General features: G+C 72.7%; 45 protein-coding genes and 2 pseudogenes (1 of these 47 running past the window's edge). 25 read left to right on the plus strand and 22 right to left on the minus strand.

The genetic code is table 11. From position 1 onward, the window contains the following. Both AB0L74_RS21595 and AB0L74_RS21600 read right to left on the minus strand, forming a co-directional pair. A pseudogene (locus tag AB0L74_RS21595) lies at positions 1-249 on the minus strand (sugar ABC transporter permease); the annotation flags it as partial. Between the two features lie 101 nt (positions 250-350). After that, a complete protein-coding gene (locus AB0L74_RS21600; protein WP_365654588.1) occupies positions 351-1,670 on the minus strand; it encodes an ABC transporter substrate-binding protein in 1,320 nt (439 codons plus the stop codon). Between the two features lie 269 nt (positions 1,671-1,939). Between AB0L74_RS21600 and AB0L74_RS21605 the strand changes: the two genes are divergently transcribed. Further along, positions 1,940-4,375: a glycoside hydrolase family 2 protein gene (locus tag AB0L74_RS21605; protein WP_365654591.1), complete on the plus strand. Its 2,436-nt coding sequence runs from the start codon at positions 1,940-1,942 to the stop codon at positions 4,373-4,375. Then, entirely contained in the window at positions 4,372-5,412 is a 1,041-nt protein-coding gene (locus AB0L74_RS21610; protein WP_365654594.1) for a LacI family DNA-binding transcriptional regulator, read from the plus strand. Before AB0L74_RS21605 ends, AB0L74_RS21610 begins: the two co-directional genes overlap by 4 nt. 62 nt (positions 5,413-5,474) lie before the next feature. On the opposite strand, the gene AB0L74_RS21615 is transcribed toward AB0L74_RS21610, so the two are convergent. From AB0L74_RS21615 to AB0L74_RS21625, 3 genes are all read right to left on the minus strand, one after another. Next, positions 5,475-6,815, minus strand: a complete 1,341-nt coding sequence (locus tag AB0L74_RS21615; protein WP_365654597.1) for a cellulase family glycosylhydrolase — start codon at positions 6,813-6,815, stop codon at positions 5,475-5,477. Positions 6,816-7,158: 343 nt separating this feature from the next. Next, complete coding sequence (manA, locus tag AB0L74_RS21620; RefSeq protein ID WP_365654600.1) at positions 7,159-8,397, minus strand: mannose-6-phosphate isomerase, class I; 1,239 nt, start codon at positions 8,395-8,397, stop codon at positions 7,159-7,161. Positions 8,398-8,546: 149 nt separating this feature from the next. Continuing rightward, positions 8,547-9,620: an ROK family protein gene (locus AB0L74_RS21625; RefSeq protein ID WP_365654602.1), complete on the minus strand. Its 1,074-nt coding sequence runs from the start codon at positions 9,618-9,620 to the stop codon at positions 8,547-8,549. A gap of 206 nt (positions 9,621-9,826) precedes the next feature. On the opposite strand from AB0L74_RS21625, the gene AB0L74_RS21630 reads away from it, so the two are divergent. From AB0L74_RS21630 to AB0L74_RS21640, 3 genes are all read left to right on the plus strand, one after another. Beyond that, positions 9,827-11,260 (plus strand): GH1 family beta-glucosidase, encoded by a 1,434-nt coding sequence (locus AB0L74_RS21630; protein WP_365654605.1) that lies wholly within the window; start codon positions 9,827-9,829, stop codon positions 11,258-11,260. Positions 11,261-11,485: 225 nt separating this feature from the next. After that, positions 11,486-11,647, plus strand: coding sequence for a hypothetical protein (locus AB0L74_RS21635; protein ID WP_365654608.1), 162 nt, complete (start codon positions 11,486-11,488; stop codon positions 11,645-11,647). Between the two features lie 200 nt (positions 11,648-11,847). After that, positions 11,848-13,170, plus strand: a complete 1,323-nt coding sequence (locus AB0L74_RS21640) for a glycosyltransferase family 2 protein (RefSeq protein WP_365654611.1) — start codon at positions 11,848-11,850, stop codon at positions 13,168-13,170. Positions 13,171-13,505: 335 nt separating this feature from the next. On the opposite strand, the gene AB0L74_RS21645 is transcribed toward AB0L74_RS21640, so the two are convergent. Further along, positions 13,506-13,811 (minus strand): hypothetical protein, encoded by a 306-nt coding sequence (locus tag AB0L74_RS21645; protein WP_365654613.1) that lies wholly within the window; start codon positions 13,809-13,811, stop codon positions 13,506-13,508. A 482-nt stretch (positions 13,812-14,293) separates the two neighbouring features. Beyond that, entirely contained in the window at positions 14,294-15,202 is a 909-nt protein-coding gene (locus AB0L74_RS21650) for a LysR family transcriptional regulator (RefSeq protein ID WP_365654616.1), read from the minus strand. Between the two features lie 84 nt (positions 15,203-15,286). On the opposite strand from AB0L74_RS21650, the gene AB0L74_RS21655 reads away from it, so the two are divergent. Beyond that, complete coding sequence (locus tag AB0L74_RS21655; RefSeq protein WP_365654619.1) at positions 15,287-15,676, plus strand: RidA family protein; 390 nt, start codon at positions 15,287-15,289, stop codon at positions 15,674-15,676. Between the two features lie 159 nt (positions 15,677-15,835). On the opposite strand, the gene AB0L74_RS21660 is transcribed toward AB0L74_RS21655, so the two are convergent. After that, positions 15,836-17,359, minus strand: a complete 1,524-nt coding sequence (locus AB0L74_RS21660; RefSeq protein WP_365654622.1) for an MFS transporter — start codon at positions 17,357-17,359, stop codon at positions 15,836-15,838. Positions 17,360-17,463: 104 nt separating this feature from the next. Between AB0L74_RS21660 and AB0L74_RS21665 the strand changes: the two genes are divergently transcribed. Next, positions 17,464-18,363: a helix-turn-helix transcriptional regulator gene (locus AB0L74_RS21665; protein WP_365654625.1), complete on the plus strand. Its 900-nt coding sequence runs from the start codon at positions 17,464-17,466 to the stop codon at positions 18,361-18,363. Positions 18,364-18,449: 86 nt separating this feature from the next. On the opposite strand, the gene AB0L74_RS21670 is transcribed toward AB0L74_RS21665, so the two are convergent. After that, complete coding sequence (locus AB0L74_RS21670) at positions 18,450-18,980, minus strand: DUF1648 domain-containing protein (RefSeq protein ID WP_365654628.1); 531 nt, start codon at positions 18,978-18,980, stop codon at positions 18,450-18,452. Between the two features lie 60 nt (positions 18,981-19,040). Continuing rightward, a complete protein-coding gene (locus AB0L74_RS21675; protein WP_365654631.1) occupies positions 19,041-21,647 on the minus strand; it encodes a CHAT domain-containing protein in 2,607 nt (868 codons plus the stop codon). Positions 21,648-21,755: 108 nt separating this feature from the next. Between AB0L74_RS21675 and AB0L74_RS21680 the strand changes: the two genes are divergently transcribed. The 3 genes from AB0L74_RS21680 to AB0L74_RS21690 are packed head-to-tail and all read left to right on the plus strand — an operon-like array spanning position 21,756 to position 24,339. Then, positions 21,756-23,192, plus strand: coding sequence for a S8/S53 family peptidase (locus tag AB0L74_RS21680; RefSeq protein WP_365654634.1), 1,437 nt, complete (start codon positions 21,756-21,758; stop codon positions 23,190-23,192). Next, on the plus strand, positions 23,189-23,821 hold the full coding sequence (locus tag AB0L74_RS21685) for a sigma-70 family RNA polymerase sigma factor (RefSeq protein WP_365654637.1): 633 nt from the start codon (positions 23,189-23,191) through the stop codon (positions 23,819-23,821). Before AB0L74_RS21680 ends, AB0L74_RS21685 begins: the two co-directional genes overlap by 4 nt. Positions 23,822-23,823: 2 nt before the next feature. Continuing rightward, positions 23,824-24,339, plus strand: coding sequence for a hypothetical protein (locus tag AB0L74_RS21690; RefSeq protein ID WP_365654640.1), 516 nt, complete (start codon positions 23,824-23,826; stop codon positions 24,337-24,339). Between the two features lie 46 nt (positions 24,340-24,385). Here the strand turns inward: AB0L74_RS21690 and AB0L74_RS21695 are convergent, their stop codons facing one another. The 4 genes from AB0L74_RS21695 to AB0L74_RS21710 all read right to left on the minus strand — a co-directional run bounded on the left by AB0L74_RS21695 (position 24,386) and on the right by AB0L74_RS21710 (position 29,943). Next, on the minus strand, positions 24,386-25,183 hold the full coding sequence (locus tag AB0L74_RS21695; RefSeq protein WP_365654642.1) for an N-formylglutamate amidohydrolase: 798 nt from the start codon (positions 25,181-25,183) through the stop codon (positions 24,386-24,388). 157 nt (positions 25,184-25,340) lie between these two features. Continuing rightward, positions 25,341-27,560 (minus strand): NADP-dependent isocitrate dehydrogenase, encoded by a 2,220-nt coding sequence (locus tag AB0L74_RS21700; RefSeq protein ID WP_365654645.1) that lies wholly within the window; start codon positions 27,558-27,560, stop codon positions 25,341-25,343. Between the two features lie 37 nt (positions 27,561-27,597). After that, positions 27,598-28,740 (minus strand): mechanosensitive ion channel family protein, encoded by a 1,143-nt coding sequence (locus AB0L74_RS21705; RefSeq protein ID WP_365654648.1) that lies wholly within the window; start codon positions 28,738-28,740, stop codon positions 27,598-27,600. A gap of 228 nt (positions 28,741-28,968) precedes the next feature. Further along, positions 28,969-29,943: a lysylphosphatidylglycerol synthase domain-containing protein gene (locus AB0L74_RS21710; RefSeq protein ID WP_365654651.1), complete on the minus strand. Its 975-nt coding sequence runs from the start codon at positions 29,941-29,943 to the stop codon at positions 28,969-28,971. A 231-nt stretch (positions 29,944-30,174) separates the two neighbouring features. On the opposite strand from AB0L74_RS21710, the gene AB0L74_RS21715 reads away from it, so the two are divergent. From AB0L74_RS21715 to AB0L74_RS21740, 6 genes are all read left to right on the plus strand, one after another. Beyond that, on the plus strand, positions 30,175-32,076 hold the full coding sequence (locus tag AB0L74_RS21715) for an ABC transporter ATP-binding protein (RefSeq protein WP_365654819.1): 1,902 nt from the start codon (positions 30,175-30,177) through the stop codon (positions 32,074-32,076). Between the two features lie 228 nt (positions 32,077-32,304). Next, positions 32,305-32,835, plus strand: a complete 531-nt coding sequence (locus tag AB0L74_RS21720; protein ID WP_365654654.1) for a hypothetical protein — start codon at positions 32,305-32,307, stop codon at positions 32,833-32,835. Continuing rightward, positions 32,805-34,223, plus strand: a complete 1,419-nt coding sequence (locus AB0L74_RS21725) for a hypothetical protein (protein ID WP_365654656.1) — start codon at positions 32,805-32,807, stop codon at positions 34,221-34,223. Before AB0L74_RS21720 ends, AB0L74_RS21725 begins: the two co-directional genes overlap by 31 nt. Further along, the gene (locus AB0L74_RS21730; protein ID WP_365654658.1) at positions 34,220-35,818 is read left to right on the plus strand and encodes a VWA domain-containing protein; all 1,599 of its coding nucleotides are present in this window, start codon (positions 34,220-34,222) and stop codon (positions 35,816-35,818) included. Before AB0L74_RS21725 ends, AB0L74_RS21730 begins: the two co-directional genes overlap by 4 nt. Before the next feature lie 257 nt (positions 35,819-36,075). Next, positions 36,076-37,197, plus strand: a complete 1,122-nt coding sequence (locus tag AB0L74_RS21735; RefSeq protein WP_365654660.1) for an AAA family ATPase — start codon at positions 36,076-36,078, stop codon at positions 37,195-37,197. A gap of 5 nt (positions 37,198-37,202) precedes the next feature. After that, positions 37,203-39,989 carry a hypothetical protein gene (locus AB0L74_RS21740; RefSeq protein WP_365654662.1) on the plus strand — a complete coding sequence of 929 codons (2,787 nt, stop codon included), beginning with the start codon at positions 37,203-37,205 and terminating at the stop codon, positions 39,987-39,989. A gap of 161 nt (positions 39,990-40,150) precedes the next feature. On the opposite strand, the gene AB0L74_RS21745 is transcribed toward AB0L74_RS21740, so the two are convergent. Then, positions 40,151-41,731, minus strand: a complete 1,581-nt coding sequence (locus AB0L74_RS21745; RefSeq protein ID WP_365654664.1) for a pectate lyase — start codon at positions 41,729-41,731, stop codon at positions 40,151-40,153. 946 nt (positions 41,732-42,677) lie between these two features. Further along, positions 42,678-43,619 carry a glutaminase gene (locus AB0L74_RS21750; RefSeq protein ID WP_365654822.1) on the minus strand — a complete coding sequence of 314 codons (942 nt, stop codon included), beginning with the start codon at positions 43,617-43,619 and terminating at the stop codon, positions 42,678-42,680. Between the two features lie 899 nt (positions 43,620-44,518). On the opposite strand from AB0L74_RS21750, the gene AB0L74_RS21755 reads away from it, so the two are divergent. Then, positions 44,519-45,163, plus strand: coding sequence for a hypothetical protein (locus AB0L74_RS21755; RefSeq protein ID WP_365654666.1), 645 nt, complete (start codon positions 44,519-44,521; stop codon positions 45,161-45,163). Positions 45,164-45,423: 260 nt separating this feature from the next. Further along, positions 45,424-46,961, plus strand: a pseudogene (locus tag AB0L74_RS21760) (MFS transporter). A gap of 281 nt (positions 46,962-47,242) precedes the next feature. On the opposite strand, the gene AB0L74_RS21765 reads toward AB0L74_RS21760, so the two are convergent. From AB0L74_RS21765 to AB0L74_RS21780, 4 genes are all read right to left on the minus strand, one after another. Next, positions 47,243-47,515, minus strand: a complete 273-nt coding sequence (locus AB0L74_RS21765; RefSeq protein ID WP_365654668.1) for a WGxxGxxG family protein — start codon at positions 47,513-47,515, stop codon at positions 47,243-47,245. 462 nt (positions 47,516-47,977) lie between these two features. Beyond that, positions 47,978-48,697 (minus strand): DUF3618 domain-containing protein, encoded by a 720-nt coding sequence (locus tag AB0L74_RS21770; RefSeq protein ID WP_365654670.1) that lies wholly within the window; start codon positions 48,695-48,697, stop codon positions 47,978-47,980. Next, positions 48,673-49,095 (minus strand): phage holin family protein, encoded by a 423-nt coding sequence (locus AB0L74_RS21775; protein WP_365654673.1) that lies wholly within the window; start codon positions 49,093-49,095, stop codon positions 48,673-48,675. The genes AB0L74_RS21770 and AB0L74_RS21775 overlap by 25 nt, the downstream gene beginning before the upstream one ends. A 1-nt stretch (position 49,096) precedes the next feature. Further along, the gene (locus tag AB0L74_RS21780) at positions 49,097-49,774 is read right to left on the minus strand and encodes a hypothetical protein (protein ID WP_365654676.1); all 678 of its coding nucleotides are present in this window, start codon (positions 49,772-49,774) and stop codon (positions 49,097-49,099) included. 822 nt (positions 49,775-50,596) lie between these two features. On the opposite strand from AB0L74_RS21780, the gene AB0L74_RS21785 reads away from it, so the two are divergent. Beyond that, on the plus strand, positions 50,597-51,247 hold the full coding sequence (locus AB0L74_RS21785) for a LysE family transporter (protein WP_365654677.1): 651 nt from the start codon (positions 50,597-50,599) through the stop codon (positions 51,245-51,247). Positions 51,248-51,310: 63 nt separating this feature from the next. Continuing rightward, positions 51,311-52,273, plus strand: a complete 963-nt coding sequence (locus AB0L74_RS21790; protein ID WP_365654679.1) for a ParB N-terminal domain-containing protein — start codon at positions 51,311-51,313, stop codon at positions 52,271-52,273. 3 nt (positions 52,274-52,276) lie between these two features. Here AB0L74_RS21790 and AB0L74_RS21795 read toward each other — a convergent pair whose 3' ends face one another. Further along, entirely contained in the window at positions 52,277-52,987 is a 711-nt protein-coding gene (locus AB0L74_RS21795; RefSeq protein ID WP_365654682.1) for a type 1 glutamine amidotransferase, read from the minus strand. Between the two features lie 236 nt (positions 52,988-53,223). On the opposite strand from AB0L74_RS21795, the gene fdxA reads away from it, so the two are divergent. The 5 genes from fdxA to AB0L74_RS21820 all read left to right on the plus strand — a co-directional run bounded on the left by fdxA (position 53,224) and on the right by AB0L74_RS21820 (position 57,635). Beyond that, positions 53,224-53,553, plus strand: coding sequence for a ferredoxin (gene fdxA / locus AB0L74_RS21800; protein ID WP_365654685.1), 330 nt, complete (start codon positions 53,224-53,226; stop codon positions 53,551-53,553). A gap of 6 nt (positions 53,554-53,559) precedes the next feature. After that, complete coding sequence (amrS, locus tag AB0L74_RS21805) at positions 53,560-54,993, plus strand: AmmeMemoRadiSam system radical SAM enzyme (RefSeq protein ID WP_365654689.1); 1,434 nt, start codon at positions 53,560-53,562, stop codon at positions 54,991-54,993. A 32-nt stretch (positions 54,994-55,025) separates the two neighbouring features. Further along, positions 55,026-55,403, plus strand: coding sequence for a cupin domain-containing protein (locus AB0L74_RS21810; RefSeq protein WP_365654692.1), 378 nt, complete (start codon positions 55,026-55,028; stop codon positions 55,401-55,403). Positions 55,404-55,518: 115 nt separating this feature from the next. Then, positions 55,519-56,676 carry an aminotransferase class V-fold PLP-dependent enzyme gene (locus AB0L74_RS21815; protein WP_365654695.1) on the plus strand — a complete coding sequence of 386 codons (1,158 nt, stop codon included), beginning with the start codon at positions 55,519-55,521 and terminating at the stop codon, positions 56,674-56,676. Continuing rightward, positions 56,673-57,635 carry a zinc-binding alcohol dehydrogenase family protein gene (locus AB0L74_RS21820; RefSeq protein WP_365654697.1) on the plus strand — a complete coding sequence of 321 codons (963 nt, stop codon included), beginning with the start codon at positions 56,673-56,675 and terminating at the stop codon, positions 57,633-57,635. Before AB0L74_RS21815 ends, AB0L74_RS21820 begins: the two co-directional genes overlap by 4 nt. Here AB0L74_RS21820 and AB0L74_RS21825 read toward each other — a convergent pair. Further along, positions 57,630-57,671: the final stretch of a diiron oxygenase gene (locus tag AB0L74_RS21825; RefSeq protein ID WP_365654700.1), read on the minus strand. 789 nt of this gene lie beyond the right edge of the window; the window shows 42 of its 831 coding nt (coding positions 790-831); the start codon falls outside the window, past its right edge — the gene reads right to left on this strand; its stop codon occupies positions 57,630-57,632. The two genes, AB0L74_RS21820 and AB0L74_RS21825, sit on opposite strands and share 6 nt — an antisense overlap.

Raw genomic sequence — 57,671 nt, forward strand, 5'->3', positions numbered from 1 at the left:
GTTGTCGATCCCGGTGAAGTTCCGGTCCGGGCTGACGCCGTCCCAGTCGGTGAAGCTGTAGTAGACCATGTTCGCCACCGGCACGTAGGTGAACGTGACGAGCAGGACCAGGGGGACGGCGAGGAACAGCCACGGGGTGAGGCGGCGCAGCAGACCACCGCGCGGGGGCGCGGAGCGGCGCGTCGTCCGGGGAGGCGGGGCTTCGGCGCGCGGCACCTTCCCGGGTGCCGCGTGGGTCGTCTGGGTCATGTCGGGCCTTTCATCGTCCGCTGATCTGCGACGGGCGGTCGGCCCCGTCCGCTGGGCCGGGCGGGGCCGGTGACGGCTGGTGGAAGGGGAGCCGGCCGGGATCAGGAGCCGGCCGTCGCGGCCGCCTCGTTCCACCTCTTGTCGAGGTCCGCGAAGAAGTCCTCCAGGCTGCCCTTGCGCGCGCCCCGCGCGAGGTCGACCAGCTGCTGGCGGTAGTCGGGCTTGTTCAGGCCGATCTCCGCGGCGTTGTCGATCGCGTTCACCTGGCCGGTCTGCGCCTCGGAGCGCTCCACGAAGGTGACATCGTTGTCAACGAAGTCCTCGAGGGTGCTGGGCATGGGAGCGGACTTCAGCGCGGGCACGGCCCCCTCCTTCGCCGAGAAGCCGGACTTCTCCGTGAACCAGTCGATCCAGGCCCGTGCGGCCGTCTTGTGCTCGGAGTGGATGTTGACCGCCTGCTGGTAGTCGGAGGCGAGGACGGCGCAGTACGTGCCGTCCTTCTGCACGGGGAAGGGCATGAAACCGATGTCGTCGGGGTCGGCGCCGCTCTGCCGGGCCGCCTCGCGCATCTGGCTGATGGCCCAGGAGCCCAGCTGCATGGTGGCGACCTCGCCCTTGGCGATCATCCCCTTGGACGCCTCCCAGTTGGTGGTGGTGGGGTCCTTCTCGGACAGGCCGCCCTTGACGATGTCGTAGAGCACCGAGTCGATCGTGTTCAGCTCGCCGCCCCGCTTCCACGGGGACACCGGACCGGCGAGCTTGTCGTTGGCCTTGGCGTCGCAGGTGACCGAGCCGATGCTGTTGCTCCACGCGGTCAGCGGCCAGGCGTCCTTGAAGTTGGTGTAGTACGGCAGGGCGTCCGTCTTGTCCTCGATCGCCCGCAGGTCCCCGAGGAACTCCTCCGGCGTCGTGGGCCACTCGGTGATGCCGGCCCTCTTCCAGACCGCCCTGTTGTAGACGAAGCCGTTGGCGGTGCCGAAGGTGCTGATGCCGTAGACCTTGCCCGCGACCTCGGCCTTGTCGCTGAAGCGGTACTCGCCGCCCAGCTCCGCGGCGCTGCCCAGCGGGGCGAAGAACTTGGGGTAGTCGTTCTTGGCGACGGCGGCCGGGATCATCAGGACGTCACCGTAGTCGTCGGTGTTCATCCGGATCTTGACCTCCCCCTCGTAGTCGGTGAGGGCCTCGAACTTCACCTTCACCTTGGGGTAGACCTTGTTGAACTCGGCGGCGTACTCGTCCATCGTCCCGTTCTGGACAAGGTCGGTGCGGTGGGTCAGCACCTTGATGGTGCCCGAGGCGTCGGCCGGGTCGGCGGGTGCCTTCGCCGTCTCACCGGTCGCCGTACCCTGGCCACTGCATCCCGCGACGGTCATGATCGCGGCGGCCAGAAGCGCTCCCGTGAGCGTCTTCTTCTTCCCCATGTGCGCAGCTCCTTCAGGATGGCGGCTCTGTTCTGCGGGTGGGATGACGGCACTATGTCAGTCATGGGTTAACCGGTAAAGCTCAGGTTTCGAGCACGATGCCTAATCGTTATTGGAGGGATGGAGAGTGCCGGTCCCCACGTGCGGAGACCGGAGGGCGCGGAGGAGAGACATTGACTAGACCGGTTTATAGACATGGGCTGGGCGGCAGGTTAGGTTGTCCGCCGTTGTCCGTCCACCTGCCTGAGTCAGGCGATTGGAGCCGCACCATGAAGGACGTCACCCAGCTCACCGAGGGCTGGAGCCTGCGCCATGGGGAGGACCTGCTGCCGGCCGCGGTGCCCGGCTGCGTCCACACCGATCTGCTGGCCGCCGGGGTCATCCCGGACCCGTTCCTGGGCCGTAACGAGACCGACGTCGCCTGGGTGGGGCGCCGCGCCTGGACCTACGTCCGCGACCTCGGCCACGACAGCGCGCACGAGCGCACCGATCTGGTCTTCGACGGCCTGGACACGGCCGCGTACATCACCCTGGGGGGCCGCCCCGTCGGCATGACCCGGAACATGCACCGCGGCTACCGGTTCGACGTCACCGGCCGGACCGGGCGGCTGGAGGTCCGCTTCGCCTCCGCCTACGACGAGGCCGCGGCCGTCCGTGCCCTCACGGGGGACCGGCCCAACGTCTACCCGGAGCCGTCGCAGTACATCCGCAAGATGGCCTGCAACTTCGGCTGGGACTGGGGGCCGACCCTGGTGACCGCCGGCATCTGGCGGCCGGTGCGGCTGGAGCACTGGTCCATCGCCCGCATCGCCCGTGTCCGCCCGCTGGTCACCGTGGACGAGGGCACCGGCCGGGTGGAGGTACGGCTGGAGATCGAACGCACCGCCCAGGGGCGGGGACGCCCCCTGAGCGCCGAGGCCCGCCTGGCCGGAGTCCGCGCCGAGGCCCGGCTCGCCGGCGACGAGGCGGTGCTGCGCCTGGAGGTGCCCGACGCGCGCCTGTGGTGGCCGCGCGGTTACGGCGACCAGCCCCTGTACGACCTGGAAGTGACGCTCGGCGACGAGGACGGCCCCCTCGACACCTGGCACCGCCGGATCGGCTTCCGCACCGTCGAGGTGGACCGCTCGGCCGACGAGCACGGCACCGGCTTCACCCTCGTGGTCAACGGCACCCGCGTCTTCGCCCGCGGCGTCAACTGGATCCCCGACGACGCCTTCCCCTCCCGCATCACCCCGGAGCGCTACCGCGCGCGGCTCACCCAGGCCGCCGAGGCCAACGTCGACCTGGTGCGCGTGTGGGGCGGCGGCATCTACGAGGACGACGCCTTCTACGACGCCTGCGACGAACTCGGGCTGATGGTCTGGCAGGACTTCCTCTTCGCCTGCTCCGCCTACCCGGAGGAACAGCCACTGCGCGGGGAGGTGGAGGCCGAAGCGCGTGACAACGTTGTCCGCCTGATGCCGCATCCCTCGCTCGTGCTGTGGAACGGCAACAACGAAAACCTCTGGGGCTTCCGGGACTGGGACTGGGAGCCGGAACTCGCCGGCGACTCCTGGGGCGAGGGCTACTACCTCGGCCTGCTGCCCCGTATCGTCGCCGAGCTCGACCCCACCCGCCCCTACACCGCGGGCAGCCCCTGGTCGGGCTCCTGGGACCACCACCCCAACGACCCGGCGCACGGCACCCACCACTCGTGGGAGGTGTGGAACCGGCAGGACTACGCCGAGTACCGCGCCGACGTGCCCCGCTTCGTCGCGGAGTTCGGCTGGCAGGCGCCGCCCGCGCTGACCACGCTGCGCCGCGCGCTGCCCGGCGAGGAACTCGCCCCCGACTCCCCCGGCATGCTGCACCACCAGAAGGCCGAGGACGGCAACGGCAAGCTGCGGCGAGGAGTGGAGCGGCACTTCACCGTGCCCGAGGACGACTTCGACCGCTGGCACTATCTGACCCAGCTCGTGCAGGCCCGGGCCGTGGCCGAGGGCATCGAGCACTGGCGCTCGCACTGGCCGGTGTGCGCGGGCACCGTCGTCTGGCAGCTCAACGACTGCTGGCCGGTCACCTCCTGGGCCGCCATCGACGGCGACGGCCGCCTCAAGCCCCTCTACCACGAGCTGCGCCGGGTCTACGCGGACCGGCTGCTGACCCTGCGTCCCGACGCCGGCGGACTGGTGCTCGCCGCCGTCAACCAGTCCGCCGCGGCCTGGCGGACGACGGTGACCCTGCGCCGGGTCCAGGCGGACGGCACCGTGCTGCGGGAGACCGCCCTCGACCTCGCCGTCGACCCGCGCGCCGTCACCCGTCTCGCCCTGCCCGAGGAGCTCGTACCGGCCGCGCGGTCCGCGAAGGAGTTCCTGGTCGCCGATGCGCCGGAGTCTCCCAGCCCCGGCGAGGCGGAGAGCGGGGGAGGGCTGCGCGCCCTGCACTTCCCCGTCCCTGACAAGGACTTCGCCCACCCCCGGCCGCGCTTCGACGTCACGGTGGAGCCCGTGCCCGGGCAGAGGGATAGAGTCGACGTCGTGGTGAGCGCCCATACCCTCGTCAGAGACCTGCTGCTCCAGGCCGACCGGCTGGGCCCGGCCGCGGTGTGCGACCGCGGCCGGCAGACCCTCCTGCCCGGCGAGCGGACCCGTATCCGCGTGCGCGGCTGCGGCACCGTCACCGCCGACGACGCCAGGGCCGCCCTGTTCTGCGTGGACCCGGTGTGAGCGCCTCCACCGACCGCGTCACCATCAAGGACGTCGCGGCCCGGGCCGGGGTGTCCAAGGGGGCGGTGTCGCTCGCCTTCAACCACAAGCCCGGGGTCTCCCAGGCCACCCGTGAGCGGATCTTCGCGGCGGCCCGGGAGCTGGGCTGGGCCCCCAGCGCGACCGCGCGCAGCCTGTCCAGTCAGCGGGTCGACATCATCGGGCTGGCCCTGTGCCGGCCCGCCCGGCTGCTCGGCCTGGAGCCGTTCTACATGGACTTCGTCTCGGGCATCGAGAGCGTCCTCGCGGAGCGGTCCTGTTCGCTGCTGCTGCGGCTGGTGCGCGACCTGGACGAAGAGATCGACGTGTACAAGGAGTGGTGGCGCGGCCGGATGATAGCCGGGGCGATCCTGGTGGACTTCCGCGAGGACGATCCCCGGGTGCCCGCCCTGCGCGGGCTCGGCCTGCCCGCGGTCGCCGTGGGCCACCCCTCCCTCACGGGCCCGTTCCCGGCGGTGTGGACGGACGACGCGTCCGCGGTCGCCGAGGCCGTCCGGTACCTGGCGGCGCTCGGCCACCGCCGGATCGCCCGGGTCGGCGGCCCGGCCGACCTGGGGCACAGCGCCATCCGGGCGCGCGCGTTCACGGCCACGACCCGTGAGCTCGGCCTGGAGGAGGCCCGGCAGATCGCCACCGGGTTCGACGAGAAGGAGGGGGCCCGCGCCACGCGCTCGCTGCTGCTCGCCGCCGACCGGCCCACCGCGATCGTCTACGACAACGACATCATGGCGGTCGCGGGCGCGGGGGTGGCGGCCGAGATGGGCTGCACGGTCCCCGACGATCTGTCGCTGCTGGCCTGGGACGACTCACAGCTGTGCCGGATCACCCATCCGACGCTGTCGGCCATGAGCCACGACGTGCACCACTTCGGCGCCGAGGTCGCGCGCGTGCTCTTCGACGTGATCGGCGGCGCGCACACCGCCGGCCATCAGGTGCCGACGCCGTCGCTGACCCCGCGCGGTTCCACCGCCCCGGCACCGGGCGCGCACTCCCCGTGACGGGGGAAGGGCCGCGTCCGGCGCGGACGCGGCCCTCTGGCCTGCCGGGAGGCAGGCGGATGTCAGGTCTTGGCGCAGGTGCCGCCGTTGAGGGCGAAAGCGGCCGGGACGCCGTTGCTCCCCTCGGACGAACCGTTGAAGCCGAAGCTCACCGTGCCGCCGGCCGGGATGGTCTGCGTCCAGGACTCGTGGGCGGCCCGGACCTCGCTGCCCTGCTGGACGGCCTTGGCGTTCCATACCTGGTTGAGCCGCTGCCCGCCGGGGAAGGCGAACGCGAGCTGCCAGCCCTTGACGGCGGTCGTGCCGGTGTTGCGGATGGTGACGTCCGCGTTGAACCAGTTGCCCCAGTCACTGATGCGGTAACTGACCGCGCAGCTTCCGGTGGCCGCACCGCCGTCGCCGAAGACGGCGGCTTCTCTGGCCGTCTGCCGGATGCCGTCGGGGCCGGAGAAGACGCGCTGCCCCCAGGCGGTGAGGCGCGCGGCGTCGAAACCGGTGGCCATGTCCAGGTACTCGACACCCTCGCCGTTCCCGCTCCACGACCAGCCGAGGTACCCCACCCCGAGCCGCTGCGCGGTGGACATGATGGCGGCCTCGTCCGGATCGCCGTCCGAGTGCAGGTCGCCGAATTCCCCGACGACGATGGGAAGGCGCTGGGAAGTGAACCGGTTAAGGTAATCCTTGACCTTGTCGGCGGTGTTGAACACGCCGTACATGTGGATGGAGAACACCGTGTTCTTCGCGGGGTCCGCGGCGAATACCTCCGCGGCGTGGTCACGCATCGTGAAAGACCAGTCCTGGCCCCAGTTGGGGGCGTCGGCCATGAGCGTGTGCTCGAATCCGGCCGCCCGCATGCGGCCGATCGCGTCCTTGGTGCCGGCGGTCCACGGCGTGGCTCCGGAATCGCCGTTGCCGTACGGCTCGTTCCCGATGTTCAGGATGACGTACTTCTCCTGGCCCTTCACCGCGTCCGCGACGCTGATCCAGTAGTCGACGGCGCGGGCGAGCGTGACGGCTCCGGCCTGCTCGCCGTAGCCGGTGGTGTCGTGCGCCTCCAGGACGCAGACGAGCCGGTTCTGCCTGCACTGCGATACGACGGCCGCGACGTCGGCGGTGTCGTTCCTGGTCCAGCGGTCACCCGTGGCGAGCACCACGCGCACGGAGTTGGCGCCCAGCGCCTTGATGTCCCTCAGGGCCTGCGGCGTCCTGGTGGGGTACCAGGCGTGGGCGTGGTTGACGCCCCGCAGGACGAAGTCCTCGCCGCTCGCGTCCACGAGCCGGCCGTCGGCGACGCGGAAGCCCGGTGGGGCCGGCGTCGCCGCCTGCGCGGGGGCGGGTGCGGCGAGGACCGCGGCGGCCATGGCCAGCAACGCTCCCGCCGCGGTGGCCAGTTTCTTCCTCATGCTGCTCCCAAGGTGGTGGCTCGTGCGGCCGGGGGCCGGGCGGACCCGGGCCGCGCGAGCCCTGCCGATCATGGTGGGGTTCTCGTTCCCGGCTCGTCCGCTCCGTTCCGGCCAGGCGCCGGCGGATCGGAAAGGGAAAGACTCGAGCCGGTTGGATATCCCGCTGCCCGGGTTTCGGAAAGCGGCTCACGCCGGGCAGCGGGACGCTGAGCCGCCGACGAAATCCCCCCTTGGCGTTGTCGCATCGAAGAGATGGCGGAAAAGGGTCCTTCGTTCGGCGGCTGGCAGAGAGGCTAGAACGAGTCGCCCACGCGTACAACAGTCTGCGCGAAACCGGTTAAGTTTAGTTGGGGTTCAGTTGCCGGTCCTCCGGTGCGGTGGCGGCCCGGAACGTGCCTTGCGGTGCGGTGGTGGCCCGGAACACCGTTCCCGCACCGGAGACGGTGACCTCCTCCCGCGCCGGGACGTAGGCGGACCCACCCGCCGCGAGCACGACCTCGCCGCCGGAGCCGGTGAGGCGGATCGTGCCCTCCGTGCACACCAGGATCTGCGGCCGGGACCCGGGCAGGACGCGGGGCCGGTCCCCCGCGTCACACACGAGACGTGACAGCCGGAAGTCGTCGACGGGCGCCGGGTACACCTCTTCGCCGTCCCCTTCGCGCACCGGGTGCACCACCGGCGTCGGGAGCGCGGTGAAGCGGACGACGCGCAACAGTTCGGGGACGTCCACGTGCTTGTTCGTCAGGCCGCAGCGCAGGACGTTGTCCGAGGCCGCCATGATCTCCACGCCCAGCCCCCGGAGATAGGCGTGGGGTACCCCCGCCCCGAGGAACAGGGCCTCGCCGGGCGTGAGCCGGACGTGCCTGACCAGCAGGGCGGCCGGCACACCGGGGTCGCCCGGGTACGCCCGGGCGAGCCGGTCGTACACCGCGAACTCCTCCCGCAGCGGGCCCGGCCGCCGGGCGGCGGACGCCAGTGCGCCGCCGACGTCGGCCAGCCGGCCCGGGGAGAGGGAGAGGAACGCGGAGAAGACCTCCCGCAGCGCCGGTTCCTCCGGGGCCGAGCGGAGCTTTCGGGCGTACGGGGCGGACCAGTCCAGCTCCAGGCCGTCCAGCAGACCGGCACTCTCCCGCGGCGGCCGGAATCCGCAGAGGCCCTCGAACGGGGTGAGGGCGACGATCATCTCCGGCTTGTGCTGCGGGTCCCGGTAGGTGCGGTGCGGTGCGTCGAGCGGGATGCCCCGGGCGTTCTCCAGCTCGTATCCGGCGGCTGCCCGGGCCCGGTCGGGGTGCACTTGCAGCGACAGCGGGGCATCCGCCGCCAGCAGCTTGACGAGAAAGGGCAGCCGCTGCCCGAAGCGACGCACGACCGCGTCGCCCAACTCGCCCCGCGGGTCTTCCTCGATGATCCGGTCCAGTCCTCGCATACGTCCGCCGCGTTCCACCCGGGAGGGCGCGCCGGGATGCGCGCCCATCCACAACTCGGCCTGCGGAGAGCCGTCCGGGGCGGTGCCCATGAGCGCGGGCAGCGCGGTGGCCGAGCCCCAGGGGTAGGGACGGACGGTGTTGATGAGGCGGTCCACGCGGTTTCCTTTCAGACTGCCGACCGCCGCGCGGTGTCCGTGCGGGCGGTGAGCTGGGCGGGTGCCGGCCGTACGCCGGACAGCCGTACGGCCGGAACGGGTAAGAGGCGTGCGTGCCGCGAGGTCGCGGCACGGGCGCGGCCGGTCCGTCACCCGAGGGCGGTACCGCCTCGCGGAGGAAGGGACGTCCTGGGACCGGGCACCGCGCCGCCGCCGGACACCCGGGCACCGGCCGCCCCCGCAGGTCCCCCCGGGGCCGGGGCGGGAGCGCCCGCGGTCCCCGCCGAGCCCCCGACGGAGCCGGCGGCGACGGCTGCGGCGCCGATGAGCCCGGCGTCCAGAGCCAGTTCGGCCGGCACGATCGGTACGTCGCGCGTGAAGTCGAGGGCCGCGTAGTCGGACATGTACCGGCGCAGGGGAGCGAACAACGTGTCACCGGCCTGGGCCACACCTCCGCCGATCACGACGAGGTCGAGTTCGACCAGGGCGGTCGTCGCGGCGATCGCGGCCGCCAGGGCCTGGGCGGCCCGCTCGTAGGCGGCCCGGGCGACGGGGTCGCCCAGGCGGGCCGCGGCGGCGACGCCCTGCGCGGTCGGGGCGACGCCCGCGGGCGGTGTCCAGCCGGCCGCCAGGGCGTGTGCGGCGATCGCGGTCCCGCTCGCGAGCCCTTCCACACAGCCCCGGGCGCCGCACGGGCAAGCGGACCCGTCGAGGTCGACGGAGATGTGCCCGATGTGCCCCGCGTTCCCGGTGCGACCGGCGTGCAGCCGCCCGCCGAGGATCAGCCCGCCGCCGATGCCCGTGGAGACCACCATGCACAGCGCGCTGTCCACACCGCGAGCGGCTCCCCGCCAGTGCTCGGCCGCCGTCATCGCGACGGCGTCTCCGACCAGCACGGGGTCCGTGCGCGCGGGCAGCAGCGGATGGGAACGGACCCGCTCGACCAGCGGAAATCCGCGCCAGCCCGGGATGTTGACCGGGCTCACGGTTCCGGCGGCCCGGTCCACCGGACCCGCGCTCGCGATGCCGAGGCGCGACAGATCCCGCCAGGCGGGGTGGCCGGAGAGTTCGTCCAGCACGCCGGTCACGGCGCCCATCAGTGTCTCGGCCGGCTCGCGGGCGGGGGTGGGACGTTCCGCCCGTAGGAGCAGGCGCCCCTGCGGATCCACGAGTGCTCCGGCGATCTTCGTGCCACCGATGTCGAGCGCTCCGTATACGACCATCGCGGTCAGTCCTTCCTTGCGCACTGCGGGATTCAGCCACCCGTGGACGGCCACTCTGCACACTGCTGACAACGTTGTCTAGCCGCGTCGCGCAGTTGAGTACGGGTTTAGTAAATTCGTAGGCGGTGAGACGCTCTACCTGTACAGAACCGGTTTAGTTGCTGAAGATCCTAGCTGTACCGTCAGCGACAGGACACGGACATCTCGTGAGTGACTTTCCTTCCTTCCCGCCCGATTTCGTCTTCGGCGCGGCCACCGCCGCCTTCCAGATCGAAGGAGCGACCCGCGAGGACGGCCGTGGCCCCTCGATCTGGGACACGTTCGTACGGCGTCCCCGGGCGGTTCTCGGGGGCGACACCGGTGACGTGGCGTGCGACCACTACCACCGGTACCGGGAGGACATCGCCTTGCTGAAGGAGCTGGGTGTGCGGTCCTACCGGTTCTCCGTCAGCTGGCCACGGGTACAGCCCACCGGCTCGGGCCCGTTCAACGCGGCGGGACTCGATTTCTACGAGCGCCTGGTCGACGGCCTGCTGGACGCGGGCATCGAGCCCGCCGCGACGCTCTACCACTGGGACCTGCCCCAGGCGCTCGAGGACGAGGGCGGCTGGCGCAACCGTGACACGGCCCATCGGTTCGCCGACTACGCGCGGTCGGTCGCCGAAGCCCTGGCGGACCGGGTGCCCCGGTGGATCACGCTCAACGAGCCGTGGTGCAGCGCCTTCCTGGGGTACGCGAGCGGTCACCATGCTCCGGGTGCCCGCGAGGGGACTCCGGCGCTCGCCGCCGCGCATCACCTTCTCCTCGGCCACGGCCTGTCCGTGCCGGTGCTGCGGGAGGCGGGCGCCCGCGAGGTCGGGATCACGCTCAACCCCGACCACGTCACCCCCGCCACGAGCGGCCCCGGGGACGTGGCCGCGGCGCTGCGTGCCGAGACCCAGCGCAACCTGATGTGGACCGAGCCGCTGCTCACAGGGCGCTACGCGGACGGCGAGGACGACACCTGGGGGGAGCTGATCCGACATCAGTCCTTCCGTCGTGACGGGGACCTCGGCGTCATCGCCGCGCCGCTGGACTTCCTCGGCATCAACTACTACACCCCCTCGGTCGTCCGGGCCGCGCCGTACCGGGACGAGGACCCGCTCTCACGCGCGGCGGACGACAACCGCTTCGAAGGGGTCGGGATCCCGCGGACCAGGCGCACGGCCATGGGCTGGCCCGTCGTCCCGCACACCTTGCGCGACCTGCTCGTCGGCCTGCGCGAACGCTACGGAGCCGCGCTGCCGCCGATCCACATCACGGAGAACGGCTCCGCCGAGAACGACGTGCCGGCGCCCGACGGAGCCGTCCACGACACCGACAGGATCTCCTACCTGGACGGCCACCTCAGGGCCGTCGCGGCCGCGATCGCCGACGGCGTCGACGTACGCGGCTACTACGTGTGGTCACTCCTCGACAACTTCGAATGGGCCTACGGCTACGGCAAGCGGTTCGGTCTCGTGTACGTGGACTATGCCACCCAGCGGCGCATCCCGAAGGACAGCTACCACTGGTACCAGGCCCTGATCACCGCTCAGGAGAGGGGGACCACTGGCCCGGGACTCGTCCGGCCGGTCCCCGGCGGTCGGCCGACTCGGTGATCCGGGCGGGGCGGCCCGGTCCGTCGTCCCGTAGCTCCCGTCGACCGCTGCCGCTTCGGGGCGCCGCCCGGCCCGGTGCGTCGACGGCCGAGCGCCCGGGACGGCACCCCCGGGTCGGGGCCCGGAGCGCCCTGTGGGGACTCACCGGTGAGATGCTTCGGGATATTACCTTTTATCCTGTTTATCCTCTTAGGGCGAAAGATCTGCTCCGAGAGGATTGACGTTATGCCGTACAGCTCGATCACAGGTCCGGGCGGGGCGCTGGCGGCCACCGGACTCGCTGCCGGGCAGGCGTGGCTCGCAGTGGTGTGCGCGGTGCTGGTCGTGACCGGCGTCGCGCTGGTGCGCCTGACGTTCCGGCGCGGCCGAGGGCCGGTCTCCCGGTGACGGAGCGGAGGGGCGGCGGGACGGCTCACCGCACGGAGACGGCCGGGCCGGACACGGATCCCGTCGCGGGTACGCCTGTCCTGCGAGCGGACGGTGGGCGGGTCGCCCAGGCCGCGCCGCCGCCGGCCGGTTGGCCCGGCGTCGCCGCGCCGCCCCACGCGTGGCACGCCCCGTCGTGGGTCCTGTGTCTGCTCGGGGTGGTGCCGCTGACCGGGTTCGCCGCCTGGGGTATCGCGCACGCGGTGTCCGTCGTCGGGGCGCTGGACGGGGACGGCGACCGGTTCATGTCGGTGCCGTGGCTGGTGTCGTTCCTGCTGCTGTGGTGGGTGCCGCTCGCCTGGCTCGAACGCGCCCGCACCCCGGCGGAGCCCGAGGACACGGCCGCCCTGGACGCTCTCACCGTCACCGTGCAGATCCCCGTCTACAACGAGGACCCGGCCGCACTCCGGGCCTGTCTGCATTCGGCGCTGGCCCAGTCACGGCCCGTCACCCGGGTGCGGGTGGTGGACGACGGATCGGCGCACCCCGACGGCATCCCCCTGACGTACGACGACGTCCGAGCCGAACTCCACCGGCAAGCGGCGGCCCGCGGGATCGAGGTGACCTGGGACCGCACCGCCAACCGCGGCAAACGCCACGCACAGATGCACGTCCTCGCCCACGACGACGCCGACATCTTCGTCACGCTCGACAGCGACTCCGTCCTCGACGTGGACGCCATCGCCGAAGGGCTCAAGCCGTTCGCCGACCCCAAGGTGCAGTCCGTCGCCGGGCAGGTCATCGTCCTCAACCACGACGTCAACGCCCTCACCCGGCTGATCTGTCTGCTCTATCTGCCCTTCACCCGCGGACTGCGCAGCGCCCAGTCCGTGCTCAGGAGGGTCACCATCAACTCCGGCACGCTCGCCTTCTACCGGGCCGAGCTCGTGCGGCGGGCGGCGGGCGCCTATGAGAACGAGCAGTTCCGCGGCCGGCCCATGCAGATGAACGACGACTCGATGCTGACGTTCTACGCGCTGCTCGCCGGCGACACCGTGCACCAGCCCTCCTCACTGGTCTTCACCCTGGCCCCGCAGCGCTGGACGCACTACCTGCGCCAGCAGATGCGCTGGATGCGCGGCACCACCGTCCGCCACCTGTGGTGGCTGCGCTACATGCCTCTCACCGGCATCGTGTTCTGGACCACCGTCGCCGAGTACCTGCACATCGCCCTCACCCTCGCCATCCCCGCGGTGCTGATCGCCCACCCGGTATACCGCGGGCATCTGGATACCGTCGCCCTGCTCGGGGTGCTCATCGCCGTGATCATGAGCTACCTGATGGCCCTGCGGCTGTTCACCGTCGGGCGCACCGACATGAGCACCCGGCAGACCCTGCTGCTGTTCGCCGCCGCGCCGCTCGCCGCCCTGTGGCGCGCGCTGTTCCTGCGCCCCCTGTACCTGTACGCGATGGCCACCTGCCACCGCGTCAACCGCTGGGGCACCCGAAAGAGCATCGAGGTCGACCTCGCCGGCGCCAGGTGACGCCGGCCCGCTCGCAGCCGGGACCGCTTCCCCCCAGCGGCCCCAGCGCGGCAGAGCCCGCCGCGTTCCCCTCTGAGCGGGTGGAGCAGCCGTCCGCGGGGCCGGCACGCACGGCCGCGCGTGCCGGCGATCCCGTGTGCGCGGCGGCACGGCGTCCGCCGGGGCACGGGCCGCCGGGCGCCCGGGAGTTCGGTGCCGACGGGCGGGGTCCCGTACGGCTCCCGCCGCTGTGGCCGGCTCGGCGACCGGCCGGCCCGCTGCCGGGACAGAGCCACACCGCGCCCGGGTGCGGGCCGCCGCGGGTGACGGGGGAGCCCGTCCGCCCCGCCGCCGGCTCAGGCCGGCATCACCCGTACCTCGCCACTGAGGCGGTCGGTCCGCACCGCGTAGCCCGCCTGCGTGAGGATCTCCCACAGCGCCTGACGCAAGGCGCCGCGAATCCCCTCGTACTCCGCGTTCTGCCGCCCGGCGGGGTCCAGCTCCTGCCCGGGCACCCACCTCACTATCACCGCGTCCGGCTCCCGGTGGACCCTCAGTCCGGTCCCTTCGCCGGCGTTCACCGAGGCGATGTCGAACCCCGCGCGGGCCAGTGTCCGGCACACGTCGACGAACAAGAGCTCCACGGCGTCTTCAGCGATCATGCGCAGAACCTACACAGTGCGCCACGGGCATCGAGAAGCACCCACCCAGCGGAGCCAACGCCCCCGGGCGCGACAGGGCGCAGCGGCCGCAGGGGTGTGGTCCGGCAGGCTCGCGATCCGGCCTGCGCACTCCGACAGCCTGCCCGAACCCCGGCACCCGCCACGGCCCTTCCGCATCCCGGCTGACCCGGCTCGGCCCGGCGGCGGGAGGAGAACCCCGGCCCGGACGAGCCCGCGGTCGTCGTGATGGCCCGGACCGCGCGGGAGCCGATCAAGGCCTGCGTGCCGGAGCTGTACCGGCTCGGGGAGACGGGCCCGCGGTAGACAGGGCTCGGGAGTAGCCGGCGCGCGGCCGGGCACTTCCCGCAGCGGCGCGCGCCCGGGCCTCGAACGGCCCGGCGGGGCCAGGGCGGCCGACGACAACGCGGCCGGGGCGCGCGGTGCCGGCCCCGAGAGAGCCCGGCAACGTCCGCGTGAGGGGTCTACGGCCCGTCCGGCGGTTCGTGGGTGACCATGGCCAGCAGGTTGGCCACCAGCGGACTCCGGTCGTTCCTGCGCCAGGCGACGGCGACCCGGGTGCGGGCCGTGCCGGGCTCGATCCCGCGGAAGGCCACCCCTCGCAGGCGGATGCGCCGGATGCTCGCGGGCGCCAGGGAGACCCCCAGGCCGGCTTCCACCAACGCGCAGACGGTCTGCCACTCCACGGCGCGCTGGACCACGCGGGGCGTGAAGCCGGCCGTGGCGCACAGACCGGTGATCTGGTCGTGCAACCGGGGGCCGACCTCGCGGGGCAGGAGCACGAAGGGCGAGTCCGCCAGCCCCGTGAGCGGTACGGTTCGCCGGGCCGCGAGCGGGTGCGCGGACGGCAGGACGGCCACGAAAGGCTCCCGCAGCACCGTCGCGAACGCGAGTCGCGGGGCGTCGGCGGGCGGTTCACGCAGCAGCCCGATGTCGATGGTGCCGTCGTGCAGGGCGGCGAGCTGCGGAGCGGTGGTCATCTCGTGGATGCCCAGCCGCACCTGGGGGTACCGGTCCCGGAAGGCGCGCAGCAGGCCGGGCAGGACCGTCAGGGCGAGGGAGGCGGCGAAGCCGATGCGCAGGTGGCCCGCCTCGCCGCTGCCGACGGCGCGGGCCGCCGCGAGACCGTCGGCGAGGCCGGTGAGGACCTGCCGGGCGGCGGGCAGCAGCTCCCGGCCTGCCGGGGTGAGCGTGACGCGTCCCGGTCCGCGGCTGAACAGCGCGTGTCCGACCTTCTCCTCCAGGCGCCTGATCTGCTGGCTCAACGGGGGCTGGGCGATGCCCAGGCGGGCGGCCGCGTGACCGAAGTGGAGTTCCTCGGCGAGTACGGCGAAGGCGTGCAGCTGGGCGAGGGGAAGTTCGGGGCGCTCCATGCGCCCAGAGATATCAGCAGGGATATCGGATCATGCCGGTGGCTGTATTAGACGTATCCGGGCTGGTCACTTAGCGTTCGGCGCATGACAGAGCGACGCGCGATCCTCAGCGGCTCGACCTTTGAGGAGCAGATCGGCTATGCCCGCGCCGTGGTCGACGGCGACTGGGTGCACGTGTCCGGGACGACCGGATTCGACTACGCCACCATGACGATCTCGGACGACGTGGTGGAACAGGCCGCACAGTGCCTGCGCAACATCGAGGCCGCGCTGGCCGAGGCGAAGTGCACCTTCACCGACGTGGTGCGGGTGCGGTATCTGCTGCCCGAGCGCGAGGACTTCGAGCCCTGCTGGCCCGTTCTGCGCCGCGCCTTCGGCGACGTCCGGCCCGCCGCCACCATGCTGGTGTGCGGGCTCGCCGACCCCCGTATGAAGATCGAGATCGAGGTGTACGCACGACGGGCCACGGCCTGACGTCCGTCCGGTCGGAACCGGCGGAACAGGCGGCGGGGCTGAGGGACGCGGGGCGGGAGCCGCCGCTCAGGGGCCGTTCGGAGCGTGCCGAACGGCCCCTGTGACCATGTTCCCCGGTACGAGCGGCCGCTCGTGCCCGGGCCGGAGACGCGGCCGGGGTCAGCGCAGGCCGCCCGCGTCGCCGACCCGGGCGACGGGTGCCGCGCCGGTGCCGTCCGCGCCGGACAGTCTCCGCGGTATCCAGCGCACGGTCGCGACGGCCAGCGCGCAGTGCAGGACGCCGGCGGCGAGGGCGACGGCGTGCAGGCCGGTGACGAAGGCGGACTTCGCGTCGCCGATCACCTCGGGTGCCAGGCCCGGGAGGCGCAGCGTCTCGTCGAGGGTGCCGGCCAGGCCCGGTCCTTGGAGCCTGAACAGCAGCGCGGCCAGCGAACCGAGGAGGGCGATGCCGAGGGCGTTGCCGATCTCGTTGCCGGTCTCGGCGATCGCCGCCGCGGAACCGGCGCGTTCGGCGGGAACCGCGGCGACGGCGGTGTCCGCGACGACGCTGAAGGAGATGCCGTACCCCAGGGCGGCGACGACGGTGGAGGCCACGTACCAGCCGATCCCGCCGGAGACCGTGGTGAGCGCCAGCAGGAACACCCCGGCGGCGACCAGGACATGGCAGGTGATGAGCGCCGCCCGGGTGCCGATCCGGGCGACCAGCGCCGGGGTGACGACGCAGGTGACGGTGAGGACGGTGGCGCCGGGGAGCGCGAGGAGGGCCGCCCGCAGGACGGGCAGGCCGTGGACGGACTGGAGGTAGACGCCGGTCAGATAGGCCGTCGCCGACCACGCGGCCAGGGGCAGCAGCCCGGTGACGACCGCGATCGTGAACACCCGGTCACGGAAGAGACGGAGGTCGATCAGCGGGTGCTCCAGGCGCAGTTGCCGCCGGGCGAACCAGCCCAGCACCGCCACACCGGCGGCGCCGGCGGCCGCCGAGGCCCCCGTGAACCCCTCCGCCGCGGTGTGCTTGACCGCGTAGACGGCCGGCAGCATGCCCGAGACGGACAGCACCACGCTCAGGACGTCGATACGGCCCGTGCGCGGGGCGCGTACCTCGCGGAGCAGGACCGGGGCGAGCAGCAGGAACAGCAGGACTACGGGAAGGTTGACCAGGAAGACCGACCCCCACCAGAAACGGCTCAGCAACTGCCCGCCCACGACCGGGCCGATCGCGAACCCGGCGGCGAAGGCGGCGGCGAAGATCCCGATCGCTTTGGCCCGCCGGCGCGGATCGGTGAACAGCTCGCTCAGCACCGCGAGCGCCGACGGCAGCAGGGTCGCCCCCGCCACGCCCATCAGCGCCCGGAACGCGATCAGCAGCTCCGGCCCGGAGGCCAGCGCCGCCCCCGCCGAGCCGGCGCCGAACACCGCCGCGCCGGTCATCATCAGCCTGAGCCTGCCGTACCGGTCGCCGATGCCGCCGAACGCGATCAGCAGGGACCCGACCGCGAACCCGTAACCGTCCAGGATCCACAACGCCTGACCGGCGGTCGGCTCCAGGGCGTCGGTCACCGCGGGCATCGCCAGGAACAGGACCGAACCGTCCATCGCCACCAGCAGGACCGGCCCCAGGACCACCAGCAGGCCGAGCCAGGCCCGCAGTTCGGGAGAGAGGGAAACGCGCTGTCGGTTCATGCCCACGACGGTGCGGCGCCCGCCCGGCCGGCCACCAGCCACCCGCCGTGGGTACACCTGACAGGGGCACCCACGAACGGGCCGTTCCGCCTACCCTCGCGGACATGGAGCTGGAGAGTCTCGGGGCCTTTCTCAAGACCCGCCGCGACCGGGTCACGCCCGCCGACGTCGGACTGCGCACCTACGGCACCGCCCGCCGCGTACCGGGTCTGCGCCGCGAGGAGCTCGCCCAGCTCGCCGGGGTGAGCGCCGGTTACTACACCCGGCTGGAACAGGGGCAGGCCGGTACGGCCTCCCGGCAGGTCCTCGACGCGCTCGCCCGCGTCCTCGGCCTCGACGCCGTCGAGACCGCGCACCTGCACAACCTCGCCCGCCGGCCCGCCGCGCCCCGTCCGGTCCGCCCCCGCCCCGAAGAACCGCATCCGCGGGTGCTGGCGCTCCTGGCGTCCCTCGGCGAGACCACACCGGCCGTCGTGCTCGGGCGGCGCGGCGATGTGCTGGCCTGGAACCGCGCCGGACACGCCCTCGTCGCGGAGCACGTCGACTTCGACGCGCCCCGGGACCCGTCGGCACGGCCGTCCGTGCCCCGGATGTTCTTCCTCGACCCCCTCTCCCGCGACCTGTACCGCAACTGGGCCGAACTCGCCCGCGTCCACGTCGCCTACCTGAGGCTCACCGCGGGCCGGTATCCCACGGACGCGGCGCTGGTCGAACTCATCGGCGAACTCGCCATCCACAGCGGCGACTTCGCCACCCTGTGGGCACAAGGCGACGTCGCCGACTGCACCGTCGGCAGGATGCGCCTGCGCCACCCCACCGTCGGCGGGGTCGACGTCGACTACCAGGTGTGGCTCCAGCCCGACAGCCCCGGCCACCGCCTCGAGGTCTACACGCCCAACGACAGCGCCTCCGCCGACGCGCTGCGCCTGCTGTCCCGCCAGGCCGCCGGCCGGCGGGAGCCCGAGGCCGCCCCGGCCGGGGCGCCCCGACGCCCGGCCCCGTGAACCGCCCGGGAGGCTCCGCGGACCCTCGCGCCACCGTGCCGCCCGGCCGGGACCCGGGCCTTCACCGCCGCCTCTCGCGGCCCGCCTCAGAGCTTCCGGTCGCGCACGGCGGCCACGATCGTCAGCGCGGTCCCGGCGAGGAGCGGCAGGCCCATCGCGGCGAACAGCCAGGCGGGCACGTCCGGTTCGGGCGCGGAGCGCCACAGAACGCCGCAGGCGGCCAGGAACGACACGCCGACGCACGTGTCGAACAGCAGCAGGGCCCGCGCGGCCCGGCGCGCCGAGGCACGGCTGCCGGGCCGGTTCAGCAGGGACACGGACGCCCGGGCGGACGCGGACGACACCCCCTCACCGTCCGGCAGTTCGTCACGGGGCGTCGTCCGCAGCGTCAGCTCCGCGCACCCCGCCAACAGCACCGTGATCCCCGCGTACACGAAGACGAGCACGAACGCGCTGCCGATCGACCGGTCCGTCCAGGCGTCCACGCCGCCGGGGCCGATGTGCTGCGGTATCCGCGCCGGCAGCCGCGGGTAGCGGACCGCGCCCCACACGGCCAGGACGACCAGCAGGACGGCATTGGGAAGCAACCAGAACCGGACCGGAGGGGACCACACCATGAAACCGATCTTGCCCTGCCGGCACGGTCGTGGACAGACCGCCCGACGGGAGCCCGGCGCTCACGCCGCACCGAACGCAGAGAACGCCCAGCCCGTCGCCTGGTGCACCGCGTCGCCCGGCAGCGCCGCCCGCGCGTCACGCAGGGCCTGAGCCAGGGAGAGCCCGGCGGCGAGCCCTTTGTGGAGGGCGACCATCAGCGGCACCACCGCGGCGTCGTTGACGGGCACGCTGCACGCCACCACCCCGGCCGTGCCGAGCGGCAGCAACGCGGTGACCAGCCCGAGCAGTTCGTCCGCGCCCACCGAGGCGAAGCGCGCGGTGTCGCAGCAGGACAGGATGATCCGGTACGGACTGCGGGCGAGGTGTTCGAAGTCGTGCACGATGAGCGGGCCGTCGGCCATCCGCAGCGACGAGAACAGCGGGCTGTCCGCGCGGAAGGTGCCGTGCGCGGCGATGTGCGCCAGCGCGGCACCGTCCAGTTCCCGCAGCACCCGCGGCACCCGCGCCGCATCGCCCTCCAGCACGGTCGGGCGGCCGTACCGGGCGGCCAGTTCGGGCACCTCCGCGCCCCCGCTCACCAGGCCCGGCCCGCGCACCAGGACGTGCCGGCCACCGGACGGCGGCGCGGTCTCCCGGGCGCGCAGCCAGCTGCTCGCCGACGGCGACACGCTGACCACCCGCTCCCGCAGCGCGGGCAGCAGCGCCCACGGCACCCGGTGCAGCCGTCCGGGCGGGACCACCACGACCGGCCCCGGCCCCAGCCGGTCCGCCACCGGGCCGAGCAGCAGCTCCTGCAAACGGCGGCCCGCCGCCTCCACCAGCGGCAGCCGGGCCCCGGCCCCGGGATGGGCGAGCCGCCGCAGCCCGGCCTGCACATGCTCGGCCTCCCGCTCCGCCTCGGCCAGCAGCCCCGCCTCGAACCGCCGCACCCGCCCCTGCCCGCACAGCAGCACATGGACCCGACCGTCGACCACGGCCAGCTCCACCAGCCGCACCTCGTCACCGAGCCGCCGCAGCAGCCTGCCCACGTCGAACCGGTGCCCGTCGCCGGGCGCCTCGCCGCGCATGTGCAGCGTCCGGGAGCGCACCTCGCGCTCCAGGCGCCGCTGCTCCCGCTCCAGGGCGGGCACGGGCCGGCCCTCCCGGCGCGCCTCCTCCGCGCGCGCCGCGATCTCCCGGTACGCGGTCAGCCCGCTCAGCAGCACCGGGTCGGCCGGAGGCCGGGTGGGCGGCGCGGACAGCGCGGTCGCCCGCCAGCGCTCGCTCCACACCAGCAGCCGCCGCGGACCCCCGCGGGCCAGGCTCGCCCGCTGTGCCAGCGCCGCCAGCTCCGCGCCCTGCTCGGTGGCACGGGCCCGCAGCTCCGGCGCCCCCAGCGTCATCCGGTGGTCGTCGAGTACGTCCAGGCCGCGCCGGCATGCCTCCAGCACGCCCCGCGTCGAGCCGGCCGCCCGCGCCCGCAGCGCCTGCGCCACCCAGCCCGTCACCCGCGCCGGCGGCGGCCCGCTGCGCCGGCCGCGGGCGGCGGCGGCCAGGTGCCGTTCCGCGTCCGCCCGCCGCCCCAGCGACAGTGCCGTCCGGCCCGCGAGCAGCGACGCCTCCGGCGCGGCCGGAGCCCCGAAGGAGGCCAGCCGCTCCGCCACCGCGGCCGCGTCCGCCACCAGCCGCCCCGAGCCGCGCCCGGCCGCGTACCGCGCCTCCAGCAGTACCAGCCGGGCATGCGTCTCCCACCAGGTGCGCCGCTGTCCGGCGAACAGCCGCACGGCCAGCGCCGCGCGCTCGGTCGCGGTCTTTGGATCGCCCGCCAGCCGGGCCGCCCGGGCGGCGGCCAGCAGCAGTTCCGCCTTGCGGGTCGACTGCCCGCCGATGCCGTCCAGCGCCCTGATCGCCGCGTCCGCCTCGGCCAGCGCCTCCGGCGCGAGCCCCGCCGCCATCAGCACCTCGCAGCGCCGGATGTTCAGCATGAACGTCGGCGTGCCGAGCTTGGCGTACCGCTCCTCGGCCTCGTCGAGCAGCCTCAGCGCCGCCGGGATGTCCCCGGAGCGGAACGCGGCCAGGCCCCGGCTCTCCACGGCGTCGGCCTTGTCGTGCTCCTGGCCGGTGGTCTCCCACAGCGCCTCCGCCGCGGCGAAGTCCGCCTCCGCCCGCTCCACCGCCCCGAGCGCGAGGTGCACGGTGGCGCGCAGCGTCAGCGCCCGCGCCGTCCAGATCACGTCGTCCGCCTGCCGCAGTACCGGCACCGCCCGGCGCACGTCCTCCAGCGCCTCCCGGTGGTGGCCGAGCACCCACCAGGCGTACGCCCGCCGGTACAGCACCCGCGCCCGGGTGTGTCCCGTACCGCGCGCCACACCGCGTTCGAACGCCGCCAGGCCCTGCCGGGTGCGGCCCGTGTGCACCAGCGCCACGCCGAGCGTGGCCAGCACATCCGCCTCCCGGTCCGCCGAGTCCGCGCGGGCCGCCAGGTCGCGGGCGCGCCGCAGATGGGTGAGGGCGAGCCGGGTGTCGCCGAAGTCCCGCTGCCAGATGCCGATCACCTGGTGGGCGATGGAGGCGTGCAGCGGTGAGGGATCGGCGGCGAGCACCTCTCTCGCCTGCGCCAGAGCCTCGTTGGGGGCGGCGAACACCATCGGCAGCAGTTCGAGCACCGAGTCGCTTCCCGCTGTCACCCTCCGGATGGTAGTGGCCCGGAACCGTGCCCCGCAGGTCCGGGGTCTGTATCAATCAGCCACGTCCGGACTCTGATTGACGACCACCGTCCCGTGGGAGGACACGCCATGGCACCGCAGCGATTCCGCGAGCAGTTCCAGCAGATCCAGCGCTCGATGCCGGACGTCCCCCTGGTGATAGGACCGGACGAATCCGCCGGTTTCTTCTACGAGAAGGGCGTGATCCTCGCCCGCGACGGCGACGAGGCACGCCTCGTGGAGGACACCGTGCGCGAGCACTTCACCGCCTTCGCCGGACTGACCGGGGACCAGGTGCGCCGGGAGAGCCCGGAGACCAACCGGACGGGCATCACCCGCATCCGGGTCGCCGACCCCGGCGAGGGCGACGGCAGCGGCGACCCGGCCGTCGGGCACGCCCTGCGGTCCCTGACGGCGGCGGAGGGCCGGGCGGGACGCAGACTGGTCAGCCGCAACCACGTGGTGCACATCGCCGTCAACGCCTGCCCCGGTGACGAGCCGGTGCCCGTCCCGCGCGCCGAGCCGGCCAACCCGGCCCCGGCCGGCACGCCGTACGACCCGGACACCGCCGTCGGTGTCCTCGTCATCGACACCGGACTCGTGCACGACCACCGGTCCTCCCCGCTGCTCGCCCACACCGGCGGCGACCTCCAGATCCAGGAGTGCGACGAAGCCGGGACCCTCCAGCCCTACGTGGGCCACGGCACGTTCATCGCCGGGGTCCTCGCGGCCGTCGCCCCGAACACGGACGTCGTCGTCCGCAACACGCTCAACGACGCCGGCGCCATCCTGGAGTCCGAGTTCGGCGAGAAGCTGTTCGAGGCGGTGGACCGGGACGGGTGGCCCGACCTCATCAGCCTGTCCGCCGGCACCGCGAACGGCCGCGACGACGGCCTGCTCGGCGTGGCCGCCTTCATGGAGGAGCTGCGCGAGCAGCACACCCTGCTGGTCGCCGCCGCCGGCAACAACGCCGCCGACACGCCGTTCTGGCCGGCCGCCTACGCCGACCTGCCCGGCTACCAGGACGCGGTCCTGTCCGTCGGGGCGCTGCGCGGCGACGGCGCGAGCGGCGCCTGCTTCAGCAACCACGGCCCGTGGGTGCGGGTCTACGCTCCCGGCGAGCGCCTCACCAGCGCCCTCACCGGCTTCAAGACGCCCGTGCCGTACGTGTACCAGCACTCCACCTACGACCACTGCCGGTACGGCTTCCGCTACGCCTGCACCTGCGCGCACCCCCGGCACACCGGGGTGCTGAGCGAGCCGGGGGAGACGGCCACCGGCAAGCCGGACCAGGTGATGTTCGAGGGGCAGGCCCAGTGGAGCGGCACGTCGTTCGCCACCCCCGCCGTCGCCGGTCTGGTCGCCGCCCATATGACGGCGCACCGGGAGACCGACCCGCGCGCCGCCCGCAAGCAGCTGCTCGCGGCGAACACCGCGCAGGCGGTGGTGCGGGGGGAACGGGTGCCGGCGCTGCTGCCGCCGACCTGGCGTCCGGTGCCGGTGAAGCGGCCGGGCAGGCGGCCATGACGGGCGGAAGCGCCCCCTCCGCGTCGTACGATGACGTGTCGTACACGAGGGGTGGGGCCGTGGATCGTGCAGAGGTCGGCGCGCTCGTCCAGTCCGCCGCCGACGGAGACGCGGCGGCCTGGAAAGCGCTGGTGGACGGGTTGGGCCCGCTGGTGTGGTCGGTGGTGCGGGCGCACGGACTGACCGACGCGGACGCGCAGGAGGTCTACCAGACCGCCTGGTTCCGCTTCGCCCAGCATCTGGGGCGGCTGCGGGAGCGGGAGAAGGCCGGGGCGTGGCTGGCGAGCACCGCGCGGCACGAGTGCCTGAAGGTGCTCAGGGCACAGCGGCGGTGGATGCCGACGGACGATCCGCAGGTGCTGGACCGGGTCAGTGAGGAGCCCACGCCGGAGGAGTCGGTGCTCGACTCCGAGGAGGCCGCCGCCGAGAGCGAGCGGGTCCGCCGGCTGTGGCAGGAGTTCGAGGAACTGGGCGAGCGGTGCAGGCAGCTGCTGCGCGTGCTGATGGCCTCTCCGCCGCCCAGCTATCAGGAGGTGTCCGCCGCACTCGGGATCGCGGTGGGCAGCATCGGGCCGACACGCCAGCGCTGCCTGCGCCGGCTGCGGGCCCGGCTGGAGCAGCGGGGGTAGACATGAGCGGCACGTACGACGGCGGCGTCTTCGATGACGGACCGGCGGAAGAGGGGCCCGCGGGCGGGCGGTTCGGCGAGGGAGAACTCGAGGACGGGCTGCTGGAGGAGGAGCTCCGGCAGGCCGCCGCGATCCTGGACCCGGTCCCGGCCGGGCTGCGGGCGGTCGCCGTCGAGGCGCACGCCCTGTACGACATGGAGGCCCGTGTCGCCGAGCTGACCTTCGACTCGCTGGTCGACGCCCTCCCCGTCCGGGGGGCGGCGGACCCGCCGCGGATGCTGACGTTCGACGCGGACGGGGTGAGTGTCGACGTGGAGCTGACGGCCGACGGTCTGATCGGGCAGGTACTGCCGCCGGGGCCGGCCCGGATCGAGATGCTCAGCGGTCCACGCCGGTTCGCGCGGCTCACGGCCGACGACATGGGCCGGTTCACCGGCGAGGCCCCGCCGGCCGGGCCGTTCGCGCTGCGGCTGCGGACCGGCGGCGCGGTGGTCGTCACGGAGTGGCTGCGGGCCTGACAGGCTCAGGAGGTCTCCCGGGGCCCGGGGTGAGGCCCCGGGGTGTTCAGGGCGTGGCCGTGTCGACGAGCGCCGCGAGGGCCTCGGCGAGGCGGGCGAGGCCGGGCCCGGCGGGACCGCCCGGCTCGGTCATGTAGGTGTCCCGGCGGATCTCGACCATCAAGGCGCTGACCTCGGCGCGCTTGCCGTAGAACTCCAGCGGTACGTACGTACCGGCGAACGGGCTGTCGAGTCCCGTCTCCCCGCACCGCGCGAAGGCCGCCCGCGCCGCGGCGAGCAGCCCGGGCGGCGTGTGGAAGGCGTCGGTGCCCAGGCAGACCGCCGGGCGCGGTCCGTCACCGCGCAGTTCGTACGGCAGCGGCTCGGCGGGGTAGGAGTGCACGTCGATGATCACGGCCCGCCCGGTCGCGGCGAGCCGGCCGGCCACCGCCTCGGTCATGGCCCGCGCGTACGGGCGGAAGTACCGCTCGATCAGGGGGCGCGGATCGGCGCCCGCGGGCCGCAGGACACCGCGGTGGGTGGTCCGGGTGTAGACGGCGCCCATGCCGACGGCGAGCATCTCCTCCCGCTCGTCCGGGAACCGCTCGGGGTCGACGACCAGCCGCGACAGCCGGTTCTCGAACCGCCAGGGCGTGCGGCCGCACAGCCCGGCGGCCGCCTCGGCGATCCGCGCGGTGTGCGCGTCGGTGATGTGGTCCAGCTCCCGTGCCAGCTCCTCGTCGTCCAGGACGATGCCCGAGCGGACCGCGGGCGGTATCTCCCGGGCGGAGTGCGGGACATGGAGGATCACGGGGGAGTCCGCGGCACCGGGCAGGAGCGCGAAGGAGGGCGGGGCGCAGGTCATGGGCTGCTCCGAAGGCAGGGGCCGTGGGCCCGCCAGGGCGGGTGCGGGGCGGCCGGGACGGGGCCGGCCGGCGGCCCGCGGGGGATGAGAGACGGGCACCCCGTCTCCGCCGGGACGGAAGACGGGGTGCCCGCCGCTCTCGCGGGGATCCCGAGCGTCAGCTCAGGGACGCCAGCGCCCCGTTCCAGGTGGCCGACGGGCGCATGACCTCGGCGGCCTTGGCCGGGTCGGGCTGGTAGTAGCCGCCGATGTCGACCGGCTTGCCCTGGACGGCGTTCAGCTCGTCGACGATCTGCTGCTCGTTGGCGGCGAGCGTCTCGGCGAGCGGCGCGAACGCCTTGGCCAGGTCCGCGTCGTCGGTCTGCCGCGCCAGCTCCTGCGCCCAGTACAGGGACAGGTAGAAGTGGCTGCCGCGGTTGTCGATGCCGCCGACGCGCCGGGTCGGGGACTTGTCCTCGTTGAGGAAGGTCGCCGTGGCGCGGTCGAGGGCGTCGGCGAGGACCTTGGCACGGGCGTTGCCGGTGGCCTCGGCGTACTGCTCCAGCGACGGCACCAGGGCGAAGAACTCGCCCAGGGAGTCCCAGCGCAGGTAGTTCTCCTTGACCAGCTGCTGCACGTGCTTGGGCGCGGAGCCGCCGGCACCCGTCTCGAACAGGCCGCCGCCCGCCATCAGCGGGACCACCGACAGCATCTTGGCGCTGGTGCCCAGCTCCAGGATCGGGAACAGGTCGGTCAGGTAGTCGCGCAGCACGTTGCCGGTGACGGAGATGGTGTTCTCACCGCGGCGGATGCGCTCCACCGACAGCTTGGTCGCCTCCACCGGGGACAGGATCCTGATGTCCAGGCCCTCGGTGTCGTGCTCCGGCAGGTACTGCTCGACCTTCTTGATCAGGTTGGCGTCGTGGGCGCGGGTGGCGTCCAGCCAGAACACCGCCGGGTCGCCGGTGGCGCGGGCACGGGTGACGGCCAGCTTCACCCAGTCCTTGATCGGGGCGTCCTTGGTCTGGCACGCGCGGAAGATGTCACCGGCGGAGACGGGCTGCTCGATGACGGCGTCGCCGTTCTGGTCGACCAGGCGGACCGTGCCCGTGACCGGGATCTCGAAGGTCTTGTCGTGGCTGCCGTACTCCTCGGCCTTCTGCGCCATGAGGCCGACGTTCGGCACCGAGCCCATGGTGGCCGGGTCGTAGGCGCCGTTGGCGCGGCAGTCGTCGATGACGGCCTGGTACACGCCCGCGTAGGAGGAGTCCGGGATGACGGCGAGGGCGTCGTGCTCCTGGCCGTCCGGGCCCCACATGTGGCCGGAGGTGCGGATCATGGCCGGCATGGAGGCGTCGATGATGACGTCCGAGGGGACGTGCAGGTTGGTGATGCCCTTGTCGGAGTCGACCATCGCCAGCTCCGGGCCCTCGGCCAGCTCGGCGTCGAAGGACGCCTTGATCTCGGCACCCTCGGGCAGGCCCTCCAGGCCCTTGAGGATGCCGCCGAGGCCGTCGTTCGGGGTGAGGCCGGCCGCGGCGAGCGTCGCACCGTACTTGGCGAATGTCTTCGGGAAGAACGCGCGCACCACGTGACCGAAGATGATCGGGTCGGAGACCTTCATCATCGTGGCCTTCAGGTGCACGGAGAACAGCACGCCCTCCTGCCGGGCGCGGGCGACCTGGGCGGCGAGGAACTCGCGCAGCGCGGCGACCCGCATCACGGAGGCGTCGACGACCTCGCCCTTCTGGACCGGCACGGACTCGCGCAGGACCGTGGTGGAGCCGTCGTCGCCGACCAGCTCGATCCGCAGCGCGCCGTCCTCGGCGATGATCACGGACTTCTCGGTGGAGCGGAAGTCGTTCTCGCCCATGGTCGCCACGTTGGTCTTGGACTCGGAGGTCCAGGCGCCCATGCGGTGCGGGTGGGTCTTGGCGTAGTTCTTCACCGAGGCCGGGGCGCGGCGGTCGGAGTTGCCCTCGCGCAGGACCGGGTTGACCGCGGAGCCCTTGACCTTGTCGTAGCGGGCGCGGATCTCGCGCTCCTCGTCGGTCTTCGGGTCGTCCGGGTAGTCCGGCAGCGCGTAGCCCTGGCCCTGGAGCTCGGCGACGGCCGCCTTGAGCTGCGGGATCGACGCCGAGATGTTCGGCAGCTTGATGATGTTGGCGGCCGGCGTCTTGGCGAGCTCACCGAGCTCGGCGAGGGCGTCCGGGATGCGCTGGTCCTCGGTGAGGTACTCCGGGAACACGGCGATGATGCGTCCGGCCAGCGAGATGTCGCGGGTCTCCACCGCGACGCCCGCCTGCGAGGCGTACGCCTGGACCACCGGCAGGAAGGAATACGTCGCCAGGGCCGGGGCCTCGTCAGTGTGTGTGTAGATGATGGTCGAGTCAGTCACCGGGTGCTCCGCTCCACGTCTGCAACATTGCTCGACATCAAGATATCTCGTGATCGACGCCGTCTCGACAGGGGTCGGCGGGGAGATGCGCGGCAATTCCGCCCGGACCGGCATCCGGCCCGTCGCCCGTCCGCTGCTGCGGGATCATGACCGCGCCCTGCTGGAGGGCGACCGTGCGGGTGGGCGCCGGGATGCGGATGCCCTCCGCGCGGTAGCGCCGGTGCAGGCGCTTGATGAACTCGTGCTTGATCCGGTACTGGTCGCTGAACTCGCCCACGCCGAGGATCACCGTGAAGCCGATGCGGGAGTCGCCGAAGGTGTGGAAGCGGACCGCCGGCTCGTGCTCCGGGACGGCGCCGGTGATCTCCGTCATGACCTCGGCGACGACCTCGGCCGTCACCCGCTCCACCTGCTCCAGGTCGCTGTCGTAGGCGACACCCACCTGGACCGTGATGGTCAGCTGCTGCTCGGGACGCATGAAGTTGGTCATGTTCGTCTTGGCCAGCTGCCCGTTCGGGATCACGATGAGGTTGTTGGACAGGTCGCTGACGGTGGTCTGCCGCCAGTTGATGTCCTCGACGTAGCCCTCCTCGCCACTGCTGAGCCGGATGTAGTCGCCGGGCTGGACCGTCTTGGAGGCGAGGATGTGGATGCCAGCGAAGAGGTTGGCGAGCGTGTCCTGAAGGGCCAGGGCGACCGCCAGGCCGCCCACGCCCAGGGCGGTGAGCAGCGGGGCGATGGAGATGCCGAGGGTTTGCAGCACGATCAGGAAGCCGATCGCCAGCACCACGACCCGGGTGATGTTGACGAAGATCGTCGCCGAGGCTGCGACCCCGGAGCGGCCTTGCGTCACGGTACGCACCAGCCCGGCGACCACCCGTGCCGCCGACACCGTCACCACGAAGATCAGCAGCACGGTCAGTGCCTGGCTGACGTGGTGCTGCACCGTCCGGGTGAGCGGCAGCGCCGCCGCCGCGCCCGCCGCGCCGCCGACGACCGAGGCCCACGGCAGCACCGAGCGCAGCGCGTCCACGATGACGTCGTCGCCGCTCCAGCGGGTGCGGCCGGCGTGCTTGCCCAGCCAGCGCAGCAGCACCCGCAGCAGGAACGCCCCGAGCAGCCCCGCGGCCAGCGCGACACCGGCCAGGACCAGGTCGTCCACGGTGAGGTCGCGCGTCACCGGGCGCCTCCCGGGGCCGGGCGGAGGGCGGCTGCGGCGAGGGTCCTCGCCGGCGGCCGGATGTGGAGTGTCGTCACGTCGTCACCTGCTCGATTCCGGGATGTGCCGTCGTGCCGGTCCGCAAGGGAGTTCGACCGGCGCGACCGCTCATCCTGCCGTATCCGCGGTGGTGCCCTGTATCGGGACCGGCCGCTTCCGGCCCCGCGGGAAGGCGCGGGGCCGGCGGTGTCAGATCACCTTCAGCCGCACCAGCGCGCCCAGCGTCAGCGCCCCCGGAAGCAGCGGCAGCCACACGGTGATGATCCGGTAGGCGAGGACGACCGCCGTCGCCACGGCCGCGGGGCCGCCCGCCGCGACGAGGGCCACCACCAGGGCGGCCTCGACGGAACCGAGGCCCCCCGGCGTGGGCACGAGGGCCACCGCGACCGTCGCCGCCAGGTACGCCAGCGCCATGTGCGCGGCTGGCACCGGCAGGCCCAGCGCCCGCCCGGTCAGGACCAGCCCGGCGACCTGGAGCGCGGGAAAGGCGAGCGACCCGCCCCACAGCGCCAGCGCCCGCGCCGGACGCGCGTGGACGGCGCGCGCCTCGCCGAGCGCCGTCCGCAGAAACGACAGCGCCGCCGTGCGCAGCCGTCGTACGAGGACCAGGGCGCCCGCCGCGGCGAGCAGTGCCGCCGCGCCGGCCGCGAGGAGCGGAACGAGCGCGCCCTCGGGCAGCAGGGCGCCGAGCCGCAAGGCACCCGGGAACGCGCCCAGCAGCGCGCCCAGCAGGGCCAGCCGGCCGGCGCTCTCCGCCAGCAGGTACAGCGCCAGGGCGGCCGAGGACCGGGCGAGCGGCAGCCCGCACACCGTCATGAACCGCAGGTTCACCGCACCGGCTCCCAGCCCCGTCGGCAGCAGGTGGTTGGCGGCGCCCGCCGCGAACTGCACGGCGAGCAGCCGCCGCCAGGGCAGCCGTTCCACGACGGCGCCCTGGCGGGTGCAGGCGGCGGCGACCCAGGTCAGGCAGGTGGCGCCGGCCGCGGCCAGCAGCCAGGGCCACCCGGCGCTCGCGAGATGGCGCAGGCCCTCGGCGAGCACCGCCCGGTGCCGCACCGCGATCGCGGCGACGAGCACCGGCGGCAGGAGACAGAGGACGGAGCGGACGGGGACGCGACGGGGGAGCCGCGCCCGGGGGAGGCCGGGGAGGCGGACTGCGGTCACATCCCGGGAGTGTCGCCGTGCCACGCCAACGGCGGGTGGCGCCGGAGGGGACGGCGGCTTACGGCCGTCCGGCGGACGCCTGCGCCGGTCGCACGGCGCCTCACGGTCGTCCGGCGGACACGTCCGCCGGTCGCACGGCGCCTCACGGTCGTCCGGCGGACACGTCCGCCGGTCGCACGGCGATACCTTGACCTCAACGAACCTTGAGGTTCTAGGTTGGCTGCCATGAGCATGGAGACCACAGCCTGGACGCAACTGCACAGCGTCATGAACGCCGAGCAGGAACGCCGCCCCCTCGCCCGCGCGACCCTGCGCCGCATCGGGGCCTTCGCCCGTCCGCACCGCCGCCGCATCACCCTCTTCGTCCTGCTGGGGGTGGGGACCGCGCTGCTCGCCGTCGCCACCCCCGTGCTGGCGGGGCGCGTCGTCGACGTGATCGTGACGGGCGGCGACGAAGGCACCGTCGTCCGCCTGGCCCTGCTGATCGCGCTCATCGCCGTCGCCGAGGCGGTCCTCGGCATCCTCGCCCGCCGTCTGTCGGCCGGCCTCGGGGAGGGACTCATCCTCGATCTGCGCACCGCCGTGTTCGATCATGTGCAGCGCATGCCGGTCGCGTTCTTCACCCGCACCCGGACCGGTGCGCTCGTCTCCCGGCTCAACAACGACGTCATCGGCGCCCAGCGGGCCTTCAGCAACACGCTGTCCGGTGTGGTCAGCAACCTGGTCACGCTGCTGCTCACCCTCGCCGTCATGCTCTCCCTGTCCTGGCGGATCACCCTGCTGGCGCTGGCGCTGCTGCCGGTGTTCGTGATCCCGGCCCGCCGGATGGGCCGGCGGATGGCCCGTATGCAGCGCGAGGCCGCCACGCTCAACGCGGCGATGGGCACCCGTATGACCGAACGGTTCTCCGCGCCCGGCGCCACACTGGTCAAGCTCTTCGGGCGCCCGGAGGAGGAATCCGCCCAGTTCGCGCTGCGCGCCCGGCGGGTCGCCGACATCGGCGTGCGCACGGCCACCGCCCAGGCCACCTTCATCACCGCGCTCACCCTGGTCTCCGCCCTGGCGCTCGCCCTCGTCTACGGCCTCGGCGGCTGGTTCGCGCTGCGCGGCACCCTGGAGCCGGGCGCCGTCGTGTCCCTGGCGCTGCTCCTGACCCGGATGTACGCGCCGCTCACCGCGCTCGCGGGGGCGCGCGTGGAAGTGATGAGCGCGCTGGTCAGCTTCGAGCGCGTCTTCGAGGTGCTCGACCTCAAGCCGCTCATCGAGGACAAGCCCGACGCCCGAGAGGTCCCCGACGGGCCGGTCGCGGTCGAGTTCGACGGCGTCCACTTCGCCTACCCCTCCGCCGACAAGGTCTCCCTGGCCTCCCTGGAGGAGGTCGCCTCCCTGGACACCCGCGGCGGGGCCGAGGTCCTGCACGGCATCTCCTTCCGCGCCGAACCCGGCGAGACGATCGCCCTCGTCGGCTCCTCCGGCGCCGGGAAGTCGACCATCGCCCAGCTGCTGCCGCGCCTGTACGACGCCGACGCGGGCAGCGTACGCGTCGGCGGCGTCGACGTCCGCGACCTGACCGCCCGTTCCCTGCGGGAAACCCTCGGCATGGTCACCCAGGACGGCCACCTCTTCCACGACACCGTCCGCGCCAACCTCCAGCTCGCCCGGCCCGACGCCACCGACGACGACCTGTGGGACGCCCTGCGCCGCGCCCGCCTGGAGGACCTCGTGCGTTCCCTGCCCGACGGCCTGGACACGGTGGTCGGCGAGCGCGGCTACCGCCTGTCCGGGGGCGAGCGCCAGCGCATGACCATCGCCCGGCTGCTGCTGGCCCGCCAGCGCGTCGTCATCCTCGACGAGGCCACCGCCCACCTCGACAACACCTCGGAGGCCGCCGTCCAGGAGGCCCTCACCGAGGCCCTGGAGGGCAGGACGGCCCTCGTCATCGCCCACCGTCTGTCCACGGTCCGCGCCGCCGACCAGATTCTCGTCGTCGAGGCCGGCCGCATCGTCGAACGCGGCACGCACGAGGAACTCCTGGCGGCCGGCGGCCGGTACGCCGACCTGTACCGCACCCAGTTCGCACGGCAGCCGGCCGAGGCGGCCGCCCCCGCGGCGAAGGCGGAGGCGGTGGCGTAGGGACCGCCGCCCGGGGCTGACGCTCCCGGGCGCCCGCCGCTCCCGGGCGGGTGCCCACGCGAGGCGTGCTCCCTCTCCCCGTCCGCCGCGGCCGGTCTTCCGCCGCACGACGCCGGTCACGCCCCCGCCGACGGGCGGCGCGACCGGCGTTGTCAGTGGTCGCAGCTATGTTCGGCGGTGTCGCGCCACGTGGCGCCGACTTCCGTGTGCGGCAAAGGAGATGGTGCGTTGTCAGACCTTGAGAACCGGCGAGCCCCGCAGGGCTGGGAGCAGTCGAGCACGGCACGGGTGATACGGCCGGCCAGGCCCCGCAAGCTGGCCAAGGTGCCCTTCGTCGAACTCGCCGAGGGACGCCTGCAAGGTGTCGTCTCCAGCGGCTCCGACATCGAGCGGGTCTACGTCTCATCCGTCGCCGCCGGCACCTACGCCTTCGCGTGCAGCACCAACAACAACCGGCCCTGCGGCGGCGCCCGCGGGTCGTTCTGCAACCACATCCGGGCCCTGGTCACCGAGGCGGTCCTGCAGTACGGCCCCGAACGCGTCGCCCGCTATCTGAAGGCCGAGACCGCGGACGGGGAACCGGACGCGGCATCCCTCACCCAGGCGATGACCGGCACCCGGCCGCCGCAGGCGGACGGCTCCGCGGCCGCCGCCGTCTTCAGCCGCTTCCTGCGCCACCTGGCCTACCTGGAACTCGCCCCGTCCACCGCGCCCCTGCCCGAGATGCAGTGGTTCCCCCCGACCAGGGCGGTGGCCTGATGCGCGCCGACCTGCTCACCGAACCCGTCGCCGGGCTCGACGAGGCCCTCGCGGCCGTCGACGCCCTGGACCGCGCCCTCGTCGGCGGCCTGCTGCGTCCACGGCCCGAGCAGGCGGCCGGACTGGCGGAGCTCGCCCACGCCGTCACCGGCAGCCCGCTCGCCGATCAGGTGGCCGAGGCGGCCGGGAAGGCGGCGGCCGGATCCGCCGGTGAAAACCACTTCCTCCTGCTCGCCGCCGCCCGCACCGCCCTGCTCGGCGCCGCGCACGACGCGCTGACGGCCCGCGTGGAGGAAGCCACCGGCCGGGCTCCCGCCGAGGCACCGGCCGCGCGGCCGGGCGCACCGGAGGGCGCCAATCTGCTCGCCGCCGCGCGCTCCTGGCTGGCCGACCTGGCCCGCGCCGGATGGCAGGGCATCGACCACGACGTGGTCTCCCAGGCCGCCCCCGTCGTCTCCGCGATGCTCCCGGACCCGGCCCTGCGCCGTCTGGCCACGCTCCTGGACGGCTTCGCCGCCGAACTCGCCGCCTCCTGCCCCGGCGCCGCCCTGGACCGGGTCCCGGTACGCCGCTGGGCCGATCTCTGGTCGCGTGCCCTGGTCCTGACGGTGCCCGGCGCCGCCGGCCCGCCCGCGACCGGCACGGTCACCGGCCGGCTGCTGCCCCTCGGCGTCGACCTTCAGGAACACGCCACCGCCGCGCAGGCCCAGGTCCACGCCGTCCTGGAGCCGTCCGGCGGTGGCGCGCCCCGGCTGGTGCGGGCCGCCGTGTCCGCGCCGAAGCCGGACACGGTCGTCGGGGCCGGTGTCTGGCAGTTGCTGCGGCCTCACCTGTCGCTGCTGGCGGCGGCCGGTGAGGGCCGCGCGATGGAGCTCACCGACATGCCGGTCACCGCCGAGGGCGACCTGCTCTGGGACGGCGCACACGCCCGCGCGGGCGAGCCCGCCGACGCGTTCGCCACCGCCCGGGTCGTCCTGCCCGCCGCCACCGGCTGCGCGACCGCGCCCCTGGACCGGCACCCCGCGCGCATCGCCGTCCCGGTGTTCCTGGAGGGCTACGCCGTCGAGCGGGACGACGACGCCGTGGCGTTCACCGTCACCGGGCACCGGATCGCCGTGGACACCGACCGCATTCCGGCGGCCGGCCCGCTCACGCCCGAGGCGGTCGCGGCGTCCGGCGCCTGCCTCGGCCTGCTGCGCTGGGACGCGGGGGAGTTCCGCCTCCAGCCGCTCGCCGTCGAGAAGACCGTGCGCAAGAAGATCGTCGCCCTCCACGCCGGGGCCTGGGCCGGCGGCACCACCGACAAGGCCGGGGCCAAGGCCGAGAAGGCCGCCACCGAGGCCGTGAAGGTGCTGCGCGAGCGAGCCGGAAGGCTGTTGCGGAAATGACGCAGACGCCGGAAACGACCGGGACCGCCGGGACGACGGAAACGACGGGGGCGACAGGAATCACCGGTACCACTGGGACGACAGGAACCACCGGGACGGCCGGGGCGACCGGGGCGACCGGGGCGGAGACGGGGGAAGGGGCCGAGGGCAGGATCGAGGAGCTCTCCGGGGCCGATCCGCACGACAATCGCCGGCAGGTCCTGTACTGGCGGCTGCTGGCCCGCCTGTTCGATCCCGAGGAGCAGGCGACGCTGGAGTCGGCCGCCCTCGCCGTCGTCGAGGACATCGGCCTGCCGCCCGCGCTGCTGGACCCGCAGACCTCCGTCGACTCGATCGTGCAGCGCCACCCGGAGCTGGCCGCCGAGTTCGACGGCTTGATGATCCCGGCGCCGGACGAGGACGGCCGGGACCGCGCGGCCGAGGTGCGGCGCGCCGCACTGGCGTCGAAGGTGCTGCTCAACGTCTTCGGCCCGGTCTCCGGCGCGGTCAGTGCCGGGCAGCTGAGCCGCTGGCAGTCCGACGCCGGCTGGCTGGAGCGGGCACTGGGCTGCGGGCCGGGCGAGCTGCGGGGCGCCCGACCCGGCGCGGCGGCCGGCGCGCCCGGAACCGGCGCCGGGCCCGGCGGGGGCGCCTCGGCCGGACGGGGCGTCAGCCCCACCGGTACCGGTGGCCGTGGCGACACGCCCGACCTGAGCACGCTGGTCCCCGCCATCGGCCCGGACCTGGGTGCCATCGAGGCCGACCTGGTCAGCCGCATGCGGCTGCGGGAGGTCCTCGCCGACCCCCACCTCGCCGCCCGGCTGACGCCGAGCATGTCGTTGATCGAGCAGCTGCTGCGCGACAAGAACAACCTGTCCGGCGTCGCCCTGGCCAACGCCAAGGCCCTGATCCGCCGCTTCGTCGACGAGGTCGCCCAGGTGCTGCGCACCCAGGTGGAGAAGACCACCGTCGGCGCACTGGACCGGTCGGTGCCGCCCAAGCGGGTGTTCCGCAACCTCGACCTGGACCGCACGATCTGGAAGAACCTCACCAACTGGGACCCGGAGCGGGAGCGGCTCTACGTCGACCGGCTCTACTACCGCCACACTGCCCGCAAGACGACGCCCCAGCGGCTGATCGTGGTCGTCGACCAGTCCGGCTCGATGGTCGACTCCATGGTCAACTGCACCATCCTGGCGTCGATCTTCGCCGGGCTGCCGAAGGTGGACGTCCACCTCATCGCCTACGACACCCAGGCACTGGACCTGACCCCGTGGGTACGGGATCCCTTCGAGACGCTGCTGCGCACCAACCTGGGCGGTGGCACCGACGGTACGGTCGCCATGGCGCTCGCCCAGCCGAAGATCGCCGAGCCCCGCAACACCGTCGTGGTGTGGATCTCCGACTTCTACGAATGGCGCGCCGGGCCGTTGTTCGAGTCGATGGCCCATCTGCACCGCTCCGGCGTGAAGTTCATCCCGGTCGGCTCGGTCACCAGCGCCGGCCGCGGCAGCGTCAACCCGTGGTTCCGCGACCGCTTCAAGGACCTCGGCACCCCGGTGATATCCGGGCACATCCGCAAGCTCGTCCACGAACTCAAGACGTTCCTCGCCTGAGGCACCCGAGGCCGCCCAGAACACCCAGGTGCCCGAGGCACCCGACGTGCCCGACGTGCCCGAGGCGTCCAAGGCACCCGAGGCGCTCAAGAAACCCGAGACTCCCGAGGCACCCGAGGCACCCGAGGCACCCGAGGCACCCGAGGCACCCGAGGCACCCGAGGCACCCGAGGTGCCCGTGGCACCCGAGGCGCCGGGACGCCCGCGCCGCCCCAGACGCTCAAGCCTCCCAAGACGCTGAAGAAAGGCCCTGTCACATGTCCGACCTGCTGCGCGCTCCCGCCGAGATCAAGTACGCCGAGGAACTGGACTGGCTGGAGTCCATCGACGACAACCCCAAGCCCTTCTCCTGGCGGCTGTCGCCGAAGATGGTCCGCCTGTTCATCCTGGGCTCCGAGCGCTCCGACGGCCTGGACCGCGAGATCCCCCAGAAGTGGTTCGGCGACCGGAGCTTCGTCGAGCGCTCCATCGTCACCCTCGCCTCCGACCGCGGTCTGCTGCTCATCGGCGACCCGGGCACCGGCAAGAGCTGGCTGGCCGAACTGCTCGCCGCCGCCATCTGCCGCGACTCCACCCTCGTGGTGCAGGGCACGGCCGGCACCACCGAGGACCACATCAAGTACTCCTGGAACGTGTCCATGGTGATCGCCAAGGGCCAGTCGCGGGAGTCGATGATCCCCTCCCCGATCATGACCGCGATGGAGACCGGCGCCATCGGCCGCTTCGAGGAACTCACCCGCTCCACCAGCGACGTCCAGGACGCGCTCATCTCCATCCTGTCGGAGAAGTACATCTCCGTCCCCGAACTCGACAGCGACAACGGCGACAACATCGTCTTCGCCAAGCCCGGCTTCTCGATCATCGCCACCGCCAACAGCCGCGACCGCGGTGTCAACGACCTGTCCTCGGCCCTCAAGCGCCGCTTCAACTTCGTCCGCGTCCCGGTCGTGGGCAACAAGAGGAGCGAGGCGGAGATCGTCCGCTTCCGCACCGAGGAACTGCTGCGCCGGCACCGCATAGAGCTCGACGTGCCCCCCACGCTGCTGGACGTGCTGTTGCAGAGCTTCGCCGACCTGCGTGCCTCGGCCGCCGCCGCGGCGAGCGACGACGAGAAGCTGGAGTCCGCGCTGTCCACCGCCGAGCAGATCGGCGTCCTGGAGGACGCCATCCTGCACAGCAACTTCTTCGGCGAGCGCGCCCTGACCGCCCGTACGCTCGCCTCCTCGCTCGTCGGCTCGCTCGCCCGGCGCGAACCGGAGGACCTCGCCATCCTCAACAAGTACCTGCACGGCGTCGTCGAGCCGCGCAGCAAGGAAGTAGGCGGGTCCTGGCCGGAGTTCCTCGAGGGCGGCCGCGACGCGATCGCCGCCCTGTCGTGACCGCCATGCAGGGAGGGACGTTCAGCGCGCTGCGTACGCGGCTCCAGGAAGCCGCCGAGGAGTTCGCCGGCGGACCCGACGCGCTCCAGGGCATCCTCCTCGGCCTCGTCGACGACGTGGACCGCGCGCTGCGCGAGCCCCTGGAGATCTTCCCGGTCTGTCATCACTCCCCGGCGTCCGCGCTGGCCATGGCCCGGCGGCTGCGGGAGAAGCAGCCCAGGGTGGTGTACCTGGAGCTGTGCGAGGACATGGCACCGCTGCTGACCGAGCTGCGCAACTGCAAGCTCCCCGTGGCGCTCCAGGCGTTCGCCACCGACGTCAGGGGCTTCCCGGCCGACTGGTCGCCCCTGTCGGTGGTCGCGCCGATCACCGAGGCGTCCGCCGAGTACCAGGCCATCGCCTACGCCCTGGAGACGCCCGGCGTCGAGCTGGTCCTCGTCGACCGCTCCTGCGACCACGTCTTCCAGTGGGATGCCGCCGGCCCCGCGCCCGTCCAACCCGCCGGTCCGGACGCGCCCCCGGCCGAGGAGGAGGCCGCGCTGCACGGCGACGCGGTCGGCCTCGACCTGGGCGACCTGCGGCCCCGCTTCGCCGAACTGGAGGAACACCTTCTGCGGCACGGCCGGGTGCGGCACTGGTCGGAGTGGTGGCACCAGTACGTGGAACTGCCGCTCGGCGACAGCGACCACGACACCTACCGCCAGGTCATGTTCCTGATCGGCAGCCTGTTCCGCCGCCTGGCCCCCGGCGATCCGCACCGGGTGCGGGTGGACGAGGACCGCGAGCGGTACATGTGGACCAGGACGCGCGAGCACCTCGCCGCGTCCGGCGCCGACCCCGCCGACTGCCTCTACGTGTGCGGAGCCTTCCACGCGGCCAGCCGCGTCGCGGAGTTCGGCGTGCACGGCGCGGACACCTTCGAGATCGGCCCGCCCAGCGGCAGCACCTGGCAGTACGGACTGATCCCGTCCAGTCACGCGGCGATCGAGGCGCAGTTCGGCCTCGCCGCGGGCTCCGTGTCGATCGCCGCGACGACCTGGGCCAAGCACGTCAAGCGCAGCGGAGTGAAGCCGTTCCGGCTGGCGGGCCAGGCGGGGACGCGCGCCTCCCGGTCCCGGAAGGCGGCGGCCGCTCCGCTCGCGGCCGTCGTCGCCCCGCCCGCCGACAAGCTGACCGGCTTCCTCCGGCGACCACCCGTGCTGGACCGCCTGGACGAGACCGAACTCCTCGGCTGGTCGGTGGAGATCGTGCGCGCCGCCCGTCGCAACGGCTATCTCGCCTCCACCGCCGACGCCATCGCCGTGTTCGAGACGTCGATCCTGCTGGCGGGCATGCGCGACCGGGCCAGGCCGACGCCGTACGACTTCCAGGACGCGGCCGTCACCTGCATCGAGAAGGACACCGTGCCCGGCCGGCGTGATGTGCGCCGGCTCGTGGAGATCATGATGGGCGGCGACCGGGTCGGTCAGGTCGGCTACGAGGCGCTGCCCCCGCTCGCCCGCGACGTGCACGACCGGCTCGCGCCGCTGAACCTGAGGCTCCAGCAGCGCGGCGTCCAGCGGGCGCTGCTCGACATCGCCGCCCATCCCGGGCTGGAGCGGTGCTCGGACACGCTGTGGATCCTGCGGTACCTGATGCCGCAGGGCGCCGTACGGCCGATCATGGGCGAGCGGCGGCTCGGCGAGCGGCCCATCCAGGAGTCGTGGGACCTCGCCCTGGGCACTCACCAGCGGGCGCTGATCGAGCTCGGCTACGAGGGCGTCAGTATCGAGCAGGTGCTGGAGCAGCGCCTGCGGCGCGCGGCCTACGACTCCCGGGCGACGGCGGCCAGCGTCCTGGCGGCCGTCGAGGACGCCACCTTGTATCTGCGCAGCCGGCGCCTCGCCGACGAGCTGGGCAACCGTGCCCTGGAGGTGCTCGCGAGCGAACGCAGCGTGGACGGCGCGCCGGAGGTGCTGCGCCGGGTCCGCCGGCTGCTGGCGTACTACCGCACCAGCGAACCCGTCCTGCCCGGATGGATCGAGTCCTTCGCCAAGACGGGATACGCCCACTACTGCACCCTGCTGCCGACGGCGTTCACCGACGAGGACGCCACCGTGCGCCAGGTCGCGGCCACGCTGGGCTTCCTGTTCAGTATGGAGAGTCTGGCCCTCTCACTGGGCTGCGACCGCAACCAGCTGGAGCTGGCGGTCGCCCAGTCGCACCCGACGGACCCGTCGAAGACGGCACTGCTGTGGGCGGCTGAGGTCCAGCTCGGCCGCCTGACCCGGGACGAGCTGCGCCGCAGGTGCGACGATCTGCTGGCCAACCCGCTGGTCGTACCCGCCTACCCGCGCTACCTCAGCGGTTTCGTGCACGCCCTGGAGCCGGTGCCCGGGCTGTCCGACATCGTGGTGGAAGCCGTGTCGAACGCCTTCGCCCGGCTGCCGGACCACGTCCTGCTGCCGTGGCTGCCGACGCTCGTCACCACGCTGCGCTCCGGCGCCGCGGATCTGGCGCCGCTCCTCGTCCGGGAGGCCGGCCGGATCTTCCCCGGCAGGCTGGCGGCGCTGGACGCGTGGGTGCCCCCGTGGCGGCAGCCCGCGGCCGCCGCGCTTCCGGCCCGGCGCTCCGCCGGTCCGCGGGGGGTCGCGCTCCTCGCCGCCCACCCCGCGGCGTGCGACGCGCTGGCCGGGTTGCTGGGCTGTGAGGGCACCTGGGAGGCGCCGGACGCCGGACCGGGAGGCGCGGCACTGCTCGGCCGCCATCCGGACACGGCGAGGGCACTGGGGGAACTGCTGGCCGCGCTCTGACCGGGCGGGCCCGCCACGGCCGGCGGAGGGCGGCGGCCGGACCGCCGCTGCCCTCCGCCGTCACCGAGCCGGTGGCGCGGCCGCCCGGCCGAGCCGGATCGCCGCGCCACCGCCCGTCGGCCGGGTCCGCCGGTGCCTCGTGGCTCCGCCGGTGGCCGACGCTATCCGGCGTAGGTCTCGAACTCGGCGACCCGCGGCGCTCCGGACGAACCGGTGATCTCGAAGGTGATCTTCTGCAGCGAGGTGCGGGGGACGGTGATGACGCCCGCTCCGCTGCCGGAGGTCAGGACGGCGCCGGTGTCGCCGTTGAGGACCCGCCAGGACCTGATGGCTCCGGCCGATCCCGACGCCTCCCGGATGTTGATCTTGGACACCGTGGTGGCGGTGCCCCACTTGATGGAGATCGAGCCGGTGGAGCCGGCCGGCGACCAGTAGGTGCTCATGTTGCCGTCGCGCACGTTGCCGTAGCTGGTTCCGTCGGCCTTGCTGGAGCCGTCGGAGCCGGCCCCGATGCTGAGGTTGGTCCCGCTGGGCTGGGACGGCCCCGGCGTGGGGTTGCTCGCGGTCGGTGTCGGCGTCGGCGTGGGGGCCGGCGTCTGAGTCTGGGACGGGGTCGGCGTCGGCGACGGCGTCTGCGGTGAGCAGTTGCCGTCCGACACCCGCAGACCCTTGTTGGCGCCGGCCGTCTGGCGCACGATGTCGGGCACGCAGGCGGCGCCGTCGGGGCTGAAGGAGTACGGGATGCTGACGGTGGTGTTGGACTTCGGGTCGGGCCCGGCCGGGTTGTTCTCACTGCCGGGGCTGGACCAGGTCACGTTGTCGAAGATGTTGCCGCTGACCTGCCAGTAACCGGCCGCGTCGGTGTAGAAGGTGCCCAGGACGTCCTTGGAGTCCTCGAAGTAGTTGTTGTCCACCTTGGCGCGGGCGCCGGCCCGGGAGTTGATGCCGGACTCGTTGAGGCTCACGTAGTGGTTGTTGTACATGTGGGCGATCCCGCCGCGCAGGAGTGGCGCGCGCGAGTCGATGTTCTCGTACAGGTTGTGGTGGAACGTGACGTACCCGTTCGAGGTGTCGGACTCGCTGGAGCCGATGAGGCCGCCACGCCCGGAGTTGCGCAGGACGCTGTAGGACAGCGTCACGTACTGGGTGTTGTCCTTCATGTCGAAGAGGCCGTCGAACCCTTCGGACTCCCCGCCCGACGCCTCGAGGGTGACGTGATCGACCCAGACGTTGCGGACGTTGCTCTCCATGCCGATGGCGTCACCGCCGTTGGAGGTGGGAGAGCCCGACTTCTTCACGTTCCGGACGGTCACGTTCTGGATGATGATGTTGCGGGCGTCGCGGATGTGGATGCCGAGCTGGTCGAAGACGGCCCCGCTGCCGACCCCGACGATCGTGACGTTGCTGATCTGCTTCAGCTCGATCACGCCGTCGGCGGTGCTGCAACTTCCGCCCGACACCTTGCTGGTGTTGCCGTGGTTGATGGTCCCCTCGACCTCGATGGTGATCGGGGTGCTGCTGCTGGCCCTGCCGCACAGGGCGGCGTGGATCGCGGTTCCGGTGGTGGCCCGTACCGTCTGCCCGCCCGCGCCGCCGGTGGTCCCGCCGTTCTGGGTGGCGTAGCCGGTGGCGCCGCCGGTCGCTGCCGATGCCTCGGGCATCGCCAAGAAGGCGCCGGTGGCGGCCGCGAGAGCCACCGTGGCCAGTGCCGCGTGAAGTCGCAAGGCGACAGGTCGTCTCATCCTCGCTGCCCTTTCGTCGTTGAATGCTGGGCGTTGCCGTTGCTGCCTGCCGTGGTCGTTCCGCCGGGCCGCCGAGGGTGCCGGCCGGTCCGCGGGCGTGCCCTGCCCGGTGCGGACCGGATCGGTGGGTGCGCCGCGGCCGGTCGCCGTGACGCCACCACCCGCGTGGTGACCGCCGGCGCCGACGGCGCGGCAGTCACCAGCCACCTGTTACCGCACTTGCCGGCGTTACGTCCGTAAGGGCGCGTCGTCACCGCCGGTGCCGCGGTGGCCGACTCGATGCGTCGTCGTGGCGTACATCATTCGTTCCCTTGGTGCGTCGACATCCAGGGGAAAGAGCCCGCGCCGGATCTGTAGCGGCTCACGCGCAGGAGTCGCGGCGGGTGCCGCGACGGTCGCCTCCACCGGAGCGGCCTCATGGAACCAGGACGGCCGGGAAAGCGCTTTCCGCCCCGCGAGAATAGGGGGCCACTGGAGCACTGACAAGGTTCTGCGCAAGGAGAGAATGCGCTTGCTTTCGTGTGTACCTTTTCGCCGCTCGTCCAGCCGTGCGGTGCCCGCCGCCCGCCGCCCGCCGCCCGCCCCCGCCGCCAGGCGCGCACCCCCGGTGATGAGCGTGATGAACCCTCGCACCGGCGGCGCCCCTGCCGTGTACCAGGAGGCCCGCGCGCTGCTCGACTGGGGCTTCAGGGGGGTGGGGCGGGTCGAACCGGCAGGTCGCTGGACGCCCTGCGGACCCGGCCGCCGGCGGGCGGAGCGGCTTCCGGGCCGGTCCCCGTCCGCGCGGCACGACCGGAGCGGGACGGGCCGGGCCGGCCGGAGACAGGCCTGGTCGCGGGCGCGGCCGGCCTCGGCGCGGGCGCGGTGGTGGTACTGCCGCGGCTCGCGGACAGCCGGATCGAGTGGGAGTGACCAGCGCGGCGGCGTACGCCCGGCGGCGCGTCCGTCAGAAGACCGACAGGCCGGTCAGGGTGGTGAAGCGGTCCAGGGCGGCCACGCCGGCCACCGAGTTGCCCCGCTCGTCCAGGCCGGGGCTCCACACGCACAGTGTGCAGCGGCCGGGGACGACGGCGATGATGCCGCCGCCGACGCCGCTCTTGCCGGGCAGGCCCACCCGGTAGGCGAAGTCACCGGCCGCGTCGTACGTCCCGCAGGTCAGCATCACCGCGTTCACCTGCTTGGCCTGGCTGCGGCTGAGCAGCCGGGAGCCGTCGGCGCGGACACCGTGCCGGGCGAGAAAGGTGGTGGCCAGGGCGAGGTCGGCGCAGGACGCCGCGATGGAGCACTGGCGGAAGTACTGCTCCAGCAGGACCGGCACCGGGTTGTCGACGTTGCCGTAGGACGCCATGAAGTGGGCCAGGGCCGCGTTGCGGTCGCCGTGGGCGGACTCCGAGGCGGCGACCTCCTCGTCGAAGGCGAGGTCCGGGTTGCCGCTCTCGGCGCGCAGGAAGGCGAGCAGCTCGCCGGCGGCGTCGCCGGTGCGGGTGTGGAGGCGGTCGGTGACGACGAGGGCGCCCGCGTTGATGAACGGGTTGCGCGGGATGCCGTTCTCGTACTCGAGCTGGACCAGGGAGTTGAAGGGGTTGCCGGAGGGCTCGCGGCCCACGTGCTCCCAGAGCTGGTCGCCCTCGCGGGCCAGGTCGAGGGCGAGGGTGAAGACCTTGGTGATGGACTGGGCCGAGAAGGGCTCCCGCCAGTCCCCCACGCCGTACACCGTGCCGTCCGGCTCGGCGACGGCCATGCCGAAGCGGCGCGGGTCGCGGGCGGCGAGCGCCGGTATGTAGTCGGCGGGCCGGCCGCGGCCGGGGGTGCGCTCGATCTCCTCGGCGATGCGCTCCAGGACCGGCTGGAAATACTGTGACGAAGGGGACGCTTGCATGATCGTCATTGTGCCTTTCCGCCGGTCCCGGTGCGCGTCCGCGGGCCAGGCCAGGGGGGCGCCGCTGCCCGCGAGGACCTCGGGCCGCAGCAGCCCGGCGAGCTTCTCTGCGGGCAGGAGGCCCTTCTCCGGGACGAGTTCCAGCCGGTGGACGGTGTGGAGGAGGCCCTCGCCCGCTCTGCCGCGCACTGCGGTCTCCACCGTGGTGATGTCCGATCAACAGGCGGTCGAGAACACCCAGTTGAAGCACGTCGGCCCCTCGATTAGGGTGGCGGAGGATCATGTCGAACCGCTGTGGGAACACGCGGGTCCGGCTTCATGCACATGAGGTGACGGCGTGAGCGCCGTGCCGGACCGCTCTCCGGCCGTGAGGGTGGCGCAGTGTACAAGAGGGCGACCGCCCGCGAACCCGCCCTTGGGGCACCGTCCCGCTGCGCGCCGCAGGGAGACAGGCCCAGGTGAGTGGTCAGGGGAGGTACGCGATGGCAGCCGCACCGGAATCGGCCGAGGCCGATCCGTGTCCGGCCGGGTGGTTCCCGGCGCCGCGCCACCACCGTGCAGCCGGAACGCGCGGAGACTGAGGCGGGCAGATCCCACCGCCGGGTGGGCCGATGGACCCGCCCGGTGCCGACGGACCGGCGCGACGGGGACCGGACGGGACGATCCGCCGTGCCCTGCCCGCCCCGCCTGCCGTGCGGCAGGGGCATGACCGGTTCGCTGCCCTCCTCTTCGCCGTGCAACGGCGTTCCGCCCGCCTGCCACCGGCCGCGGCCGGCGCCAGCGGACGGCCACGGAAAGTCGAGCCAAGGAAACATGGGAAGGCCAGAGCCCCGGGCCGGCGGCCCCGGCCGCCGTGCTCGCCGGGCCCCGCGTGGCATCCGGATTCTGGCCGGGAAGGAAACTGCGCGATGCGTGACCACACGGCCTCCGGCCCCGTCGGAACCGGAGCGGCGCCCCGCCGGTCGGGGGCGCAATGGACGGGCCGGATGCTGCGCGACCTGTGGGACTGGGTCGCTCGCCGGCCGCTGCGGCTGCCCGAGACCGAGCGGGCGGTGCCCCATTCGGCGAGTCTGCGGACGGTCGTCCTGATCTTCACCGCGTCGGACGTCGTCGTCGCGCTGCTCATCGACGGGAAACTCCCGCCGGCCGGGCGGGCGGTCCATCTCCTGTGGGTCGTCTTCTCCGTCACCCTCACCCTGGGATTCTGCGCGATGACGATCCGCGCGCCCCACCTTCTCGACGACACGTCATTACGCCTGCGTACCGGGCCCTTCCGCGCGCTGACCCTTCCGAGAACGGCGCTCGCGAGCGTCAGCGTCGCACACCGTTCCGTGCCCTGGTACGGCCTGCGCCGCGCCCTGGACTCCGACGAGGAGGTGGCCTGCTCCGTCGGAAGCTCGACGCAACTGGTCATCGAGCTGAAGGAGCCGGTGCGGGTCTCCTTTCGCAAGGGACGTTCCGTGCTCGCCAGGAAGGTCTACGCCGCCGCCGACGATCCGGCGGCGGCGGCACGCCTGATCAACCGGTGGGCCGCCGAGGGCGCGCAGCCATGACCGCCCTGGGCCAAGCCGGGGGCGGTCTCTTCCGCCGGGGCCCGTGCGGGACACGGTCGGCTTCCGCGCGATCGCGATGCTCCCCAAGGAGGTTACGTCACCGAGTCCGTCATCGTCGGCGACCAGCCGGGGAAGCCGGCCCGGCCGCTGGAGGCCGGCAGCGCGGCCGACGTCATCCTTAGGTTAGGCTCTCCTAAGTGGCGGGTGGCTCCCGGTTCCCGTCGTATCCCCTGTCTCACCCAGGAGTCTCAGGAGTCCGCATGACGGCGACGCCCGCCGCCGAGCACCTGTCCAGCCACGCGTCCCCCCTGCCCCGGGACCCACGGCGCTGGCTGATCCTCGGCGTGATCTGCCTGGCCCAGCTCGTCGTCATCCTCGACAACACGATTCTCAACGTCGCCGTTCCCACGCTCACCGCCGACCTCGGCGCCGGAACCGCCGACGTGCAGTGGATCATCAACGCCTACGTCCTGGTGCAGGCGGGGCTGTTGCTGGCGGCCGGCGCGGCCGCCGACCGCTACGGCCGCAGGCGCCTGCTCCTGACCGGCCTCGCCCTCTTCGGCGCCGGCTCGCTCGCGGCCGCGTTCGCGCACAGCACCGGTCAGCTGATCGCCGCTCGCGCCGGCATGGGCGTGGGCGGTGCACTGCTGCTGACCACCACGCTCGCCGTCGCCGTCCAGGTCTTCGACGAGGCGGAGCGCGTCCGGGCCATCGGCATCTGGGCCGCGGTCAACGCCCTCGGGTTCGCGGCCGGGCCGCTCGTCGGCGGCGCCCTCCTCGAATACTTCTGGTGGGGCTCCCTCTTCCTCGTCAACATACCCGTGGTCGTGCTCGGCCTGTGCGCCGTCGCCGTCCTCGTACCCGAGAGCAAGGCCGAGCAGAGCGACCGCCCCGATCTTCTCGGCGCCCTCCTGTCCACGGTCGCGATGACCACGCTCGTCTACGCCGTCGTCTCCGGCCCCGACCACGGCTGGACGTCGCCGTACGTCCTCACGGGCGCCGGGCTCGGCGTCTGCGCCCTGACGGCGTTCGTCGTCTGGGAGCGCCGGGTGGCCAACCCCATGCTGGACATGAGCTTCTTCCGCGACCGGACCTTCACCGGGGCCGTGTTCGGGGCGGTACTGATCACCTTCGGCAGCGGCGGTGCCCTGTACCTGCTGACGCAGCAGCTCCAGTTCGTCCTGGGTTACGGGCCGTTGGAGGCGGGCCTGCGCACCGCGCCGTTCGCGCTGACCGTCGTCGTGCTCAACTTCACCGGCCTGTCCGCCCGGTTGAGCAAGCGCCTCGGCATCCCGGGCGCGGTGGCCGTCGGCATGACCCTACTGGCCTGCGGTCTCGCCGCGGTCGCGCTCGCCGGGCGGGTCGTGGACGGCTACGGGGGCTGCTCACCGGACTCGTCCTCATGGGTGTGGGCTGCGCGTTCGCCAACCCGGCGATGGCCGTCGCCGTCCTCGGCGCCCTGCCGCGCGACAAGGCGGGCGCCGGTGCGGGCATCGAGGGCACGGTGACCGAATTCGGCAGCGGTCTCGGCGTCGCCGTCCTCGGAGCCGTCCTCAGTGCCCGCTTCTCCGCGCTGGTGCCGGTGACCGCGGCCTCTCTGCCCGCCGCGCTGGCCGCCGCGGACTCCGCCGCCGAACGACACACGGTGACGCGGGCGTTCGGAGCGGCCCTGGAGGCCGGACAGCTCGTGGGCGCGGTGGCCGTGCTGGCCGGGGGACTGGTGGCGGCCGGACTGTTGCGGCGGGCGGAACGTGCGCCCGCGAAGGCGTCGGTGCCCGCCCCCACGGACCCCGCGTGAGCCGGCCCCGGTGCGGCCGGCGTGTGTGCACGTCCGGTGCGGGGCGGCGGCCGGGCCGGACGTTCGGCGTGGGCTTCCCGTCATGGTGAGGCAGACGTCGCCGGTCGCACGTGTCAAGGCCCGTTCCGGCACGAACGCCGTCGCCGGGCCCGCCCCGGCCGCTGACGCCCGGCCGGACATGTCCACGGCGCGCCGGCTGCGCCGCGACTCGTTCCTCCGGTCCGTCACGCCGGCCGGGGTGGCCGGCCGGCGTGACGCCGAGCGCGGATGCCCGGAGGCGCTCACATGCCGGTGCCGCGTCCGGTCGTGTGGGTGTCCCGAGGCTGACGCCCGCGGTTCTTCCGCCAGGGGATGAGCCCGGCCAGGCCGAGGAGACCGAAGAGGCCCCACAAGCCCTCGCCGCCGCCGTCATCCTTGTCGTCCTGGTCCTGAGCTTGGACGGTCGCCGTGGAGACCGTGGGGTTGGCCCGCTCGGCGGGCTGACTGAAGGCCGTGCCCGCCGGAGCTACGGCGAGAAGCAGGGCGATGAGCGTGGTGGCTGCGGTTTTGCGCATGGCCATCTCCTTCGTGGTCTGGCGCTCTCCTGACATGAACACTGTCCGATGTGCCCGTGTATTGACAGAAAATTCCTATTTTCGAAACATGTTCTCGGTTTGCCGGCCGCCCCTTCCGCGCCGACCGGCTGACCTACCGGCTGAAGCGCCGCAGCGTGACGCCGCGGCAAGCGATCCGCCCGGCCCGGTGAGGGCCGGCGGTGCCGGTTGCTCACCCTGCGCCATGGTCGACCGGGCACCGGAAGCCGAACGGTTCGCGCACCGGGTCCAGCAAGGCGCGGCGCGGCCCGTGGTCGGCGCGCGGTGTCCGGGGCCGCCGGAGGGCGGCGATCCCGGGCTCGCGGGCCTTGGCCGGCCGGCGGCCGACACGTCGTACCGCGCGGCCGGCCACCTCTGGTGCCCGTCGGATCAGGGGCATGCTCCCGCCTCCGGGGCACCGGCACGGTGCCCCGGAGGCGGGCCTCAGGCGGAGGAGGGGGGCCCCGGACGCTGCCTGGTCTCGTCCGCCAGCGTGCGGCCGGAGCCGCGTGCCTGATCGGTGACCCGGCCGGTCTGGTCGCGTGCCTCGTCCTGGGTGGTGCGCGCGGCCTGCGCCGCGGTGTCCTTCACCTCCGCGGCCGCGCTCTGCGTCACCTCCCTGGCGCCTTCCTTCAGGTGCTGCGCGGACTCCGCGGCGGCCTGCTTCACCGGCTCGAGCGCTTCGCCGCTCTGCTCCATCAGCTCGGCCGCCTTCTGCTGCTCCATCCGGGTCGCGGGCAGCAGCGAGGAGGCCAGCAGGCCGACGCCGAAGGCGACCAGACCCGCGGCCAGCGGGCTGCCCTGCGTCTGCCGGCGGGCCTGCGCGGGCGCCTGCTGGATGGCCTCGCCCGCCTGGCCGGCCGCCCCACGCGCCGTGTCGGCCGCCTGGCCGGCCGCCCCGCGTGCCGCGCCGGTCACCTGCCCGGTGCCTTCTTGCAGTGAACCGGCCGCAGACTGCGCCGTGGCGGTCACTCCGTGCGCGGCGTGCGACGCGGTACCCATGACCCGGTCGCGGACGCCCGACACCGCGCCACGCATCCGCTGTGCCCGGCGGCGGGCGACTCGCCGGGGGCTGGTCCGGTCGGCGAGCTGGTCGACGTCCGCGGACAACTGGCCGCGGGTGGCCTCGATCTCGGCCCTCACTTGGTCGGGTGACGTGCCCATTCCGCGTTCTCCTTCAAGGTCTCGACGGTTTGCTCGGGCTTCGGGGACACCGTGTGCATCCGTGCGCGGCCCTTCTGGTAGAGGACGGCCGCGATGACGCCCCACACCGCGGTGACGATCAGGGCGGCCCAGCCCCCGTCCATCACGTTGGCCAGACCGAGAACGGCGGCCAGTGAGAGGAACAGCAGGACCATGGAACCGGCGAAGCCGGCACCGCCGTACATCCCGGCGGCCTTGCCCGCCCTCGCCGCTTCCTCCCTGATCTCGGCCTTGGCCAGCTCGACCTCCTGCCGGAAGAGGGTCTGAAGGTCCGAGGTGACGACGGACAGCAGCTGGCCCATGCTCTTGTCCTGGCCGTGCGGCTCGGCCGCCCCGGGCGTGGGTGGGATCGAGGACACCTCAGACCTCCGGGTACGGACGGCCCGCCGTGCCGCCGGTCGGCCGCACGCCCGTCGGCATGGCCGGTGCCTGCGGCGGAGCCGTCGGCGGCGGACCCGCGGGGAGCGCCGAGGAGGCCGGTGTCTCGACGGGGCCACGGCCCGCCGTCGCGGCGGAGGGTCCCTGCCCGGCCCCGTCGGGCCGGGAAGCGGTCCCCGCCGCTTTCGCCAGGCGTCCGACGACCAGCCCGGCCACCAGCGCGCCGCCCAGGAAGGCTCCGGGGCGGCGGCGGGCGAAGCCCCGAAGGTCGGAGACCATGCCTTCGACTCCCTGCCCGTCCAGGTAGTCGGCCGCCCAATGCCCCTTGTCGGCCGCCTGGGACACCAGGCTGCGGGCCGGCGAGTCACTCTCGGCGCGCCTGGCCAGATCGGAGAGGTCGTTCGCCCACTGGCGCAGCGTGCCGGCCGCGCGCTTGGTCTGCTCCTCGGCCTCGTCCATCGCGCGGCTTCGCAGGTCGCCGATGGCCGTACCGGCCTGCTGCCGCGCCTCACCGACCACGGCGCGGGCCTGTTCCCCCGCGGTGTCCGTCAGCTGGGACGCTGCCTGTTTGGCCTGGCCGGCCGTCGCGGAGGCCTCTGCCTTGACCTTTTCCCCGGTCCCCCCGCTCCCCCCGGTCCCGGTTCGTATGGACTCACTCATCGGCGGCTTCTCCCTTGCTTCGGATGTCCTGTGGACCGGTCACGTGTCCCGGCCGATGCGCGCGGCCCTGACAGACCGGGCGAACGAGCGGTCCACGCGTCCACTTAGTCGCAAGTAGCCCTATATGAGTATTTAATGCAGTTTGTGCGAGATGGTGGTTCCAGGGACCACTCCGCATGGTGTTCGCGCGGCAGTGTTGTTCGACGGTGAACCATGAACCATGCCGATGCGGCGTCCGTGGTCCGTCGCGAGGCGATCGGCGGGGAAGGGGCCGCGAGGGCTGGCACCGGCCGCTTCCGACGCTGCCGCGGTGTGGCGCGGCGCGGTGCGGCGCCGCCGGGGCGATCGCGCAGCCCCGGGGAGGCACCGGCGGCCGGACGGTCGTGTGGCGGGCCCGTGATCAAGCCCGGCCGGGCCCTGCCGAGGTCTCCGCCGCGACGGAGATAAGGACATGCGGTACGGCCGCGCACCGCTCTCGGTAACGGAGGAAACGCTGCGGCGGGGGCGGACGCGGGCCGGGCCGACGGCGAAGCGCGTGACATGCTCGCGAGCCGGTGTCACTCCTCGGTCATTTGATCAAATTCATCGATGCGGATCTTGATTGCCGGGTGGGAGTGGTCCGCATGCGTCCCCGCATACGTCGACGAGCGGACTGCCGGCCGGGCGAGGACATCGTACGCCCTCACCCGAATTGACGGCTTGCCGTCCGCTTGACGTCCTACGGTCCGATGTCGAGTGGCTCGAAAGGTCCGCTGGCAATAGATGTTGTGTAAAGAGTTTATTTCATCTTGCTGGTCGAGGCGGGGCTGCTGTACCGTGCCCATGGTCGCCGAGGATGTGTACGGGGGGTCTGTTGTGGGTGATGTAATGGTGGCCGGACTGCTGGCCGGATATGGTATTGCAATGCCGGTCGGTGCCATCACCGTACTGATCATTACCCTCTCGGCCCAGACGTCGTTACGCACAGGTTTTTCCGGCGCGATGGGTACGGCCACCGCCGACGGGCTTTATGCTCTGCTGGCAGCCACTACGGGGACGGTTCTCGCCGGTGTCATCCGGCCTGTCGCCGACCCCATGAGATGGGCGGCTGCCGTTGTTCTGGTCGTCATCGCGGCTAAAGGGATACTGGCTGCGCTCCGTCACTCCAAGAGTACGGAGGCAGTGCGTTCGATCGACGGAAGGAGTCCGTTTCGGGCGTATTGGCAGCTTCTCGGTCTTACTATTCTCAATCCCCTGACTGTCATCTATTTCTCCGCGCTTGTCCTCGGGCTGCGCAATGACTCCTGGACCGCTTCCGACAGTGTGGTGTTCGTTATCGCCGCCTTCATCGCCTCTGCCAGTTGGCAAGCGGTGCTCGCGATCGGCGGAGCGCTGATCGGTCGAGTACTCAACACGGAAAAAGGCCGCATCATCACGGCCGTCGTCGGAAACGGAGTCATTCTCTTCCTGGCCGGCCGTCTCTTGTTCTCCTAATTGCTTCGGTTCTTTTCGTGTACCGCATTCGGGTCATTTCCGGTCCACCGTGATGAGGTGCGTATGGAAGAGTACGACGACTGTCCGTACACGTCGGGGAACATATGCCTCGGCGCACACGATCACGAGGACGACGTGATCGACGTCCCGGTCAGGCTGCTCCGGCCCGGTGACTCGCCGCGCAGCGCCGGCAGCAGTATGGAGCACGCGCAGATGCTCGCCAGAGTCGGAGCCGACCTGCCCCCCATACTCGTGCATCGCCCCAGCATGCGCGTGATCGACGGAATGCACCGGTTCGAGGCGGCGCAGATCAGGGGCGAGGAGACCATCAAGGCACGGTTCGTCGACGGTGACGAGGAGCAGATCTTCGTCCTCGCGGTCGAGATGAACACGAAGCACGGGCTGCCCCTGACCCTGGCGGACCGCAAGGCGGCCGCACGCCGCATCATCACCGCCAACCCCCACTGGTCGGACCGGGCCGTCGCCGCCAAGGCCGGTCTGTCGCACAAGACCGTGGGAGCTCTCAGAAGGGCAACTGGGGAAATTCCCCAGTTGCCCTCCCGGGTGGGACTGGACGGCCGGGCCCGCGCGGTACGCCCGCGTGAGCAGGTGAAACCCGGCGGACGTGCCACGGAACGCCCGCGTCAGTGGGACGCGACGGTCGCCCTGCAAGCCCAGAACAGGCAGCTCACCAAGCGGATCGAGGAGGCGGAGCCGCGCCGGCGGACGAACTCCGACACCTCCCCGAGCGGGCTCGCCCGGCGTGATCACGACAGGCCGGGTCAGGACTGGCTCCAGGATCTGCAACGGCTGCGGACCGACCCGTCCTTGCGGTACAGCGAGGCGGGCCGGGTCCTGCTGCGGGTTCTGGACGCGCATGTCGCCGCCGCCGGCCAACTGCACCGCATCGCCGAGGTCCTGCCCGAGCACTGCCTGGACCGGCTCACGACCCTCGCCTTCAAGTGCGCGGAGGATCTGCGCGAGTTCTCCGTCAGGCTCAGCCAGCGGAAAAGCGAGCTGGGATGACCGTCACGGGGACGTGACAGGCGCCCGGCGCGCGACGAGATCGACCCACCCGCCGAAGACCCGCCGCGCGTAACGCTCCAGGCGCACCGCCTCCGTCATCAGCTGTGCGGTGACGCGGTCCACGCCGTCGGGGCCGAAGCTCCGGGTCAGCTCACTCGCACACGCGGGCGTGTCCAGCCATTCGGCGAGCAGCCGCAGATCGAGTTCCAGGTGGAACTGCACGGCGTAGGCCGTGGCCCCGATCCGTATCGCCTCGTTGGGGCACCCGGGTGAGTCCGCCAGCCGGGTCGCCCCGGCGGGGAGGCCGAAGTTCTCGCCGTGCCATTGGAAGACCCGCAGACTGCGCGGCAGACCGCCGAACACCGGGTCGTCGAAAGCGCCCTGAGCCAGGTGCGCCGTATGCATTCCGTAGTGGGCCTGGGCAGGCCGCACCGACGCCCCGAAAGCGGACGCGAGCAGCTGGGCGCCCAGACAGACACCGAAGAACGGAATCCCGCGGTCGACGGCCCGCCGGATGAACTCCTTCTCGCGACGGATCCACGGCAGCGGGTCATTGACGCTCATCGGGCCGCCCATGGCCAGGACGGCGTCGATGTCCTCCGGATCGGGCAGCCGAGCGCCGGTGTCCAGGCGGAACGGCACCACGGACGCTCCCCGCTCCCTCAGGAGCTCACCGAACGAGCCGGGCTTCTCCCAAGGCGCGTGCAGAAGCACCGCGATACGCAACCGTCCGGCCGAATCAGCTCGATCGAAAGAACGCAAGAGCCCTCACCCCATTCATGGAACGACCTCGGCGAAGCTGATTGCCGCAGACGATACGAGAGCTTTTCCGAACGTGACAGAGCGGAGCTGTCCGGTTCATTTTGATGCGATTCCCGCTGTTGTTCGCGAAACCCTTCCGCTGTTAGCGTCAGTCCAATAATTCGCCCCGACCGAACAGGGAGCCCGGATTGACGTACGTGATCGCAGAACCATGCGTGGACGTCAAGGACAAAGCCTGTCTCGATGTATGTCCGGTGGACTGCATCTATGAAGGTGAGCGCACGCTCTACATTCATCCCGACGAATGTATCGACTGCCATGCCTGTGAGCCGGCCTGCCCGGTGGAAGCGATCTATCCGGTCGATGAACTCCCGGGCGAGTGGTCAGGATACGCGGACATCAACCGTGAATTCTTCGCCGGTCTCGGCAGTCCCGGCGGGGCCTCCCGGACCTCGCCCACCGGCACCGATCACCCCGCCGTGCGGAACCTGCCCAGCACTCGGACGAACGGAAGGTAGAAGCAGATGGTGGACAAGAAGTGGCAGGAGAACGGCTACCCCGCCCGCCTGGAGGAGCGCCTCCCCGACAACGTCGTGCGGTGCCACCTCAGCCCCCGGAACTGCCGCATCAGGCCCGGTCAGCACGGGTTCTGCATGGTGCGGGCCAACCGTGACGGCCGCCTGGTCAGCCTCAACTACGGTCGCTCCGTGCACGCCACGGAGGAGACGATCGAGACGGAGGCCGTGTTCCACTACGAGCCCGGTGCGCGCATTCTCTCCATGGGCAACATCGGGTGCATGCTGAACTGCGACTACTGCCACAACTGGAAGACGTCGCAGGCCCGCTACGTAGAAGACAAGGATGTCTTCTACTACACGCCGCAGGAAGTTATCGACATCGCCAAGCGGCACGAGATCGACGTCATCTCCTGGACGTACAACGACCCGGTGGTCTGGCACGAGTTCGTCACGGAAACGGCGGCCCTCGCGAAGGAAGCCGGCATCGTCAACCTCTACAAGTCCGCTTTCTTCATCTCCGAGCGGGCCATCGAGGAACTGATCCCGGTCATCGACATCTTCTCCATCTCCATCAAGTCGATCGACCCCAAGTACTACCGGAAGATCACCAAGGGGTGGCTGGAACCCGTACTCGACGGAACCGAACAGGTCTACCGCGCGGGCAAACACGTGGAGGTCTCCACGCTGATGGTCACCGACCTCAGCGACAACGAACAGACCGCCCACGACATCGGAAGGTTCGTCCTCGACCGCCTCGGCCCCGAGGTGCCCACGCACTTCGTGCGCTTCCACCCCGACTACAAGATGACGAACACCATCCGGACACCGGTCGAGAGGCTGGAAGCGGCCCGCCGGGTCGGACTCGACATGGGGCTGCGTCACGTCTACCTCGGCAACGTGTACGACACCGAGTCCACCGACACCCGCTGCTACAACTGCGGGGAACTCCAGATCACCCGCTACGGACTCAACGCGCAGATCCTCGCGGTGACGGCCGAGGGGACCTGCGCCAAGTGCGGCGCCGACGCGAACATCCGCCGCGTACCCGGGGGCGGGCGCCGGCCGGCCACGGTGGACGACCTGCCCACGACCCACGAGTTCGACACCGCCACCTTCGACTGGTACGGCGATGTCCGGGCGCTCCACGTGCAGGTGCGCAACGACTCCTCGCAGCCCCAGGAGGTGTACCACCGGCGCACCCACCAGGGAACCCGGTCCAACCCCTGGTCGGTGGTGAATCTGCAACCCGGCGAGAGCTACCGCTTCATCGCGGCCAAGTCGGAAGTGGACGAGCGCGGAGTGGCGGTGGCGGTCCCGCCGTCCTGCACCTCCTCGCTCCACCAGGTCTTCGACCGGGCGCACTTCCCGACCACGACGGCGGACAGCGGCTCGCTGAACGCGGACGTCACCCCGCTGCCGCTCTTCGAGGCACGCGGCTGACCGGGTGCTCACCCCACCACGAGAGGACATCCATGACCACCGGTGAAGAGACGGAACAGTATCCGGACGTCGTCACGGTCAAGGGTGAGGAGGTCAAGGGCAGGGAGGCCTTCCCGAACCTGACCCGGCGCGTGCTCGCCCACAACGACAAGCTCATGCTCGTGGAACACGTGATGGAGAAGGGATCCGTGTTCCCGCTCCACAGCCACCCGCACGAACAGCTCGCCTACCTCGTGTCGGGGCACATCCGGGTCCGTGCGGGGGACGAGGAGTTCGAGGCGGTCGGCGGCGACAGCTTCGTGGTGCGGGGCGGCGTCGAGCACCAGGTGCACGCCATCGAGCGGTCGGTCGCCCTCGATGTCTTCACCCCCTTCCGCGAGGACTACGCGGAGTGGGACAGCGAGACCTGAACCACCGGAGCACCGCCGGAACACCGTGTGAGCAAGGCTGCCGGGGCGCACAGCCGCCCCGGCATCCCGTCCGCGACGGACGGCGAACGCAGAGGCGCGGGGAAAGAGGACGCTGGTGACACAGACCCTGACCGGAGAAGTGAGCGATGTACGCGAGCATGCCGAGCCGCTGGCGATGGTGGTGGGCCCCACACGACCGCCGGAATCGGTCCTGCGGTGCATGAGCGCCCCGGCGCCGCCGCTGACCGATCCCGGATTCATCGCGGAGTTCGGCCGCTGCCTGTCCAGGCTCCGTGCCCTGCTCGGCGCGGCGACGGGCCCCGCGGCGGTGGTGCCCGGCTCCGGCACGCACGGCCTGGAGAGCATCGCCGTCAGCCTGCTGCGCCCGGGGGTGCCCGTGCTGGTCGCGTCGACCGGTATGTGGGGGGACCGCTGGCGGGACATCTGCCTGCGGCACGACATCCCGGTGCGCGCACCGAAGTTCCCGGTGGGACACGCGCCCGATCCCGGCTTCCTCGAGAAACTGATCGCCCGCCGGGAGCACCAGGCCCTGCTGGTGGCACACGTCGACTCCAGCAGCGGCGTCCGGGCCGACCTGCCGGAACTGGCCCGCCTCGCCCGCACCTACGACATGCTGCTGCTGGTCGACGGGGTGTCCGCCATCGGCGCCGAGCAGGTCGAGGTGGACGCCTGGGGGATCGACGTCTACCTGGGCGGCCCGCCCAAGGGCCTGGCCGGCCCCCCGGGCGTCGCGACCTACGTGTTCAGCGACCGGGCCGCCCAGCTGCTGCGGACGAGGACCTGGCAGCCCCGCTCCTACTCCCTCGACCTGGCCCCGTGGCTGCCGGTCATGGCCGCCACGGAACGCGGCGAGTTCGGATACTTCCAGTCGCCGGCGGGCAATCTGGTGCTCGGTCTGTCCGAGGCGCTGCGCCTCGCCCTGGAGGAGGGCAGACAGGCCCGTGTGGCCCGGCACGCGGCCCTGCGGGACATGCTCCACGACGGGCTGGAGGACGCCGGGGTCCGGCTGCTGGTCCCCAGCCCGCGGGACCGCGCCAACGGAGTCACCGTGGGGATCGTCCCCCGCGGCCTGGAGGAGCGGGCGTTCCTGGAGTCCGTCGCGGCGGAGGGCGTGCTGCTCCAGGCCGGCACGTTCTCGGCCACCGGCAGCAGGACGTTCCGTATCGGGCATCTCGGCGCGGTGAGCGAGGCGGACATCCACAGGACCGTCGCCGCCGTGCGGGCGGGACTCGGCCGGGGGAGGGCGGCATGACGATCGAGGTGACGGCCGTACGGCTGGCGGAACCGGGGAGCACCCCGGAGGTCGCCCGGGCCGAACTGCGCGAACCGGCGGTCGGCGAGGTCGTCGTCGACATGTGCTTCGCCTCCCTCAACCCGCTGGACACCTACGTCATGTCCGGCAGCGTGGGTGCTCAGGCCGAATGGCCCCGCACCCTGGGCGTCGAAGGCGTCGGACTGCACGACGGCCGGCCCGTCGTGGTGCACGGCGCCGGGCTCGGCATCACCAGGGACGGCACCTGGGCGACACGGGTCGTCGCGCCGCGCGACGCCCTGGTCCCCGTACCCGACGGGGTCGGGCTCGAAGCCGCCGCGTGCGCGGCGGTCGTCGGCACCACCGCGGTACGGGTGACGGGGGACGTGGGCGGCATCGGCGCCACCGACCGGGTACTGGTGCTGGGCGCCGCGGGCGGAGTGGGACAGGCGGTGTGCAGCCTGGCGCGGTTCGCCGGCGCGCAGGTGTGGGGGCAGACGGCCGCCCCCGAGAAGGCGAAGGCCGTCGAGGCCGCCGGGGCGACGCCCATCCAGGCCGCCACGGCCGCGGAACTGGCCCTGGCGGCGGACTCCGTCGCGCCCACCGTGGTCTTCGACGCCCTCGGCGGAGCCTTCACCGCGGCCGCCGTGCACCTGCTGGCCGACTACGGCCGACTGGTCAGTTACGGTACGAGCGCGGCACCGGACAGCACCCTGTCCATGCGAGCCGTGTACCGGAAGAACCTCACCATCGCCGGATACGGCGGGGTCGCCGAACCCCCGCAGCGCATCAGGCAGGGCACGGTGGAGGCGCTGCGGGCACTGCGGGAGGGAAGCATGGTGATCCCGGTCCACGCGGTCTTCCCGATGGCCCGTGCCGCGTCGGCGGTGACGGCCCTGACCACGCGGACGGCCTCCGGGAAGATCCTGCTCGACCTGCGGCACCAGGACCCGTCATGACAGCAGCCCGCACCGGTGGAAGGCCTCGGTCGCCCG

The organism is Streptomyces sp. NPDC052020 (assembly GCF_040680575.1).
In the GTDB taxonomy this organism is placed as follows: Bacteria; Actinomycetota; Actinomycetes; order Streptomycetales; family Streptomycetaceae; genus Streptomyces.

Bases quoted from the DNA above. Each gene is read 5' to 3' on its own strand.
- AB0L74_RS21790 (WP_365654679.1), top strand. From the start codon at position 51,311: ATGGAAGAGTACGACGACTGTCCGTACACGTCGGGGAACATATGCCTC.
- amrS (WP_365654689.1), top strand. From the start codon at position 53,560: ATGGTGGACAAGAAGTGGCAGGAGAACGGCTACCCCGCCCGCCTGGAG.
- AB0L74_RS21750 (WP_365654822.1), bottom strand. From the start codon at position 43,619: ATGACGATCATGCAAGCGTCCCCTTCGTCACAGTATTTCCAGCCGGTC.
- AB0L74_RS21665 (WP_365654625.1), top strand. From the start codon at position 17,464: ATGGAGCTGGAGAGTCTCGGGGCCTTTCTCAAGACCCGCCGCGACCGG.
- AB0L74_RS21635 (WP_365654608.1), top strand. From the start codon at position 11,486: ATGCCGTACAGCTCGATCACAGGTCCGGGCGGGGCGCTGGCGGCCACC.
- AB0L74_RS21600 (WP_365654588.1), bottom strand. From the start codon at position 1,670: ATGGGGAAGAAGAAGACGCTCACGGGAGCGCTTCTGGCCGCCGCGATC.
- AB0L74_RS21745 (WP_365654664.1), bottom strand. From the start codon at position 41,731: ATGAGACGACCTGTCGCCTTGCGACTTCACGCGGCACTGGCCACGGTG.
- AB0L74_RS21770 (WP_365654670.1), bottom strand. From the start codon at position 48,697: ATGGGCACGTCACCCGACCAAGTGAGGGCCGAGATCGAGGCCACCCGC.
- AB0L74_RS21695 (WP_365654642.1), bottom strand. From the start codon at position 25,183: ATGACCTGCGCCCCGCCCTCCTTCGCGCTCCTGCCCGGTGCCGCGGAC.
- AB0L74_RS21660 (WP_365654622.1), bottom strand. From the start codon at position 17,359: ATGAACCGACAGCGCGTTTCCCTCTCTCCCGAACTGCGGGCCTGGCTC.
- AB0L74_RS21820 (WP_365654697.1), top strand. From the start codon at position 56,673: ATGACGATCGAGGTGACGGCCGTACGGCTGGCGGAACCGGGGAGCACC.
- AB0L74_RS21655 (WP_365654619.1), top strand. From the start codon at position 15,287: ATGACAGAGCGACGCGCGATCCTCAGCGGCTCGACCTTTGAGGAGCAG.
- AB0L74_RS21685 (WP_365654637.1), top strand. From the start codon at position 23,189: ATGACGGGCGGAAGCGCCCCCTCCGCGTCGTACGATGACGTGTCGTAC.
- AB0L74_RS21670 (WP_365654628.1), bottom strand. From the start codon at position 18,980: ATGGTGTGGTCCCCTCCGGTCCGGTTCTGGTTGCTTCCCAATGCCGTC.
- AB0L74_RS21755 (WP_365654666.1), top strand. From the start codon at position 44,519: ATGCGTGACCACACGGCCTCCGGCCCCGTCGGAACCGGAGCGGCGCCC.
- AB0L74_RS21810 (WP_365654692.1), top strand. From the start codon at position 55,026: ATGACCACCGGTGAAGAGACGGAACAGTATCCGGACGTCGTCACGGTC.
- AB0L74_RS21715 (WP_365654819.1), top strand. From the start codon at position 30,175: ATGGAGACCACAGCCTGGACGCAACTGCACAGCGTCATGAACGCCGAG.
- AB0L74_RS21785 (WP_365654677.1), top strand. From the start codon at position 50,597: ATGGTCGCCGAGGATGTGTACGGGGGGTCTGTTGTGGGTGATGTAATG.
- AB0L74_RS21615 (WP_365654597.1), bottom strand. From the start codon at position 6,815: ATGAGGAAGAAACTGGCCACCGCGGCGGGAGCGTTGCTGGCCATGGCC.
- AB0L74_RS21730 (WP_365654658.1), top strand. From the start codon at position 34,220: ATGACGCAGACGCCGGAAACGACCGGGACCGCCGGGACGACGGAAACG.
- AB0L74_RS21780 (WP_365654676.1), bottom strand. From the start codon at position 49,774: ATGAGTGAGTCCATACGAACCGGGACCGGGGGGAGCGGGGGGACCGGG.
- AB0L74_RS21625 (WP_365654602.1), bottom strand. From the start codon at position 9,620: ATGGTCGTATACGGAGCGCTCGACATCGGTGGCACGAAGATCGCCGGA.
- AB0L74_RS21645 (WP_365654613.1), bottom strand. From the start codon at position 13,811: ATGATCGCTGAAGACGCCGTGGAGCTCTTGTTCGTCGACGTGTGCCGG.
- AB0L74_RS21735 (WP_365654660.1), top strand. From the start codon at position 36,076: ATGTCCGACCTGCTGCGCGCTCCCGCCGAGATCAAGTACGCCGAGGAA.
- AB0L74_RS21650 (WP_365654616.1), bottom strand. From the start codon at position 15,202: ATGGAGCGCCCCGAACTTCCCCTCGCCCAGCTGCACGCCTTCGCCGTA.
- AB0L74_RS21690 (WP_365654640.1), top strand. From the start codon at position 23,824: ATGAGCGGCACGTACGACGGCGGCGTCTTCGATGACGGACCGGCGGAA.
- AB0L74_RS21765 (WP_365654668.1), bottom strand. From the start codon at position 47,515: ATGCGCAAAACCGCAGCCACCACGCTCATCGCCCTGCTTCTCGCCGTA.
- AB0L74_RS21605 (WP_365654591.1), top strand. From the start codon at position 1,940: ATGAAGGACGTCACCCAGCTCACCGAGGGCTGGAGCCTGCGCCATGGG.
- AB0L74_RS21680 (WP_365654634.1), top strand. From the start codon at position 21,756: ATGGCACCGCAGCGATTCCGCGAGCAGTTCCAGCAGATCCAGCGCTCG.
- AB0L74_RS21740 (WP_365654662.1), top strand. From the start codon at position 37,203: ATGCAGGGAGGGACGTTCAGCGCGCTGCGTACGCGGCTCCAGGAAGCC.